Raw genomic sequence first — 56,891 nt, 5'->3', positions numbered from 1 at the left:
GCACCTCGCGCGTCCGATCACCGTGGTGATCCTCATCGAGACCATCTTCATTCTCAACGTCTTCGCCGAGATCAAGGTCACCTCCGTCGGCGGCTTTGCCGGCAACCTCACCTATCTCGTCTTCTCCCAGCTCAACGACGCCAACGATGTCGGCATGGCAGCCGCGGGCGGCCTCGTCGCCGTGGTCCTTGCAAACTTCGTGTCCGCCTTCCTCGTCCGCCTCGTCGGGCGGAATCTGGAGAACTGAAATGGCACGCCGGCAATCCACACGACGCACCATCGCCCTCACCGTCCTCGGCTGGGCGCTCGGGATCCTGCTGTTCTTCCCGATCTTCTGGACTGTCGTCGCCTCGCTCAAGACCGAGTCCGACGCCTACACGCTCCCCCAGAACTTCCTCACCACCCCGTGGACACTCGAAAACTTCGGCATCGTGCAGGAGCGCTCCGACTATGTGCGCTATGTCGTCAACACCGGGCTGATCGTCATCTTCTCGACCGCCCTCGCCCTGGCGCTCGCCGTCCCCGCCGCCTGGTCGCTGGCCTTCGCCCCCATCGACAAGCCAACAAGCCGCCTCAACGGCTGGACCTGGCTCGCCATCATGCTCGGCGCCGCCGCAGTCTGCTTCGTCGTCCTCTATGTGAACGACTGGAAGGTCAGCAATTTCTTCGTCGGCCTCGCGCTGCTTCTGCTGCTGGTCGTCCCCGCCACCATCTGGGTCTGGACCCGCAACACCCCCGGCACGCTCCTCTGGATGCTCTCCACCAAGATGATGCCGCCCGCCGGCGCGCTGATCCCGATCTACCTGATCTTCAACCGCAACGGCCTCGTCTTCCGCGACTGGGGCGTGGTGGACCTGCGTGAATTCAACCTGATGGATAGCCTCTGGGGCATGGTCCCACTGATGACTATGCTGAACCTCCCCATCTTTATCTGGATGCTGTTCACCTACTTCAAGGAAATCCCGATGGCGATCCTTGAGGCCGCCCGCATGGATGGCGCCCATATCTGGAACGAGCTGACCCGCGTCCTCATGCCAATGGCGCTTCCCGGCATCGCCTCGACGTGCCTCCTCAACCTCATCCTCACCTGGAACGAGGCCTTCTGGTCGCTCAACCTCACCAACAAATACGCCGCGCCGCTGAGCTTTTTCATCTCCGAATACTCCAGCCCCGAAGGTCAGTTCTGGGCCAAGCTCAGCGCCGCCTCGGTCATGGCCATCGCACCCATCCTGATCATCGGCTGGTTCAGCCAGAAACAACTCGTCCGCGGTCTCACCTTCGGCGCCGTCAAATAAGAGAGAGGCTCACATGGGCTCGATCACGCTCGAACACGTCAACAAGTCCTTCGGCGGCCACCAGGTGATCCCCGATGCCAGCCTCGAAATCGCCGATGGCGAGTTCGTGGTCTTCGTCGGCCCCTCCGGCTGCGGCAAGTCCACCCTGCTCCGGCTCATCGCCGGGCTCGAGGACGTCACCTCCGGCGCCATCCGCCTCGATGGCGCGGACGTCACCGAAAAGGGCCCCGCCCATCGCGGCCTCGCCATGGTGTTTCAGTCCTACGCGCTCTACCCGCATATGAGTGTGCGCGACAACATCGCCTTCCCCCTCAGGATGGCCAAGATGGACAAGGCCGCCATCGCCGGCAAAGTCGCCGATGCCGCCCGCATCCTCAACCTCAACGATTATCTTGATCGGAAGCCCCGCGCCCTCTCCGGCGGCCAACGCCAGCGCGTCGCCATCGGCCGCGCCATCGTGCGCGAACCCAAGGCGTTCCTCTTTGACGAGCCGCTCTCCAACCTCGACGCGGCGCTCCGCGTCAACATGCGGCTCGAAATCAGCGAACTGCACCAACAGCTCAAGACTACCATGGTCTACGTCACCCACGACCAGGTCGAAGCCATGACCATGGCCGACAAGATCGTGGTCTTGAACGCCGGCCGCATCGAGCAGTATGGCTCGCCGATGGATCTCTACAAGCGCCCCGCCAACCGCTTCGTCGCCGGCTTCATCGGCTCGCCCCGGATGAACTTCTTCGAAGGTCAGATCGCCTCGCGCTACAACGCAGCCGCCATCGGCGTCCGCCCCGAGCACGTCTCGGTGTCCAAGGACGGTGGCGACTGGAGGGGCCAGGTCGGCGTCGCCGAACACCTCGGCTCCGACACCTTCCTTCACATCCATCTCGAGGACGGGAGCCTCCAGACAGTGCGCACGGGTGGTGACATCGCCCTCAGCCACGGCGATGATGTCTGGCTCACCCCCGATCCCTCCCGCATCTATCGGTTCGACAGCGCCGGGATCGCCATCAGCTAAGCGCGGCTTGAGCCGCCACTACGACGACGAGGTCAAGATGCCCATCGAACTCTCCGCTGCCTCCCTCCCGGAGATTTCCGAGCGCGCCGCAGTTCCGCACTACACCCAGGCGGCGCTCAGCGCAGGCATCGTGCATTTCGGCGTCGGCAATTTCCACCGCGCCCACCAGGCGGTCTATCTCGATGACCTCTTCAACCTCGGCCTCGATCACGACTGGGCGCTGATCGGCGCCGGCGTCCGTCCCGCCGACGCCGATATGCGCAACAAGCTCCACTCGCAGGACTGGCTGACCACCGTAGTCGAGCAGGAAGCCGCCGCCACCTCCGCCCGCGTCACCGCCTCGATGGTCGATTTCCTCCCCATCGGCGATGTTGCCAGAACCCTCGCCACCCTCAGCGATCCCGCCATCCGCATCGTCTCGCTCACCGTCACCGAAGGCGGCTACTACATCGATCCCGCCACCCAGCGCTTCGATCCCACCCACCCGGATATCGCTGCCGACGCCGCCAATTTCGCCGCCCCCAAAACCGCCTTCGGCCTCATCCTCGCCGGCCTCGCTGCCCGCCGTGCCGCGGGCATCGTCCCCTTCACCGTGATGAGCTGCGACAACATCCCCGGCAACGGCCACGTCACCCAGAACGCTGTCACCGGCCTCGCCGAACTCATCGATCCCGCCCTCGCCGCCTGGGTCCGTACCAATGTCGCATTCCCCAACGGCATGGTCGATCGCATCACCCCCGCCACCACCCAGCGCGAACGCGACGCCCTTTCCCGCGATTTCCGGATCGTCGACCAGTGGCCGGTGTTCTGCGAACAGTTCAAGCAATGGGTGCTGGAAGATCACTTCCCCGCCGGCCGCCCCGCCCTCGAAAAAGTCGGCGTGCAGTTCGTCCCTGACGTTGCTCCGTTCGAGCTGATGAAGATCCGCATCCTCAACGGCGGCCACGCCACCATCGCCTATCCGGGTGGCCTCATGGATATCCACTTCGTCCATGAAGCCATGGAAGAGCCGCTGATCCGCGATTTCCTCCGCAAGGTCGAAAACGACGAGATCATCCCCGTCGTCCCGCCCGTCCCCGACACAAACCTCGATGACTACTACGCCCTGATCGAGCGCCGTTTTTCCAACCCCAAGATCGGCGACACCATCACCCGGCTCTGCCTCGATGGCTCAAACCGGCAGCCCAAATTCATCCTCCCCTCGGCGGCCGATCGCCTCAAGGCCGGCAAGTCCGTCACTGGCCTCGCCCTCGTCTCCGCCCTCTGGGCCCGCTACTGCTATGGCCAAAGCGACAGCGGCAAACCAATCCCCCCCAACGACCCCAACTGGGACCGCCTGACGGCGCTGGCAAAGCGCGCCAAAACCGATCCCGCCGCCTGGCTATCGATGACCGACATCTTCGGCCCCCTCGCCACCAACCCCACCTACGCCGCCGCCTTCACCCACGCCCTCACGACCCTCTGGTCCCTCGGTACCCGCGAAACCCTGAAACGCTACCTCGCCAACCGCTTGTAACCCCTTCCTCCCTCCCCCTTCTTCAGGAGGAGGGTCGGGGTGGGGATCAACTCGCACCAGCCCTGCCCGTATCCGCCCCAGCCCTTGCAGAGACAGCGCCACAACCACGTTGCGGCACCTCCCGGAGGATGGGTGGGGGTGTGCGGAGCCAGTGGCCCCACTTTTTTAAGTCGAGAAGGCCACGGCAGTCGCTATCAAGGGTGAGGGGACACAAGCCCTCACTCTCGATACGCCCCCACCATCTCCCCCAACCCCGCATCCACCCCAAACCTCGGCGCCCATTCCAACTCCCGCCGGATCAGCCCACTCTCCACCCGCAAATCCCCCAGCACCCGCGTCGCCAGATCGCCCCGTCCCAGCATCCGCAGCGCGCCCTCCATCACCCCCTGCGGTACCGGCAGCAGCCGCGACGGCTTCCCCATCAGCAGCGCCAACCGCCGCAATAGCTCGCTTGTCGACAGGTCCTCCCCATCCGACACCATAAACGTCCGGTTCGCCGCCGCCGGATGATCGATCGCCGCAATGATCGCATCAGAGAGATTGCCCAGCCCCACCATCGAGCGCCGGTTATGCACCGCCCCCAGCGGCAACGGCACGCCCTGCTCCACCCAGCGCATCAGCGTCCTGAGATTGCCTTTTGCCCCCGCCCCATAGACCAGCGGCGGCCGGATGATCGTCACCTCGAGCCCCGTCTCCGCACTGAGCTGGCGCAGCCCCGCCTCCGCTTCGGCCTTACTCACCCCATAAGGGTCCGCCGGCGCCGGCACATCTGTCTCACTGAATGCCTGCCCCGGCGCCGTGCTCTCGCCATTGACCTTCACCGTCGACAGAAACACCAGCCGCCGCACCCCAAACTCAGCCGCCTGCCGCGCCAGCCGCAGCGTCACCTCCACATTGTCGCGTCGATACAACTGCAGCGCCGTCGCCGGATCGTCCCCTGCCCGGTGCACCCGCGCCATCAGGTGCACCACCGCATCGCACCCCGAAAGCGCCGACCGCCAGTCGGTCTCCCCGGTAAGATCACCGAGCCCGAGGAATCCATCCCGCGCAGTCCGGCTCACCCGCACCACATCCCGCCCCCGCGAGACGAGATCCTCGCCAAGCCGCGTGCCAACGAAGCCCGACGCGCCCGTGATCAATATCCGCTGCGTCAAGTCATCCCCCAGGTTCGAGAGCGTGGCTATTCCTTGGTAAGAGGAAGGCCCCCTCACCCGGCCCTTCGGGTCAACCTCTCCCCCGAAGGGAGAGGTAAGCTGAGGCGCGATGGTGCCACCTCGACACCTCTCCCTGGGGGGAGAGGTCGGCGCGCAGCGCCGGGTGAGGGGGCCTTGCCTTCAAGCGTCCACGCGATAGTCGACAGTCTTAGGTTCAAAAAGGAGTTCAGGAGCCCCAAATCACGGGTGCGTGCGGTGCCGTGCGGCGCGCATCTGCTCGATGATATGCTGGCCCGAACCCCGCACATGCGACGTGATCACCGCCGCCGCCAGTTCCTCGTCATGCTGGCTCAGCGCCGCGATCAACTCGCGATGCTCCTTCAGCACGGCCTTGCGACGGCTCAACGACGTCTGGAAGCCGCGGCTCAGCGCCCCCAGGATCTCGCGGTGCCGCCACCACATCTCGAAGGCATGGCGATTATAGTGTCGATCGTAAAGCGTACGATGAAACGCGGTATCGAGCGTATCGTGCCGCTTCTGGTCGGCAAAGTTCACGGTCTCGATCTCGAGCTGGATCGCTTCCAGCCGTTCGAGGTCGGCATCCGTTACCAGCCCCACGAACGAGCGGGTCAGGTAGGGCTCGATCAGCACTTCCATTTCATAGATGTCGCGCACGAACTCTTCGTCGATCGGCCGCACCCGCGCCCCGCGATTATGCGAAAAGACAACAAAGCCTTCGCCACGCAGTTGCTGCAGCGCCTCGCGCACCGGGTTGGTACTGGTGCCATACCTGCCCGCCAGCATCGAAACCACCAGCCGCTCATTGGCCGCGAGATGACCCGAAAGGATATCTTCGCGGATCGACTCGTAGACCGAGCCGTGCTCGTACGGGGGTGGCGCAATACTGCCGATATCGCTGTCGATGATCTCTTCCATCCCCCACTTCTACGCAACCGCAATGGTTCGGGCAATTGCCCGCTTCAAGCGCAATTATTGACACATAGTGTACGATCTGAAACGGTCCCCCCGCGCCAGACCGGATGCAACCGGGCGGCTGCAAGAGGGAGAGGCCGCCCGCGCGGCCGGAGCAGCATGAAGATCACCGCCATCAAGCCGTTCGCCGTCTGGGTCGGCATTCGCAATCAGCTCCTCCTCAAGATCGAAACCGACGAGGGCATCTACGGCTGGGGCGAAAGCGGCCTCTCGGGTCGTGAAAAGGCGGTGGTCGGCGCTATCGAGCACTTTGCCGAAATCCTCATCGGCATGGACCCCTTCAAGATCAATCACATCTGGCAGTTGCTCTATCGCAGCCAGTATTTCGAGGGCGGCCGCGTCCTCGCTGCGGCGCAGTCGGCCATCGACATCGCTCTCTATGACATCAAGGGCAAGGCCCTCGGCGTACCGGTCCACCAGCTGCTCGGCGGCAAGGTGCGCGATACCATCCCCACCTTCGCCACCACCAGCGGCGAGCCTGGGCCCGAAATGATCGAGCAGGCGAAAATGCTGATGGCCCATGGCTGGAACGCCATGCGCCTTTCCCCCGCCCATCACGGCCAGCCCGAAATCTTCGAGCCACGTGAGTCGATCGGGGTCACTGCCAAGTGGATGGTCAAGGCCCGCGAAGAACTGGGCGACGATGTGGTGCTGGGGATCGACTATCACCACCGCCTGTCGATCGCCGAAGCCGCCAGCTTCTGCCAGAAGATGCCGTCCGGCACCCTCGATTTTCTCGAAGAGCCGATCCGGGACGAAACGCCAGAGGCATACGAATCACTACGAAACCTTACCGACGTGCCATTTGCCATCGGCGAGGAGTTTGCCTCCAAGTGGCAGTTCCTCCCCTACATCGAACGCGGCATTCACCAGTTCAACCGCATTGATGTCTGCAATGTCGGCGGCCTGACGGAATCGATGAAAATCGCCGGCTGGAGCGAGGCGCACTATGTCGACCTCATGCCCCACAATCCGCTGGGCCCGATCTGCACAGCTGCGACGGTGCACTTCTCCGCCGCCGTCCCCAATTTCTCGTGGCTCGAAACACGGTCGAGCCCGGCGGAAACACATCTGGGTTTCGACAATTCCGACTTTTTCCCGGTGCAGCCACGGCTTGTCGGGGCGTCGTACCCGGTGAGCGACGCCCCGGGTCTTGGCGTCGAAGTGAATGAGGAACTCATCGCCGCGCAAAGCTTTAAGTTCTGGCAGGCACCTTTATTGCGCCGCCGCGATGGCTCCGTGACCAATTGGTAGCAATCTGAACGGGTTGACGGGTGTGACACTAGCTGGGCTTACTGCGGCCCGGATGCAGAATCGAGCTCTTGATCGATCATAGTCTGCCTACCATCTCTTAGTTTGTGCAGGGGTCTGCGAAGTGACCGATTTTTTCGCGCCGGCTGGCCGCGGCGTTCAACATTCAAATTTGCGCGCCGCCAATCGCCGCGCTGTATTGACCACGATTGCTCTTACGAGTTCGGGCATCTCCAATGCCGACGTTTCCCGCCGCACCGGCCTTGCACCGCAAACCGCCTCGGCCATCGTCAGCGAACTTGAAGCCGAGGGCCTCATCCATCGCGGCAACGTGCTGCGCGGCCGCCGCGGCCAGCCCGCCACGCCACTCTTTCTCAACCCGCAGGCCGGTTACGCTATCGGCTGTGAAATCTCGTGGCGGCACATGGCCATCACCCTGCTCGATCTGGTCAGCAACCAGATCGACCACGTCATCACGCACTATAACGCCCCCGATCCCGCGACTGTCATCGACGACGCGGCGGCCGTCATCGCCAAAATGCTGGAAAAGCTCGATCCATCGCAGCGCAGCCGCGTCCAGGGGATCGGGCTGACCATCCCGGGCCGCATCGGCCGCTTCGGTGGCGAGACAATTTCACCGGCCGCCCACCGCCGGGGCTGGGCCGAACTCAACGCCGCCCACGCCCTCGAAACCGCCACCGGACTTCCCACCATGCAGTTCGTGGCCGGCCATGCCGGCAGCTGGGCCGAACTGCTCAACCACCCAAATCCGCGGCCATCCGACTTCGTCTACCTGTTCATCAATACCGACATCGAAATCGGCTTCATCGCCCGTCCCTCTCAGTTTGATGGTCCGGCCCTGCAATCGGCCAACATGAGCGCCATCTTGACCGCTGGCCTCACCGACCGGCGCTACAGCGCCGAACTCGCCTCGCTCGCCGCCCTCCAGCGCCGCCTGGCGCGCGTCGGCATCACCCCGCCGGACGGCTGCACGAGGAACTGGCACTGGGACGACTGGGAGGAGCATGTCGCCCCCTGGATCGAAGAGGCTGGCCTCGCCATGGCGGAAATCGTCGTCAACACTGCCGTCGCCGTCGAAACGCAGCAGGTGATCATCGATGGCCCCCTGCCCCGCCCCATTCTCGACCGCCTGGTCGCCGCAACCGCAAATGGCATCGACACCCTTTCCGGCCCGGCAACGACCCGCCCGCGCGTCACCGCCGGCACGCGGGGTGCCGACGGCATGGCGCTGGGCGCGGGCCAGCTGGCGTTGATCCGCCGGATGTTTGCCCGCCAGCCCAGCGACATTGTGGGGTAAACCCACGGCACCACCCTCGCTTGTGACGCCGCTTGCCCCTACGCTCAGCGTCATGAGCACCCTTTCCATCCGCCCCATGAGCGCCGAAAATCTCGACCTGGCCCTCTCCTGGGCCCGCGATGAGGGCTGGAACCCCGGCCTCGACGATGCCGCCTGCTTTCGCGCCGCCGACCCCTCCGGCTTTCTCATGGGCTGGCTCGGCACCCTCCCCATCGGCTGCATCTCGGTGGTGAAATACGGCGAAAGCTTCGCCTTCCTCGGCCTTTACATCGTCCGCCCTGCCTTTCGCGGCAAAGGCTACGGCAAGGCCATCTGGGACGCTGGCATCGCCAGCGCCCCCAACCGCACCATCGGCCTCGCTGGCGTCGTGGCCCAGCAGGCCAATTACCTCAAATCCGGCTTCACCCTCGCCCACAAGAGCGCCCGCTGGGGCGGGCGCCTGCGTGGCCTCGTCGCCACCCGCTCCTTCGTCCGCCCCCTCAACCCCGACGATCTCGCCACTGTCGCCAGCTACGACCGAGACCACTTCCCCGCCGATCGCCGCGCCTTCCTCAGAGCCTGGCTCGCCGCGTCCCCCTCCCGCCAGACCGAGGGCTATTTCGAAGAAGGGATCCTGCGCGGCTACGGCACCATCCGCCGCTCCGCCGATGGCTGGAAGATCGGCCCGCTCTTTGCCGATAGCGCCGCCATCGCCGAAGCCCTGATCGCCACACTCGTCGCCCCCGCCGCCACCGACCCCATCTTCATCGATATCCCCGAGCCCAACACCGCCGCCACCGCCATGGCCCAGCGCCTCGGCTTCACCCCCGCCTTCGAAACCGCCCGCATGTACCGCGGCCCCACCTCCACCCTCCCCCTCCCCCAGATCTACGGCATCACCACCCTCGAGTTGGGCTAGCCAGCGGCCTTTCAGTCCCCTCGCCCCTCCGGGGAGAGGGTGGCGAGCGAAGCGAGCCGGGTGAGGGGCCGGACGCCCACACATCCATCGACCAACAGAGCCACCCCAAGACCATGACAACGACCATCGCCATCGTCTCCGGCACCGGCTTCCTCGGCCCCGCCATCGCCCGCCGCCTCCTCGCCCGCGGCGTGACCCCGCTCGTCATCGCCCGCGGCAAGCACCCCGTCAGCCTTCCCGATGGCGCCATCTTCGCCCCCACCGACCGCATGGATAGCGCCGCGCTCACCGCGCTGTTCACCACCCACCGCGTCACCACCGTCATCGACATCTTCACGCTCAGCCTGCGCAATACCCAGCCCGTGCTCGATGCCACCGCCGCCGCCGGCGCCCGCTACCTCCTCATCAGTTCCACCGACGTTTACCTCAACTACGAGGGCCTCCTCAAAAAAGGCACGCCGCCGGTCCGACCCGAACCCGCCACCGAGGACTCCCCCCTCCGCACCATCCGCTACCCCTATCGCGCCAACACCCGCCGCCCGCAGGGCGTCGAGGACGACCTGTTCGAGGACTACGACAAGCTCCCCCTCGAAGAAGCCGCCCGCGCCGATCCGCGCCTGTCCGCCACCATCATCCGCGCCCCGATGATCTTCGGCCCCGGCGACAAGCAACACCGTTTCAAATGGGCCATCGATGCCGCCCGCGCCGGTGGCGTTGCCAAGCTCGACGAACGCGCCGCCCGCTGGCCCAATTCCTACGGCTATATCGACGACGTCGCCGACGCCATCGCGCTCGCCGCCACTGACCCTCGCGCCGCAAACCGCACCTACAATGTCGGCCAGCCGTTCGTTCGCACCCCCATAGAGTGGCTGCTGACTTTCGCAGTCGTCCTCAACCGCTCCCTCGAAGTCGAAACCGTCCCCGCCACGACGAAAGGCCTGCAGATCGACCGCGCCGAAGCCTCCGACCTCCGCTACCCCCTCACCCTCGACACCACCCGCATCCGGTCCGAGCTCGGCTTTGCCGAGATCACCCCCGAACGCGAAGCCCTCCTCAAAACCATCGCCTGGGAACGATCGTCCGACTAGGCTCCGTTCCCCTCTCCCCTTCACGGGGAGAGGGCAGCACAGCTAGGAGCGAAGCGACGTAGCGGCGCTAGGGTGAGGGGTGAGGTCTCTCAAAAATGCGCGACGCCTTTCCAGCAGGCGCTCCCTCCCCCTTGCGGGGAGGGCCGGGGTGGGGGTCCACAGCCGCGATGCCAGCGCCTGTCCCCGCCTGCACCAAAACACCCCCAAAACCCGCCTTGACTCTCCCTCGCGACACTTTAGTGTCACTAAAATTCATACCCAGACTAAAATTGTGCTGGGTCGCGCGCTGGGGCACGAGTGACCGTTCTGCAATTCGAAAAGCGTCATGATCGGGCTGACGAAGTCCAGCCGATCGACCCCACCCTTGGCCAGCGCCTGCGCGATCGCCGCAAGGCGCTCGGCAAGACCCAGCAGCAGGTGGCGGACGAGGCCAGCCTCACCGTCGGCTTCATCTCACAGATCGAGCGCAGCATCTCCACGCCCTCGCTCGCCTCGCTCTACAACCTCGCCAAGGCGCTCGACACCACTGTAGACCAGTTCGTGTCCACCGCGCCCGCCCACAAGCACAGCGTCGTCACCCATTCCGGTCAGCGCCAGACCTACAATGTCGGCGGCACCTCGCGCTTCTACGAGTTCTTGGAGCGCGGCTTCCCCGAGGCCAAGCTCAATGCCTGCCTCTCCCACGTCCCGCCCGGCCATGCGTCCGAAATGATGAGCCACGAAGGCGAGGACTTCGTCTACCTGGTGCGCGGCACCATGCTCTACGAGGTCGACGGCACCACCTACACCCTCGGCGCCGGCGATACCCTCCACTTCAACAGCCGCCTGCCCCATCGCGGCACCAATATCGGCGCCGACACCGCGGTCGAACTCTGGGTCGGCACCATGCAGTTGTTCGCCGAATGAACCCGCTCGATCCAAAAACCGCGACCGAACTTATCGCCGCGCTCGCTGCCGGTCCAACGGCGCTGTTCGCCATACTCTCGGCACTGTTCACCGCCATTCCCGGCGTCCGCACCGCCACCTTCATCGCCACCGCGCCCGACTACACAGTCACCCACCGCATCGGCACCTCCAATCCAGAGCATTTCCCCGTCGGCAACGTCGATCCCATCGACGACAGCCCGTGGAACCGCCGCATCCTCATCGAAAAGCGCCCGGTCGTCGGCAATGACGTGCCCGGCATGGCGGCGTTCATCCCCGAAACCGACGGCCTCGTCGCCATGGGCTACGGCGCCACCGCCTGCTTTCCCATCGTCATTGCCGGTGAGACGCGCGGCGTCGTCGCGCTCCTCGGCGATGCCGGCATCTTCACCCCCACCGCCCTCGCCGCGGTCGATACCCTTCTGCCCATTGCCGCCCTGATCTTCACCTTTGAGGGGATCAGCGCGCGATGATGTTTCTGCCCACAACCGGCGGCGTTCGCCGGAACATCAAGAACCTCTTAACCAGGGAGACTGCCATGCGCCTGTTCAGGACGCTTCTGGCATTTGCCGTCGGCGCGATGATGACCGCGTCCGGGGCAATAGCCGAAACGCCAAAGAATACCCTCGTCATTGCCGACGTCATCGACGACGTCATCACGCTCGATCCGGCTGAAGTCAGCGAAGTCGGCGGCGTGCTGACCAGCCAGCAGATCTATCAGCCGCTGGTGAGCTTTGATCCGGCCGATCCCTCCAAGATCTATGGCGTTCTCGCCAAGAGCTGGGAAACCTCGCCCGACGGCACCACCTTCACCTTCAAGATGAACCGTGACGCCAAGTTCGCCTCCGGCAACCCGGTCACCGCCTTCGACGCCGAGTATTCGCTGCAGCGCGTCGTGCTGCTCAACTCGCGCATCGCCTTCATCCTGACCCAGTTCGGCCTCACCCCCGAAAACGTCAAGGACAACATCAAGGCCACCGACGACGACACGCTCGTCATCAAGGTCGACCAGACCTATGCACCGAGCTTCGTGCTCTACGTGCTCTCGTCCTTCACCGGCGGCATCGTCGATAGCAAGCTCGTCAAGGAGCATGAGGGCAAGACTGCCGAAGGCAATAACGACTACGGCAATGCCTGGCTGAAGTCCGAAAACTCGGCCGGCTCGGGCCCGTTCACGCTCGGCAAGTGGGATCCGAAGGTCTCGATCCTGCTCAACCGCAACGAGAACTACTGGAGCACCGCTCCGGGCGTCGACAAGATCTTCATCCAGCAGATGCCGGAATCGGCCACCCAGCGCCTCGCGCTCGAAAAGGGTGACATCGATATCGCAAACAAGCTTGGTCCCGACGATATCGGCGCCGTCGCCAGCAACCCGAACATCGCGATCGCCGAGGGCAATTCCTCGACCATCTATTATTTCGGCCTGAACCTGCGCAACCCGGCCCTCTCCAACCCCAAGGTTGTCGAGGCCATGAAGTACCTCGTCGACTACCAGGGCATTGCCGACACCATCGGCCGTGGCACCATCAAGGTGCACCAGACCATGATCCCCGATGGGTTCCTGGGCGGTGGCATCAACTACAACCCCTACAAGTTCGACCTCGAAAAGGCCAAGGCGCTGCTCGCTGAATCCGGCGTGACGCTTCCCATCAAGCTCGAAACCGTCGTCTGGAACGCCCCTCCCTACACCGACTACGCCCAGGCCGTGCAGGCCACCATGGCGCAGGCCGGCATCAACCTCGATCTCCAGGTCGTCGACGGCGGCCAGTGGCTCGATCGCTATCGTTCGCACCAGCTCGACATCTGGGTTGGCCTCTGGGGTCCGGATTATCCCGATCCGAATTCGAACGTGAAGGCCTTCACCGTCCATGACGCCAGCGATCCGGACGGCACGCACGGCAACCTCGCCGATCGCTTCGGCTGGAACTCGGGCGCCCTCTCCGACCAGGCGATCGCCGCGGTCAAGGAGCAGGACACCGAAAAGCGCAAGGCGATGTATGACTCGCTGCAGCGCGCCCACACCGACTCCTCGCCCTTCATCTACATGTTCCAGGACAGCCGTAAGGTTGCCATGAGCAACAAGGTCAAGGGCCTCGTCCTCGGCATCACCTTCTCCGACGACCGTTACGCCGGCGTGAGCAAGGAATAGCGAACTGGGCCGGCCGGAGCACCCTCCGGCCGGTTCTTTAATCCTCACCAGGCTTTCCGACGGTCGCCTTCTCCCCCTGTGGGACTTCGAGGGATCAGAAATCGGTCCAGTGGACCGATTTCCCCGAGAAGGCCAAGAGAGCTATGCTCGAATGGCTTAGGTGCCCGAAGGGCGGATGAGGGGTCCGCGACACCCCGTGGCGCGAGCTCGGAGCAACGCGACGAGCTCCACTCCAACCACACCCCTTCTCCCAAACGGCAAGAAGGCGCAAACTCCAACCTCCTGTTTCAAGGCCCCCGCGCGTGCCAGCCTCCCCGACCTCACAGCCAGCACGACCTGCCTCACGCCGCAAGCCGACTGCTATCGGTGCGCTAGAGCCAGGCACCCCTTGCCTTCTCCCCTTGTGGGAGAAGGTGCCCGAAGGGCGGATGAGGGGTTCTCTCCACACGCTCCCATCGCTCCTCACTTCGCTCGGATCGCGCATCGCGAATGCGATGCGAACCCCTCATCCGGCGCTTCGCGCCACCTTCTCCCACAAGGGGAGAAGGCAGGTCGGTGTCCTCCGATGACCCGCCCCCTCCGCCTCCTCACCGGCATCGCCGCCTGGCTGCTTACCGTCGGCGTCACCCTGCTCGGCCTTGCCGCGCTCACCTTCTTCATCGGCCGCGTCATCCCGATCGATCCGGTGCTGAAAATCGTCGGCGAGAAGGCCACGCCCGATGTCTACCATCGCGTCTTCCTCGAACTCGGCCTCGATCGCCCCATCTACGAGCAGTTCTGGGGCTATCTCACCAAGATCCTCCGTGGCGATTTCGGCACCTCGTTTGCCACCAATCGCCCGGTATTGACCGATCTTCTCAATTTCTTTCCCGCCACCCTCGAACTCTCGACCATCGGCCTCCTCATCGGCGTGGCCCTCGGCGTTCCCATGGGCGTCGCGTCAGCCTATTGGCACGAGAAATGGCCCGATCACGTCATCCGCGTCGTCGGCCTCATCGGCTATTCGGTGCCAGTGTTCTGGCTCGGCCTCGTCGGGCTTTTCGTTTTCTACTATCTCCTCGAATGGGTCTCTGGCCCCGGCCAGCTCGACGTCTTCTTCGTCGGCACCGTTGATCGCATCACCGGCTCCATCCTCATCGACAGCGCGCTCGCCGGTGAGTGGGAGATCTTCTTTAACGCCATCAGCCACATGACCCTGCCGGCCCTGCTGCTCGGCTATTACAGCCTCGCCTACATCTCGCGCATGACCCGCTCGGTGATGCTCGATCAGCTCAGCCGCGAATACGTGCTGACCGCGCGCTTGAAGGGCGCCAGCGAGTTCCGCGCCGTCGTCGGCCACGCGCTGCGCAACGCCGCCATCCCGCTCGTCACGGTGATTGCCCTGAGCTATGGCGGCCTGCTCGAAGGCTCGGTGCTGATCGAAACCATCTTTTCTTGGCCCGGCATCGGCAACTACATCTACTCCTCGCTCTTTGCCGCCGACATGAACGCCGTCCTCGGCGGCACGCTGCTGGTGGGCGTGGTCTTTGTCTTTCTCAACATGCTGTCCGACGTGCTCTACCGCACGCTCGACCCCCGGGCACGGCGGGTAGGATGATGGCAAAACGCAAAATGCTGCAGTCGTCTCCCTCCCCCTTGCGGGGCTGCAAGGCCCCCACCTTTGCAGGTGGAGTGACCGCAGTTGAAGCAGAAGGCCCCCTCACCCGGCCTTCGGCCGACCTCTCCCCCAAAGGGAGAGGTGCGCTAGGGCACGATCGCGCCGCCTCGTCACCTCTCCCTGGGGGGAGAGGTCGGCCCGAAGGGCCGGGTGAGGGGGCCTTACCTTCATACATCCCGATCACGCCCGATTTCCTTGTTGCCAACGGGACGATGCCGACTGCCTCGGCACCAGAAAGACTGATGCCATGACCCTCGCCGATCCAGTCACCGATCCCCGCCACGCCATCCGCGCCGCCCGCCTTGCCGAGTTCAAACGCTTCGCCCGCCGCTTCCTCCGCAACCCGCTGGGCGTCGTCGGGCTGGTGATCGTCATCGCCCTGCTGCTCTGCGCCGCCTTCGCGCCGTGGCTCGCGACGCACGATCCATACCTCCCCACCCTCACCGATCGCCTCGCCGCGCCCAACGCCACCTACTGGTTCGGTGCCGATGAACTCGGCCGCGACATCTACTCGCGCGTCATCTACGGCTCCCGCCTCACGCTCCTCATCGTCGCCCTCGTCATCGTCACCTCCGCCCCCATCGGGCTGGTGATCGGCGCCGTCTCGGGCACGCTCGGTGGCTGGGTCGATGTGGTGTTCATGCGCATCACCGATATCTTCCTCGCCATCCCCAAGCTGCTCCTCGCCCTCGCCTTCGTTGCCGCACTCGGGCCCGGTATCGTCAACGCCGCCATCGCCATCACGCTCACCGCCTGGCCGCCCTACGCCCGCCTCGCCCGCGCCGAGGCGCTGGTGGTGCGCAATTCCGATTACGTCAACGCCGCCCGCCTCGCCGGCGCCAGCGAGTTCCGCATTATCGTCTTCCACGTCATGCCGATGTGCCTCAGCTCGGTCATCGTCCGCATGACATTCGACATGGCCGGCATCATCCTCACCGCCGCCGGGCTCGGCTTCATCGGCCTCGGCGCCCAGCCGCCACTCCCCGAGTGGGGCGCCATGATTTCCACCGGCCGCAAGTTCATCTTCGATCAGTGGTGGGTGGCGACTGTCCCCGGCATCGCCATCTTCACCGTCAGCCTCGGCTTCAACCTCCTGGGTGACGCGTTGCGCGACCTGCTCGATCCGCACCTGAGGCAGCGCCAATGAGCGACAATCTCGTCGATATCGAAAACCTGCGCATCGCCTTCCGCACCGACGAAGGCACCTATGCCGAAGCCGTGCGTGGCGTCAGCTTCTCGCTCGGCCGCGAAAAGCTCGGCATCGTCGGGGAATCGGGTTCGGGCAAATCGCTCTCCGGCCGCGCCCTCCTCGGCGTCCTGCCGCCCTATGCGAAGATGAGCGTCGACCGCATGCAGTTTGACGGCATTGATCTCAGGACCGCCTCGCCAAAACTGCGCCGTTCGCTCCGCGGCGGCCGCATGGGCATGATCCTGCAGGATCCAAAGTTCTCGCTGAACCCGGTCATGACCGTCGGCAGCCAGATCGTCGAAGCCATCCGCATCGGCAACCACCATATCTCCGGCACCGATGCCAAAAAGCAGGCCCTCGGCACCCTCGAGGCCGTCCACATCCGCGAGCCCGAACGCGTCTTCGCGCTCTATCCGCATGAGCTCTCGGGCGGCATGGGCCAGCGTGTCATGATCGCCATGATGGTGGTGCGCGAACCCGATCTGCTCATCGCCGACGAGCCGACCTCCGCCCTAGACGTCACCGTCCGCACCCAGGTGCTCTCCATCCTCGATGAGCTGGTCACCCGCCGCGGCATGGGCCTGATCTTCATCAGCCACGACCTGCGGCTGGTCTCCAAGTTCTGCGACCGCGTTATCGTTATGTATGCCGGCAGGATCGTCGAAACCCTCTGGGCCGATCGCCTCGAGCAGGCGACCCACCCCTATACCCGTGGTCTCCTCTCCTGCCTCCCCTCGATCGACGGCGCCCTCGATCCTCTCCCCACCCTCCAGCGCGAAGACAGCTGGCGAGGAGCAGACCTGTGATAGAAATTCGCGACTTAACCGTCACTTTTGGCCCGTCTACCGCCGTCAAGGACGTGTCGTTCACCGTCGCCGAAGGCGAGAGCTTCGGCCTCGTCGGTGAAAGCGGCTCGGGTAAGTCCACCATCCTCCGCACCATCATGGGCCTCAACAAGACCTGGACCGGCTCCATCACCGTCGATGGCCGCGACACCGGCAAGCTGCCGCGCAAGCAACTCGCCCGCCTCGCCCAGATGGTCTTCCAGGACCCCTACGCCTCGCTCCACCCGCGCTACGTCATCGGCCAGCAGATCGCCGAGCCGATGAAAATCAACGGCCTCCCCAACCCCGAGCGCCGCACCGCCGAGCTGCTCGATCTCATCGGGCTCGGAGCAAAATTCCAGTTCCGCTTCCCGCACGAACTCTCCGGCGGCCAGCGCCAGCGCGTCGCCATCGCCCGCGCACTCGCCCTCAGCCCCAAGATCCTGCTGCTCGACGAGCCCACCTCCGCCCTCGACGTCTCGATCCAGGCCGAAATCCTCAATCTCCTGAACCGCCTCCGCCGCGAACTGAACCTCACTTTCGTCATCGTCAGCCACGACCTCGCGGTCATTTCCTACATGTGCGAACGCCTCATGGTGATGCGCAATGCCGAAATGGTCGAGACGCTCACCCGCGAGCAACTTCGCGCCCGCGCCTTCAGCGCCAGCTACACGAGCGAACTGGTCGCCGCGAGCTGAGCAGCCCACCGCCAACCCCTTCAGAAGCTGTTCATCCGCTTGGTTGAAATGCGGCGGAGCGAGATCAGGAAAAGTTGCAGACTTTTCCGGTTCGATCTCGTGACAAGAAAAACATTTGGAGCGGGAGTGCGTTTCAACCAAACGCAATCCTGCCCTAGAAGCCCTCGACCGTCAGTTCGCTCGCCATCACGCCATTGCCGGCCATCAGCCCGCAATCGACCGGCAGCGCCACTCCGGTCACCGCACTGGCAGCATCCGAGGCGAGGAACGCGATCACCTTCGCCACTTCCAGCGGCTCGACAATCCGCCCCAGCGGGTACCAACGTGCCAATGTTTCCAGTACCTTAGGGTTTTTCTTCGACCGCTCGTCCCAGATCGGCGACCGCACCGTACCCGGCAGCACGGTGTTGGCGCGGATACCCACCGGCCCATACTCGACCGCCACCGCCTTGGTCAGCGCCACCATCCCCGCCTTCGCCGCGCTATAGGCCGGGTCACCCAGCGCCGTCAGTCCGTTGACCGATGACACATTGATAATACTACCAGATTTCCGCTCAACCATCCCCGGCAGCACCGCATGGATGCAGTTATAGGCCCCGTTCAAATTGCTCGCGACATCCGATTCCCACTGCTCCGGGCTGGTCAGCGCGATCTTGGGATGGTTCGAAATCCCTGCATTATTGACCAGCACATCGATCGGCCCAAGCGCCGCCCGCAGCTCCGCAAACGCGGTAGAAATCCCTTTGGAATCAACAATATCGACAACCACGCCGGCCGCCTTCGCACCGCCCGCCCGGAGCTCCTCGACAAAGTCCATTACCTTGTCACTGCGGTCCAGCGCGGCAATGCTCGCCCCCTCCGAAGCCAGCAACCGGCACAACGCCCGTCCAATCCCCCCCGCCGCGCCCGTGACCGCAACGACCTTCCCCGCAAACTGGCCACTCATTCCGATCGTCCTCTCATGCGCGCTGGGCATTGTACCCACCAAATCTGCCCCGAACTCGCGCCCGCCGCAATGCCCAAGGCTCCCACAACTCCGTTTATTCAGAATGACTTGCCGAGGAACTCGTTCGCCTTGCGCTCTTCTTTCAGCAGTTTATATAACGCGTTATGTATTTTGTCATAACACGTTATAAGGAGATGGTTTGCCCAACTGAAAGCACAAACCGGGCGATCAAATCACCTTCCCACCACATGGGAAAGTTCGTCCCCCACTTGTTGTTGTGAATGTTGAACCTCAGTCCACCAGAAAGATCAGGCGGCTCACGGTTGAACGGCATGAACGGGCTCCTGGCAGGCCCCACCAACGGCGTATCCAGCGGATGCAACTGGATCGCCCCCGAGCGCACCGCCGTCACCGCCTGCAACTGCCCGCCACCCGCAGATGCAACCCGGTCCCCCGGCTGCCACACCCCCATCTTGCAATACTCCCAGACCTCGTAACCCGCTGGTGTAAATGTAAAAAAGCTCGCTTCCGGCATCCTGTTGGCGGGTTTGCCCCGCATGCAAACCGAAATCTCCAGGCGCTCATCGTCCAGCGCACGATAAATATAACGAACGCTGTCCGGCCCACCAAGCCGCTCATGCGCCTCGCGATCGAGCCGCAATTCGCCGCCTGCCGCTTTGGGCACAAAGACAGCCGATCGCGCCGTAGCAGCCCTCTCCAGACCCGGCTTTGCATGGTCCAACAACGCCCATTCCGGCCGCTGCGTCAGATAGGTGTCGAGATGGGAGGTGACATCGACGGCGTCGTACGTCTCGTAGCGATACCCCATCAGACTGCCTCCAGCCCCTTGTAGTACAACGCCTTTCGGGCTTCGAACGCTTGCAACGTCGCCCGTCTCAGGGTCGGTGACCACTGCCCACCCGCCAAGCTCCGTCTCGGGCTCACCCTCAAGGTCCGCGAGCGCAGTATCCGCCAACGCGCGATCATCGCTCTCCAGTTCGGCTACGGCTCTTTCCAGATACTCCCGCTGCTCCGCCCAACTCGCTTCGGTGTAGGCGAAACGGTGATCCTCCCGCCGCAACCTCTCGAACACCGCACGGTCCCACCCGGTCTCGTCCCTTAGGTACGACTTGATATCGACCCCGCACGTATGCTCGGCCACCATCGTCAGCCCGCGGCCAAACGCCAGCCGCTGCGGCGTCAACTCGCTCGCCCATCCGTCGAAAACCCGCTGCAACGCCAGGAACTTCGCCGTCTTGGTCGGGTCCGATGCGCTGCCATGAATCCAGCTGTCGCCCAATTCGATATCGACCACCGGGAACTCATCCCGCCGCGCCCACAGCAGTTCCCCATAGGCGTCAAGCGTCGATGCCATCAGCCGCGCCTCAGGCCGCTGATGCGCAATCTCGCGATACGCCTCCGCCGTCTGCGGCACGCTCTGCGGTCCCATATTGTCGTTGGTATGCGCAAAGCTCAGCCCCTCGCTGAACCCATCCGGAAAGTGCGTCGCCCCATAGGACTTCTGGTACATCACCACCACTTCGGACCCATCCGGTGCGCGCCAGACAAACACATCCGGCACATCGGGCACCGGCGAGGCTGAATTCACCCCGAGGTGCAAAAATCTCACCCCCGCCTCGGCGAGCAGGGGCACGATTCCTATCGTGTGCCCCGGCACGTCTGTCATCTTTGCCGCTGTCGTTTGCACCCCAAATCGCGCATCGAGCTCCTGAGAAAAGGATAGCCCAGCGCGAAATAAAGCGGGCGACATCAGCTCCGAGTGCGTGGTGAACGGTAGCGCGTGCCAACGGATCAGTCCCCGGGAAATCGCCTGTTCCAGACGCTTCACCTTATCTGGCGGTTGCGTCGTCAGATGATCCCAGATCAGCCACGCCCCCGTCGTCCAGATGAACTTCGGCGCCGCACTATCCTCGCGATAAAAGTGTGCCCCCGTTTCAATCGCCTGTGGAATGAACCGCTCGTGATACTGCGACCGCACCTTGGCAGCGTGATCGGTAAAGCCAATGTCCAGGTGCGTCTTGAACACAACGTGGATGATCTCTTCGCTCACGACGGCGCCCCCCTCGGCAATACTCAAACCCGCGGCCCAGCGCGGAACTCGGCGCCTCCTACCTACCAGATTCAGTCGGCTGCGATAGCGGTCCCACCACCCAGGCCGGGTTCATGAGCGTGTCATCGAACTGGGGTTTATGCCGGACAAATCTTCCGTGGAACGAGTTCTGCGGAAGATCGTCGGATGGAATGTCCGTTCTGTTTTTGCCGGCCTGCGGACTGACGCTCAGCGATCTGTACCCCGGAGGCGGGCATCGATTTTTCAGCGCCGCGGGATGGTCCGTGGCAATCACGGAGAAAAACGATGAAGCGTCGCGCATTCATGATCTCGGCTGGTGGCGTTGCCGCCGGCATGGTCCTTCTGCCCCGCATGGCCATGGCCGAAGCCGGCAAGATCGACTGGTACACCAACTCCGACACCAACATCCTCGACTTCTGGACCAACACCGTTGCGCCCAAGTTCCAGGCCGCCAATCCCGGCATCACGCTGAACCTGGTTGACGCCGGCGACGGCATGGACGCCATTGCCCAGCGCGCCCTCGCGGCGCTGCAGACCAAGACCGACCCCCAGGCCGATTTCATCGAGCAGGGCGATCCGCTCTCGCCCAAGGGCGCCATGGAAGCTGGCCTCTACGCCAACCTCAAGGACTCACTGACCAACTGGTCCAAGGTCAACCCGCTCGCCATCGAGACCGATTTCGCCGTTCCCTATCGCGGCAGCCAGGTGCTCCTTGCTCACGACACCACCAAGCTCGCGGCCGCCGATGCGCCCAAGACCTTTGCTGACCTCATCACATGGATCAAGGCGAACCCTGGCCAGTTTATCTACAACCGTCCCGACAAGGGCGGTTCGGGCGGCAACTTCGTCCGCCGCGCCATCCACGAAGTGAACGGCCGCGACCCCAAGGTCTTCACCATGGACAACTTCTCGGCCGAGAACGCCGAAAAGCTCCTGACTCCGGCCTGGGAACTGCTCAAGGATCTAGCGCCGTCACTGTTCGAAGGCGGCGCCTACACTGCCGGCAACACCCCGTCGCTCCAGCTGCTCGGCCAGGGCGCTGTTGCCATGATCCCGGCCTGGTCCGACATGGCCCTACAGGGCATCTCGACCGGCGTGCTGGCTGAGACCACTGCGCTCTTCCAACTCACCGATCTGGCCTTCTGCGGCGGTTTCGCCCGCAGCATCGTGTTCGCCAATGGCGCCAACAAGGACGCAGCCCTGAAACTGGCCGATTTCGTCCTGACCGAAGAAATCCAGTCCGCCATTATCACCGAACTCGGCGGCTTCCCCGGCGTTGGCTGGGACTATGTCTCGGCTGATCTGCGCGCGAAGTATCAGGCGGTTGTCCCATCCTCGATCCCGACCTTCCCCGGCGGCGATTGGGACTCGGCGATCAACGACGGCTGGTATCGCAACGTGGCCCCCAATGTGGATCGCAACGCGTAAGCCATGACGTCCCGCCCCCAAAAAGGGGTCTCGACGAGCAGGGGGCTGATCGGCCTCCTGCTCGTTGCTGTGCCCGCGCTGCTGCTTGCCTGGATGACGATTTGGCCGATCATCTCAGGCGTCGCCTCAACTCTATTTCCGCGCGCGGCCGATGGCACGCAGCGCCTGTCCTTTGACAATTTCACCACCTTCTTTTCCGATCCCTACAGCGTCGCCAACCTCGAGGTCACCATCTGGACCTGCGTGGTGACCACAGCGATCCTCATCGCCATCTGCATTCCGCTGGCGCTCTACCTGCGCTTTGCCAAGGGCACTCTGGCTACCTACGTGCAGACCATGGCGATGTTTCCCATGTTCGTGCCCTCGATCATTCTCGCCTTCGCCTTCATCCGCGTCCTTGGCCCCAACGGCAGTGTGGACATGGTGCTCAACGCGCTGGCCTTGCCCAAGTTCAAGTCGCCCTACCTGACGGTCTGGGGCCCGGTGATCGGCCTCGTCTGGGACAATATCCCGCTCACTGTGCTGATCCTCGTGTCGGGCCTCGGCAGCGTCACCGATCAAGCGGTGGAGGCGGCACGCGATGTCGGCGCGCGACCGCTGGCCCTGTTCTGGTACATCATCCTGCCCAGGCTCTGGACCTCGATCGCTGTGGTGATCTCGCTCACCATGCTCGGGCTGTTCTCAGCCTTCACCCTGCCCTACGTGCTCGGCCCCGCTTCACCCGAAATGATGGGCCCCTTCATGCAGCGCACCTTCTCGGCCCTGCGCAATCCCGACATGGCCATCACCCAGGCCACCATCGTCATGGGCTTCTGCCTCTTCTTCGGGTTGTTCTATGTCTACTCCATCGCCAAGAACCGGGGGAAGTAGCATGGCCAATCCCTCCCGCGCCGCCCGCAAGACTGACTGGATCGGGCTCTCACTCGGGGTGGTCCTCACCCTCGTGATCCTCGTGCCCATGCTGATCGTGGTCACCTGGTCCTTCTCCAATGTCTGGCGCTATCCATCGCTATGGCCCCAGCAGGTTGGCCTCAAATTCTGGGAACTGACGCTCGCCCGCGCCGACGTGTGGAATGCGCTCCTGACCTCGATCGAACTGGCGACCGTCGTCACCGCGCTGTCAGCCCTCATCTGCCTTCCGGCAGCCTATGCCTTTGCGCGTCTCGATTTTCCGGGCCGCAACATCCTGTTCTTCTCGTTTCTCGCCGGCCAGGCCTTCCCCAAGTTCGGCCTCCTCGTGACCATCGCCGCGATTTTCCTCCAGCTCAATCTCATCGCCACCTTCTGGGGCGTGGTGCTGATCCAGTTGGTCGGGACGCTCCTGTTCATGATCTGGATTCCGGTCTCGGCGTTTCAGTCCGTTGATCGCCGCATGGAAGAGGCCGCCCGTGACGCCGGCGCCGGGCCCCTGAGGGTGTTCTGGTCGATCACCCTGCCGCAGGCCGCCCCCACCATCTTTGCGGCCTTGCTTCTGAGCTTTGTCGGCACCTTCTACGAAACCGAGGGCGCCTGGCTGATCGGTGCGCCGCAGATTCGCACCATGCCGGTGCTGATGATCACTTTCATCAACAACCAGCCCGTCATCCAGTATGGCGCCGTGCTCTCGGTGCTGCTTTGGATCCCCTCACTGATCGCACTCGTTTTCACCCGGCGCGTCGTCAATTCCGGCAGCTTTGCCCGCGGCTTCGGGGGCTGAAAGAACCATGTCCAAACTCTCCATTTCCAACGTCTCGAAGCTCTTTTCCACCACCCGCGCCGTGGACAGTTTCACCCTCGAAGTCGCCGACGGCGAACTCGTCTGCCTGCTTGGTCCGTCCGGCTCAGGCAAGTCGACACTTCTGCGCATGGTTGGCGGTTTTGAGACCCCGACCTCGGGCTCGATCCTCATTGACGGCGAAGAGGTCATCCACCTTCCTCCCGAAAAGCGTCCCACCGGCATGGTGTTTCAGAGCCATGCGCTTTGGACCCACATGAACGTCTTCAACAACCTCGCCTTCGGGCTGAAACTGCGGCGCCTCCCCGCCCGCGACATTCGCGACAAGGTCGAAGCCGTGCTCGAACTGGTGGGCCTCGGCGGCTATGGCAAGCGGCTCACCACCCAGCTTTCGGGTGGCCAGCAGCAGCGCGTCGCCCTCGCCCGCTCGCTGGTGCTCGAGCCCAAGATCCTGCTCCTCGACGAGCCCTTCGCCAGCCTCGACCAGCACCTGCGCGAACGGCTGCGTGAGGAGGTCCGCGATATCCAGCAGCGGTTGAGGATCACCACGCTGTTCGTCACTCACGGACAGGACGAAGCCTTGGCGCTCGCCGACCGCATTGTGGTGATGCGCGATGGCAAGACCGAGCAGGCAGCGCGCCCGGATTTGCTCTACCGCGAACCCGCTACGCCCTTCGTTGCCGGCTTTATCGGCTCGATGAACCTGGTTGATGGCAAGATCAGCAGCAGTGTCTTCGCGCACAACGGCTTCACTGTGCCGGTTCCCGTCGCTGATGGGGTGGCAATTCTTGCGGTTCGTCCCGAGGCACTGGGGATTGTTCCTGCCGACGGCGAAAGCGCCGCCCGCATCCATCGCGTCACCGATTTCGGCACCCACGCCATCATCGATATCGATCTGCCAGACGCCGTGCGGCTGAAGTCCATGGTCACCGACGCTAGGCAATGGCAGGCCGGGCAGCGCATCGCCTTGCAGCCCAGGGCCTTCGCCGTATATCGCGACGACGCAGCAATCTACCGGAGTGCCTGATCCCATGAGCAACGCCATCGAGATCACCCGAAACGGGCACCGCACTTTCTTCAAATGGCATCGGGGTCGTCGCTTCTTCGCTGACCCCGTGTTCACCGGCCGCCGGATCCTCGAGGGCATGGCACTGGGTGCCAGCGTTGAAGTAGATCTGGTGATCCATGCCGATCATGGCCTCGCGGTGCTCCACGACCTGATACTCGATGACGACACCACTGGCACCGGCAAGGTGCGCGAAACCAGCGCCGCCGTGCTGCGCACCCTGAACCTGCGCGACAATGCCGGGCAGCCGATCGCCGACAAGGTTATGTTGCTGGAGGATCTCGCAGCATTCCTCGTCGAAACGCCGCCGCACCCCGATGCCTTGCTGCAACTCGACTTCAAGGAGAACGCAGCAGCCCTCGACGCGGCGACCGTTGCGAACTTCGTTGCCGCAGTCGGTCCCGTTGCCCGCAACATGATCCTCAGCGCCGGCGATGCCGCAGCCGTCAAGCACCTGACTGACGCGACGCCGGGGCTCAAGGTCGGCTACGATCCCTGCCACGACGGAGCGCTTGAAGAGCTGGCCCGTACCCGCGATTTCACCGGCTTCGTTGCTGACGCCCTGCAGGCCTCGCCCCGTGCGGAAATGATCTATCTCGCCTACGAACTGGTGCTTGGCGCCGCGGACGCGGGCTTCGACATCGTCGCCGCCTTCCACGCTACCGGCAAACGCATCGATGCCTACACCATCAACCGCAGCAACGACGCTGGCGTGGCGATCGCCAACCGGCTGCTCGCACTTGCCGTCGATCAGATCACCACAGACGATCCTGAGGGGCTGTCTGCGGCGCTGGGCTGAGGCCAGAGTCCCGGCTCGCTGCTGCCGGACGAACATCTGTCAGATCAGCGACTTGGTACCACTTATCCCCGCCGCATCAGGCAATGCTATTGTGCTGTTGTTCTCCGCACGAGCGGCGGTCGCGACGAACGAACGGCGGGGAATATCGGGGGTCATGGGAGTCGTCCCATGGCGGGTCCCTGGCATGAGCAACCGACCGACTGGTCAGGTACCGTCCTGGTAACAGGTCGTGTAGAGCGCCAGCCAGTACGCTCCCTTTTGTCAGCGGGTCTCACAAAGACCTCGATCGGACCGGCGCGGCGACGGCCGTTCATATTGCGGACTACCCGCGTTGGCCCCAGCCGCGCCGGTCCCCGCTCGACCTGCCAAGTGGCAGGGCTCTTTGAAAACTCCGAAGCGTCATCGCTGTCGGACGCATCAGCACGCGCCGCGATCGGCAGATGGCGCACAATCTAGAGGTCCCCGGGTTAGCTCGCAGCATCAGGCTCCTTCATCGGCACGTCTTTGAGGTGCTCGATCAGGAAAGCGTGGGTCGCCCTGTTGGCAACAATCAGCGCGCCGGTCTGCTCATAAAACTCCGGTCCCCGGCCCCACCAGTCGGTGACGATGCCGCCCGCTTCCTCGACAAACAGGATACCCGCAGCCGTATCGACAAAGCCGGTTTCCTCGTAATAGCCGGTCAACCGCCCCATCGCCACGTAGGCGCAGGAATTGGCGGCGCTCCCTACAATGCGTACCGCACCAATCGGCGCCCGGATCGCGTCGAGACGCTGGTATGAGCCTGGATAGAGCGACAGCCCGGGCGTCGGCAGCCCGGTCCCCACGGTCATCAGCCCGATATCGACCTGCTGGCTCACCTGGAGCCGCTCGCCATTCATGAAGCTCCCCTGCCCTTTGATGGCGGTGAACATCTCATCGGCAGGCGGGTTGTAGAGCACGCCAGCAACCGTCGCGTTGCCGCGACGCAGCGCGATCGAGATCGTGTAGTGCATTCCGTTGATGAAGTTGGTCGTACCGTCGATCGGATCGACCAGCCAGCGATACTCCTGGTCGTCCTTGTCCACCGGGGGAAATTCCTCGCCGGTAAAACTCCAGTGGGGATAGCGCTCGAACAGGAACTTCCGGATCAGCAGTTCGGATTCCTTGTCCGCCTCCGACACGAAATCCGCCGGCCCCTTGATCCCGATCTCAAGCTCGCGAAATCGCTTGAAATAGCCAAGGGTCAGAGCCCCTGCCTCGCGGGCAATTGTCACCATATCGGCAAGGATAGTCTCGGTATCATACGGCATGAATCGGTCTCGTTTTAGTGCAACGAACTTACAGCACACCCCTGTGACGGCCTGAGGACGTCCGGACATTTTTGTGACGAAACATTGCTATCACGGCCACCGCAACATTGGGCAACCGCACACTACTAGCGAGGCAGGCGCGTTAAGAGCCGATTAACCAAACTGGCCACCCTCGTTAACAGGCCGATCCTCGGCTGACAGGAGGTCATTGATGTCTATCAGTGGCGTAGGTAGCGGCGCACAGTTCATGCGCAGCTTCCAGCCGCCCAGTTTCAGTTCCATCGATAGTGACTCGAGCGGGGCCATCTCGCTCGAAGAGTTGAAGTCGGGTGCGCCCGGCGGGGCCACGGACAGCAAGAGCGCAGAACGCGCAGAGCAGCTGTTCAAGGCCATGGATACCGACTCGAACGGTTCGGTTTCCAGCGACGAGAAGGACGCGTTTGACACCAAGCTCGAAGAGCAGCGTCAATCCATGCAGTTCATGACCCAGCTCATGGCTGGTGGCATGCAACCACCAAGCAACGACGACATCTTTGCGGCCACTGATACCGACGGTTCCGGATCAGTCAGCCTCGACGAATTCTCGTCCAGCGCTTCTGCATCTGACATGTCCACCGACGACATCAGTTCGCTGTTTTCGGCCATCGACAGCAATAGCGATGGCTCGATCACCTCTACCGAGTCTTCGGACTTTCTCGATACGCTCAAGAGCGCCATGGCCGACGGTCCGATGGGTGGCCCACCGCCCGGCGGTGGTCCGGGCGGTCCCGGTGGTCCGCCTCCGGGCGGCCCACCTCCGGACAAGAGTTCCGAGGACGAAGAGACCGACTCCAACTCGCTGGCGCTCGACCTGCTTACTGCGGCAAAATCCGCTTACAGCACCAAGACCCAGACCAGCGACGACCTGCTCACGACGCTTTCAAAGCTGTTCGATCAGGCCGCATGATCCTCGGTGGGGCGGTTCAGGCCGCCCCACCCGCCTGCTTGACTGGCGCGACCCTGAGCGTCACCAGTTGCACCAGCCCGCCTTCGGGGCGGTTGCGGATCTCGATCGTCCCGCCGAAGCGCTCGATGATCTCCCGGGCTATGGCCAAACCCAGCCCTGCGCCCTTGATGGTCTGCGTACGCGCCGGGCTGGCCCGGAAAAATGGTTCAAACACCTGCGGAATCAGCGCCTCGGGAATTCCTGGCCCGTCATCCTCAATGGTGATCCTCGCCTCTTCGGCCTCGGTCGCAAGGCCGACGCGGGCGCCGCCTCCATGCGTTGCAGCATTGGTGACAAGGTTGCGCAACGCCCGCCTCAGTGCCAACGGACCTGCGATCACCGTCGCCGGCACAACATGCTGCAGCACCACCGGCAGCTTGGCACCCGCAAGTTCTGCGGCGGTTTCCCGCACCAGCACATCCAGCTCAACCGGACCACGGTCCTCACCAGCACCCTCCTCCTTGACGAGGTGAATAGCGCTATCGGCGATCGCATCCAGCTCATCGAGATCCGTCAGCCAGCTGGCACGCTCCTCATCTGACAAGAACTCTGCCCTGAGCCGCATCCGCGTCATCGGCGTCCTTAGATCGTGCCCAGCCGCCGCCACCAGCCGCATCCGGCTCTCCATCGCCGCCTTGAGACGATCGGACAGGGCATTGAGAGCCGCCGCAGTCTGGCGCGCCTCGCCGGAGCCCACCTCGGGGGTATGCGGCAGGATACCGTCAGAACCCACCGATGCGATCGCATTTTCAAGGATCACAAAGGGGCGGGTTACCCGATGCGCCATGATCAGCGCCACCGCCACGACCCCGATCACCATCAGCACCAGCCAAGCCCCAAGGCCCCACCACAATTGCGGCGGCAGCGGCATGGGCTTCGGGAACGGATACAGGATCCAGCGCCCATCATCGAGCTTCAGTGCAGCGACCGGGTCACCCCCTTCGCCCAGATCAAGCACCTTGACCTCGTTGTCCTCGCCCTCACGGCTGAGGGCCTTCTGGAGCGCAACGGACAAGTCCGGTTTGACAGTAGCGGCCGGCAGGTCCTTGACGATCTCTTCGCGCGGTTTGCCTGGGAAGTCCCACGGCCGCTTTTCGCCCAGTGGGCTAGATCCCGGGCCATCGCCAATACTCGGCGGGGTCCGCCGCGCGTCTGGAGTCGAAGACTGCAGCAGGATGTCGGTGGTCATCACGATGTGGCGCGCCATCGGCGACATCAGCCTGTCGAACTCGCCAGTGTTGAGCACAAGGGCCGTCGCCAGCGTCGCCACGAGAACGACAGCAACGATCGAGGCAATCAGGATCAAGGCAATCTTTGCGCTGAGGCCGCGCATCAGTTGACCGGCTCGCTGTCGACCCGCACTGCCAGCTGATAGCCGCCATTGCGCACGGTCTTGAACAGCACGTCCTGCGTCGCCGCGCCGAGCTTGCGGCGTATGCGGCTCATCAGGACGTCGATGGAGCGGTCAAACGGCCCCGCCTCCCTGCCTTGGGTATGGTCGAGAAGCTGTTCCCGCGACAGCACCCGCCCCGGCCGGTCGAGAAACACCCGCAGCAACTCAAACTCGGCACCGGTGAGGTCCACGGCATCGCCGTTTTCCGCCGTCACCGAGCGTGACATCACGTCTGCAACAAGCCCCCCAAACCGATAGACGACCCCGGTCTGGACCGGCGCAGAAGACGTCCCTGCGGTGCGCCTGAGCACGGCGCGCATACGCGCCAGCAACTCGCGAGGACTAAACGGCTTGCCGATGTAGTCGTCGGCGCCGATTTCGAGACCAATGATCCGGTCGACCTCTTCCTTCAGCGCCGTCACCAGGATGATCGGCATTTGTGGGGCGCGCTGGCGCAGAAAGCGGCAGAGTTCGAGCCCGGACGCATCTGGCAAAAGCACATCGAGAACGACGATATCGAATTTCTCAGTGGCGATGCGCGCGTGAAATTCCCGGCCATCACCGGCCAGCGACACACGGAACCCCTGCTCTGTCAGATACCGGCCAAGCAGCTTCCGGATTTCCTGGTCATCATCCACCACAAGGGCATGCGGCAACGATGCCATGGCGCTGTCTTTCCTTCACGTCGCTGGGTCTTTGTGAACTCAAGGTGAGCACTAGGACAAATAATTGCCAGCCAGCAAAGAATTTTGTGACCCAGTATTGCCCCAGCGCCCGTGGCAACATTGAGCAACAGATCGCCGCACCCCTTGGTGCAGCGAGAGAGTCGAGCCCGACGCTAATAGGTGGCGCGGCCGCCCGACAGATCGAACACGGCGCCAGTGGTGAAGGAATTTTCCTCGGTAGCCAAAAACGCGATCATCGACGCCGCTTCGCTGAGCTCAAGCATGCGCCCACGGGGAATTTTGGCGAGGATCATCTTGAGGAAGTCCGGCGCCTGGCTCATCGCCATGGTCGTCTTGGCAACCGCAGGAGTCACCGCGTTCGCGGCAATATTGTAGGTCGCCAGTTCCTTGCCGAGCGACTTGGTCAGTGCCAGCACTCCGGCCTTGGTCGAGGAATACGCCGGAGCATTGGGGTTACCCTCCTTGCCGGCCACCGAACTCAGGTTGACGATGCGGCCATAGTTGGCAGCAATCATATGCGGCACGACCGAGCGGCAAACGAGGAACGTGCCCACGAGTCCGATATGGACCACATCCATGAACGCCTGGATCGGATATTCCCAGGTCGGGGCGTTGGGGCCGACAATGGCGGCGTTGTTGATCAGCACATCGATCCGCCCAAAGCGCTTCATCACTTCCGCTGTCGCGTGTTCCACCGAGCCGTTGTCGCCGATGTCGACATTGAGCGTCTGCACCTTGCTGGTCTTGCCGTGCTTGGCATCGAGCGCATCAAGTAATTTCTGGTCACGATCCCAGATCGACACTGACCCGCCATTGGCGAGCATGAGGTCAGCCACGGTAAGGCCGATGCCCTGGCCACCGCCTGTGATGATGGCGAGACGATTGGCAAAGTCATAGGTGTTCATCTGAAATGTCCGTGAATAAATGCAGGACAGGCGCCGGCCGGAGCCGGCGCCTGAGATCGGTTTAGAACGTGAAGTCGTCGATGTTCTTGGCGTCGAACGTCGTCAGGCCAGCCTGGGTATTGATCGAGTTGTTCGGATCAATGGTCTTGGTCCCGAGGTTCGGCACGTCAAAGGTGGCGCCAACTTCGTTCTTGATGGTGCCGCCAAGGACGCCAACGGCGAAGTGAGCCGCCAGCCAGCCTTCATTGTACGGCGACCAGAGCTGGAACGCCGTCACGGTGCCGTCCTTGACGAAATCGCGCATTTCGCTCGGCAGGCCGAGGCCCGTGACATGCACGGTCGAAGCGATACCACGCGACTGCACGACCTGAGCGGCAGCAGCGATACCAACGGTGGTCGGCGCGATCACGCCCTTGAGGTTCGGGAAGTTGGAGAGCAGCGCTTCCATTTCCGTGGTCGACTTCTCAGGCTGGTCGTCGCCATAGACGGTGGCAACCAGCTTCATCTTTGCGTACTTCGGATCGTTCTTGAGCGTGTCGTTCATGCCCACGATCCACTTGTTCTGGTCGGGGGCTTCAGTGGTAGCCGACAGAATGGCGATTTCGCCTTCATAGCCGATGAGCGAGCCAACCATTTCGACCTGGTCCGCTCCGACCTTGGTGAAGTCGGTAGGCAGGATCGTTGCGTCGCGATGGCTTTCATTGCCGGTGAGATCGCCGTTCACGGTCAGGACGAGAATGCCCTTGGCCTTGGCGGAATCGAGCACCTGGTTCAGCGCATCAGGGCTGTTCGGGGCAATGGCAATCACATTCACGCCACGCTGGATCTGCGCTTCGATGAACGGGATCTGCGAGGTCGCTTCAGCAGTAGCCGGAGCAACGAACTCGAACTCGCAGCCGAGCGACTTGCACGCATCCTGGAAACCGCCCGTGATGCTGTCGAAATACGGGTTGCCGGTGTTCTTGCCGATATAGACGATCTTGACCGGATCGGCTGCATAAGCGCCGGTAACAAGGGTCAAGCCGAAGGCGAGACCAGCTAGAAAAGTCCTCTTGAGCATTCATTCCTCCTGGTGGAGCCGGTTCTATCCGGCGGAATAGCCCGCTACCTCTGGGTGCGGGAATAGATGAGATTGGTGGCGATGATCGCAACGATGAGCAGTACGCCCAGAACGACCAGTTGAACTGCGGGTAGGACGTTGGCGACTGTCATGCCGGTCGAGACGATGACCAGCAGCCACGCCGCAAGGAACGTGCCGAGAATGCTGCCACGGCCCCCGAAGATGTAGGTGCCGCCCAGCATGGCCATCAGCACCATCTGCAGCTCGCCGCCGAGCCCCAGATCATAGCGCACCGATCCCAAACGCGACGCGGTCATCAGGCCCGCGACGGAGCTGAACAGCCCCATCAGCAGGAACAGCACAAACTTGATGCGCTTGGTGCGGATGCCGGCATAACGGGCTGCAACCTCGTTGGTGCCGATCTGGTAGAGCTGCCGCCCGTAGATGGTCGTGCCGAGCACCAGTCCTAAAAGAACAGACAGCACGATGAAGACAATCACCGGCACCGGCACGCCAAGCACCAGCACGTTGTTGATTCCGATGAACCAGTCCGGCACACGGATGGATTTGTCGCCGGCAAGCACCTGCGCGATGCCACGATAGAGCGTCAGCGTGCCGATCGTGACGATGATCGATGGGATCTCGAGGCGGATGACCATGAAGCCGTTGATGGCGCCCATCACCAAGCCAGAAACCAGCCCCACACCAATGGCGAGCGGCATGGGCAGGCCCTGCTGCTGTGCAAACGCAAACAGACACGCGGAAAGCGCCATATTGGCGGCCGGCGAGAGGTCGATCTCGCCCGAGATGATCACCATGGTGAGCACCAACGCCACGATGGCGAACTCGGCCGAGAGCGTGAAGCTCTTGAGGATGTAGGTGACATCGAGGAAATACGGCGAGAGGAGGCTGGCCGCAAACAGCGCCACGACCAGTAGCAGCAGCGTCATCGTTTCCGGACGGATAACGATCACCTGCCACATTGGCCTCGGCGGTGCGGCCTCGCGCGGCGAGACGGTCGCCGATGTTTCGGTCGCGCTCATGACCCAGCCCTCATGGTGAGACTGGCAATGCCCTGCCGCCGGACGGTCCGGTCGATCAGCAGCGCAATGAGGATCACCGCGCCATAGATAGCGTTCTGCGTGGTGCCGGGGATCCCAAGCAATGGCAGCGCCGCCGCCACACACCCGAGCAGCAGCACCCCGAGCACCGTGCCGAGCACCGTGCCGACGCCGCCATTGATCGACACCCCGCCTATCACCACCGCCGCAATGACCTGGAACTCGAAGCCTGAGCCGGTGTTGGACGGATTCACAAAGCCCCAGCGGCTGGCGTAGAGGATGCCAGCTAGCCCGGAAAGCGCGCCGGACAGAGTGAACACCAGCAATGTTACGCGATTGACTGCGATCCCGCGCAGCGGCGCCGCGACAGGGTTGGAGCCGAGAGCGAAGATCTGACGGCCCAGCCTCGTATGCATGACGAAAACATAGGTCAGTATGGCAATCCCAAAACTGATGAAGATGATCCACGGGATGCCAAGGATCGGCGAGGTCTGTGACATCGACTTGAGCGCCGAGGGCACGAACTGCCGGTCGATCTGCTTGGCATTGGAAATGATGTAGGTGAGGCCACGATAGAGGTTGAGCGTCCCCAGCGTCACGATGATCGCCGGCAGCCGGAACGCCGTGATCAGCGCACCATTGACCAGCCCGAGCAGCGCCCCAGTACCAATTGAAAGCACAAAGCCCAGCGGCCACCAGATGTCCGGGTAGAACTTGAACATCATGCCGGTGACCATGGCGGAGAACCCAAGGATCGATCCGATCGAGAGGTCGACGTGACGGGCAACGATCACCAGCATCTGACCCATCGCACCGATCAGGATCAGCGGCACGAGCAGCAGGATGATCCGCAGGCTGTCGAGCGTCAGGAACTGCGGCTTCTGCGAACCGACAGCGAGGCAAAACAGCACGATCATCACCGCAATGCCGGCTTCGCGACGCAGCAAAAGGAAGCGCAAGGCCTTCATGCCGCTACTCCCTGGCGCGGAACCGCGGCCTGCATGATCAACTCCTGTGTCGCTTCCGTACGGCTGAGGTCGGCGGTAAGCCGCCCCTCGGACATCACCAAAACACGGTCACAAAGCGCCAGCAGTTCCGGCAACTCAGACGAGATCAAGAGGATCGCCCGACCATCGGCTGCAAGTTGACCAATCATTTCGTAGAACTCGGCCTTCACCCCGATATCCACTCCGCGCGTGGGCTCGTCGAGAATGAGAATCTTGGGATCAGTCAGCAGCCAGCGGGCAAGGATCGCCTTCTGTTGGTTGCCGCCCGAAAGCTCCCCGATCGGCTGGCGCGCCGAAGCAAGGCGAATACGCAGTTTCTTGATCGAGTCTGCACCCAGTGCCTTTTCGACCGACCGGCGGATGACGCCACGCGGCGCAATCTTGCCGGGGATGGCAGCCGTGATGTTTTGCTCGACCGAGAGAGTGCGGAAAATGCCCGAGGCGGCCCGGTCTTCCGATACGAAGGCGAGGCCAAGCGCGATGGCATCGTCAGGGTCACGAATTTCGACCGACTTGCCCTCGACTTTGATTGTCCCACTCGCTGCAGGCACCACGCCAAACAGCGCCTGCGCCACATTGGTGCGCCCAGCGCCAACAAGGCCGCCAAGCCCGACAATTTCGCCCTTGCGAACTTCAAAACTGATGTCCTGGAACGTGCCGGGCAGCGACAGGCCATCAACCGACAAGGCAACCTCGCCCAGCGTCGCACCTTGCTTGTGCATGTACTCTTTCAACGGCCGCCCGATCATGCGGCGAATGATCTCCGCATCCGACAGGTCAGTGATCGCCGCCGTCTCGATCTTGTTGCCATCGCGAAAGATGGTGACCCTGTCACAAAGCGCGCGGACTTCCTCGAGGCGATGGCTGATGAAGACGATGGTCCGGCCCTCGTCGCGCAACCGCCGCGCGATGGTGAACAGCGTCGCAACCTCCTTGGGTGTCAGCGGCGCGGTGGGCTCATCCATGATGATCAACTGGCTATCGCTGTCGATGGCGCGCGCAATCTCGACCATCTGCTGGTCTGCAATCGAGAGTCCGCGCATCGGGCGCGTGACATTGATGCTGACCCCGAGTAGGTCCATCAGCCGGTTGGCGTTACGCGTCATGTCCGCCCATGGCACCCGCCCGAGCAGCGACCCGCCGGTGCGTCCGAGCACCAGATTCTCGGCTACCGAGAGATCGGGAAACGAAATCGGCTCCTGGTGGATCAATGAAATCCCGAGCTTCTGCGCCGCGATCGGGCTCGGAATCTGCACCTCTACGCCATTGAGGGTCAGCGTGCCGCGCGAAGGACGATGCACGCCGGCGAGGATCTTGGCGAAGGTCGACTTGCCCGCTCCGTTCTCCCCCAAAAGCGCATGGATCTCGCCCTTCCTGAGGTCCAGATCAACATCTCGCAGCACTTCGATCGAAGCGAACTGCTTGGAAATGCCGCGCGCTGAAATCAGCGGCGCCTGTGCATCGATGCCGGAGTTCGCAGCCATCGGGCTCAGTTCCCCGCGCCGGGAACAGGCGCCTGGCTGTCGATCAGCCCCTGTGCCTTGAGGTCGGACCAGAAGGCGGCCGGAATTGCTGCCTGGAGTGACGCGATGTTCTGTACCACCTCTTCCGGCCGGGCCGCGCCGGGAATGACCGAAGCAACTATCGGGTGCGCCAGCACGAACTGCAGCGCCGCTGCCGGCAGAGCGACCTTGTGCGCCGCGCACACCGCTTCAATGCCGCGGACCTTCGCCTGGATTTCCGGCGAAGCCGTACCGTAGGCGTAGTGCGCTGGGCCCGAAGAGCCCGTAACCAGAATGCCCGAGGCAAACGGAGCGCCGATGATCACAGAAATGCCGCGCTTCTGGCACGTCGCCATTCCGGCATGAAGGCTCGCCTGATCGAGCAAAGTGTAGGGCATGGCCACAAGGCAGAAGTCGAGGTCGACCAGCGTCGCGGTGTTTTCCAGCGCCGCGTTGTTGTTGATGCCCATGCCATAGGCCTGGATGTCGCCGGATTTCTTCAGCTCCTCGAGCGCCTTGATCCCGCCGCCGACCAGCTGCTTTTCGTATCCGGCCTGCTTGTCGAGGTGAAAGCCCGCATCAAGGTCGTGGATCACCAGCGCGTCCACAGTGTCGAGCGCCAGCCGCTGCAGCGCCTGCTCGTACGATCGCATGATGCCGTCATAGGAATAGTCGAAATTGACCTCGAAATTCAGCCCACCCACCCACGGTGAGCGATCAAAATTCGACGGGTCCTTCGGCCGATGCAGCGTGCGGCCAACCTTGGTGGTAATCTGGAAACTGCCGCGGTCCATGGTACGCAGGAATCCGCCGAGCCGGTGCTCAGAGAGACCGCGGCCATACCAGGGCGCGGTGTCGTAGTAGCGCACACCAGCATCCCACGCCGCGTCCAGAGTGGCGCGCGAGTGCGCCTCGTCGACCTTACCGTAAAGTTCGCCGAGATGCGCACTGCCAAAGCCGAAAACCGGCAGTTCCAGCGCAGTCGACGCAATCCGGCGGCGTGTCGCAAGAGTGATAGTCACCTTCAGAGCCTCTCCCAAAGTCCCTTGGCGGATTGATCCGCTCTCAGCCTTGGTCGCAACTTGTCAGACAAAAATTAGTTTGACAAGTTTTTCTCTTCTGGCCAAACCTGCCACTCGTGCGGAACCGTCAGAGCACATGACGGACTGCGTGGGAGACAGCGCCATGCCCGATTTTCCGATCATCGACACGCACCTGCACATCTTCGAGCACGGCCGGCTAAAATACACTGGCTTTGAGGGCAACCCGCTGTTCGCACGGGATTATCACGTCGAAGATTACGCCCGCGATCTGGGCGGTCTGGACGTCGAAGCCATGGTGTTTCTGGAGTGTTACGCCGACTTCACCCCGACGGGTGGCCAGTACATCGAAGAGATCAAATTCGTTGAGGATGAGGCCAAGCGCGATCCGCGCATCAAGGCCATCGTACCCATGGCACCCCTCGAATGGGGCCATCGCGTGGAGCCCTTGCTGGCGCAGATGGCTGAGCAGCACCCCACCGTGCGCGGCATCCGCCGTATCGTGGAATTCGATGCCGATCCCCGCGCCCTCACCCTCAGCCCGGCATTCATAGACGGCGTGAACCTCCTCGAAAAATTCGGCTACCACTTCGAGATCAACGTCAACTACACGCAGATGGACATCGTCCGCGAGTTCGTCCGACACATCCCCAACGTGCCATTGATCCTCGATCATTGCGGCAAGCCCGGCATCAAGGCGGGCGCCATCGCGCAGTACCGCGACGACATCCACGAACTGGCCCAGCACCCCAATTTCTGGATCAAGCTCTCCGATCTCCCGGTCGAGGCCGACAAACAGCGCTGGACCGAGGCTGACCTCCGCCCGTTCATTGCGTCAACGATCGAGACGTTCGGCCCAGACCGCATCATCTTCGCCGGCGACTACCCCGTATGCCTCCAGGCCACGACCATGCCGCGCTGGGTCGAAGTGCTCGACAACGCCTTTGCCGATCTGGGTCTTAGCGAGACCGACACGCGCAAGATCTACCGCGACAACGCCAACGCCTTCTACCGCCTCAGTCTTTAGGGCACCGCACCATGAGCAAGACGGCCAGTGACATGAAAGGCGACGCTGCCCTCGCAGCAGGCAATACCATCGCTGAACTCATGGCCGAGGGCCGGGAGACACCCGCCAAGGACTTTGGCGGCGGCACTCTGGAGCGGCGCTCAATCGCTGAACAGGTCGCCAACCGCATCTTGTCGATGATCAAGTCAGGTAACCTCAAGACTGGTGACCGCCTGCCGACCGAACAGCAGATGGGCATCGCATTCGGTATCTCCCGCCCACCGCTCCGTGAGGCCTTGAAGGCGCTGACCCTTATGGGGGTGCTGGCGAGCCGGCAGGGCGGCCGCTACACGGTGACAGACCTCTCCCCCAGCCGCCTCGTCGCCCCGTTCAACACCATGCTCGCGGTGGCTGACTATGACGTTCACCAGCAGTTTGAAGCTCGAACTGTAGTCGATCTCGAACTGGTTCGGCTTTGCGCGGAACGGGCCTCCCCAGAGCAGCGCCAGCGTATCCTCAAGCTCGCCGTCGATGGCCACGCCTTCGAGGGTGACCCGGTCGCCTTTCGCCTTCTCGATATCGAATTTCACCAGGCGATCAACACTGGTGCGGGCAACGCGCTATTGGCTGCGCTGGCCCAGGGACTCTACGACCTCGGCCTCGACGTCAGGCGCCTCGCCAGCGAGATGCCTGGCGTCATCGTCAAGAGCGTCGGCCAGCACGTGGCGGTTGCTCAGGCGATCAAGACAGGTGACGCAGCGGCCGCAGTGGCTGCCTATCGCAGCCATCTCGAGCACGTGCGCGACACCACTATTCAATCCAAGTCCATGGCCAGCCGGCCGCAGTGAGGGGACCCATGTCCGAACGCATCGCTTTTCGCATGAACCTCAATCCAGGCCAGGCGGCCGAGTACGAGAAGCGCCACGACGAGATTTTCCCCGAACTCGCCAATGCCCTCAAGGATGCTGGCGTGTCCGACTACACCATCTGGCATGATCCAGAGAGCAACCACCTGTTCGGCATCCTGACCCGCACCGACAACCACACTATGGCCAAGCTCCCCGATACCGAGATCATGAAACGCTGGTGGAAACACATGGCGGATGTGATGGAGACAGACGCCAACAATGTCCCCACCCAGGTGCCGCTGAAGCGCGTGTTCTTTCTGCCATGAGCACAGCGTTCCGCATCAAGGACGTCCGCGTCTTCACCCTTGCGCCCAGTTCCAAAGCTGGGACCTATTTCGACCAAGGCACATCAAGCCACTGGCTGGTGGATTCCCTGATCTCCAATCCAATGTCGGGCTATCCGAAATATCGCGATAAGCGCTCCAGCTGGGGCATCGGTGTGCTCGGCGCTCTTGTGGTCGAAATCGAAACCGAAGACGGCACAGTCGGTGTCGCCACAGGCTCCGGCGGGGCGCCCGCAGCCTGGATGGTGAAGCACCACTTCGCCCGCTTCCTCATTGGGGAGGATGCCCGCAACGTCAACATGATCTGGGATCAGCTGTATCGTTCGTCGCTGCCCTACGGCCGCAAGGGCCTGCCCATCATGGCGATCAGCGCGGTCGACCTGGCGCTGTGGGACCTGATCGGCAAGGTGCGCAAGGAGCCCGTCTATAACCTGATTGGCGGCCTCAGCCGAGACGAGATCACCTTCTATTGCACCGGCCCCGAGCCCACCGCCATCAAGGCACTCGGCTTCTGGGGCGCCAAGGTCCCCCTGCCCCATTCCCATTTCGAGGGCGAAGAGGGTCTCGTCAAGAACGTCGAATTTCTTGCTCGGCACCGGCAGGCCGTCGGCCCCGATTTCCCTCTGATGGTCGACTGCTATATGTCGCTCACGGCCAACTACGCCATCCGGCTCGCCGAAGCTGCAAAGCACCTCAATATCCACTGGTGGGAAGAGGTCCTGTCCCCCGAAGACGTCGAGGGCTTCCGCGAAATCAAGCGCGCCCACCCCTACGTCAAGTGGACCACCGGTGAGCACGAATATACCCGCTATGGCTTCCGCCGACTAATCGAGGAGCGCACGCTTGATATCGTGCAGCCAGACGTGATGTGGGTCGGTGGCATGACCGAACTGCTCAAGATCGCGGCCCACGCCTCGGCTTACGACATCCCGGTCGTGCCACATGGCAGCGGACCCTATTCCTACCAGTTCATCGCCAGCCAGACCGGCCCTGCCTTCTGCGAATATGTGGCAGCAAGCGCCGACGGTAAAACTATCCAGCCGGTATTCGGCAGCCTGTTTGAAGGCGAGCAGATGCCGAAAGACGGCAAGCTAAAACTCTCAAATGCACCAGGTTTTGGCATGGAACTGGCTGACCGGAGCATGCTGGCCCCGGTCGCCTGACAGTAATGAGCTAGCCCTTTACGGCGCCGCCCGTCAGCCCCGAGATGATGAAGCGCTGTGCCAGGAGAAAGAACGCGATCGCTGGTAGGATCGACAGCGTCAGGAACGCTAGAATGCGCGGCCAGTCAGAGCCGTACTGCCCCTGGAACTGCATGATACCCAAGGGCCACGTATACTTGTCGTCCGAGTTGAGCGCGATCAGCGGCAGAAGGAAATTGTTCCAGCTGCCGACGAAGTTGAACACGCCAACCGTCGCGATTATCGGCAGGCAGAGCGGCAGCGTCACGTACCAGTAGATGCGGACATAACCGCAATTGTCGAGCCGCGCCGCATCGATCAGTTCCTTGGGCAACTCCTTGAAAAAGTTATGGAACAGCAGCACCGAGAACGAGATCGAGAACGCCACCTGCACGATGATGATGCCAAGATGGCTGTCGAGCAGGCCCAGATCGCGCATCTTGATGAAGAGCGGCAGGATCGCTGTGGCAGATGGGAACAACAGTCCAAGCATCAAATAGCTCATCAAAAACTTCGAGCCGAAGAACTTGATATGCGCGAAGGCAAACGCGGTCATCGACGCGAGGAGGGTGGAGAGCACTACCGAGCCGACCGCAATCAGCAGCGAATTTCCCAGTGAGCGGAAATAGCTCGGACCACCGAGGATTTCGGCAAATCGCACCGGATCCCAGCTCGCGGGCAGCCCGAAGGCGTTCACCCGCAACTCGCCAATCTCTTTAAAGCCGCCCAGAGCCGTTGTGTAGAACGGCACGATCACGAAAGCCGCAATGATCAGCAGTGTCGCCCACTGAAACGTCGAGATGGCGGGCTTGCGCTTGCGACGAACGGTGCTGGCCATCAGTTCTGCTCCACGCGGAAGAGGATGCGGCGGTAAGCAAGCGCCACCAGCACGCAGGCGAAAAACAGGATCACGCTGACCGCGCCACCAAAGCCCAGTTTCATGCGCAGGATGCCGAACTGGTAGAGGAAGGTAACAATGGTGTGGCTGGTGTGCGACGGCCCGCCATTGGTGAGCGGGATGATGATGTCGAACAGTTGCAACGCGCCGGTGATGGCAAAAAACACCGAAATGACGATGGCCGACCGCACCATTGGCAGCTTGATATGGCGGACGATCTGCCACTTCTTGACGCCGTCGAGCCGCGCCGCCTCAATCACCTCAGCAGGAATGGACTGCAGGCCGGCGATGTAGATCATCATGTGAAAGCCGAAATACTTCCAGGTGATGACCAGCATGATGGCCGGGATCACCCAGAATTTGTCGGCGAGAACGAACGGCATCTGCACGCCCAGCGCGTCGCCCACAATCGGCAGCAGGCCGTAATTTCCGTCATAGACGAATTTCCAGATCAGGCCAGCCGCGACCTCTGCCAGCATGAACGGCACAAAAAAGATGGTTCGCAGCACATTGATACTGACGCCGCGCTCCGAAAGCGCGAGCGCCGCCCACATAGCGAGCGGCAATTGGACCAGGAGCGAAACCGCCACGACAATTAGGCTGTTGCGCACGGCAGTGCCAAAGTTCCGGTGCGTCAGCACATCCGCATAATTGTCGAGCCCGACGAAGTTGGCGATCGGGCCGTACCCATTCCAGTTGAAGAAGGAAAAGGTCGCCGCATCCACCATCGGCAACACGACAAAGACCGTGAATAGGATCAGGGACGGCGGCAGAAAGATCAGCAGCGGCACAAGGCTCCTGCGCTCCATGTATCGGCGCCGGCGCATCGGTTTTGCCAATGGGACCACGGTGCTGCTTGCGGCTGCGCTGGTCATCACGATTCCTGCCTTGTGGAAGCGGTGGGCAGCAGATGTGCGGCCCACCGCGACTAACGGGATTTCCGTCCGGGATAGCGCCCGAACCGGTCCTTACTTGCTGTCGACAGCGTCCTTGACCTGCTGGGCAGCATCGGCAGCACTGATCGAATTGGAAGCGAGTTCTGCCGACACGTCGTTCACGACACCGCCCACCGCAGGCCCGAGAGCCTGGTCGAAGAAGAGTGCGTGCCAGTGAGCCTTGTTGATGTCTTGGGCCACCTGCACCTTGAACGGGTTGGTCATTCCATCAGCTGCCCCGGCCACGATCGGGATATAGAAGTTGGCGTTGGCGAACCTCTCCTGAACGGGCTTGGCATTGTACCACTCGATGAACTTGACCGCGTCATCGGAGGCATTCTTGCTGAAAAGGTAACCCGAAAGGCCACCCAGCGTATCGGTCGGATCGCCCTTGCCACCTTCGATGGTGGGGAACGGAAGAATGCCGAGCTGATCGTCCGGAATGCCTTTCTTGGTGGCCGAGTTGTCCTTCATGGCGCCGTAGTCCCAGTCGCCCATCAGGTGCATCGCGGCCTTGCCGTCGCCGAAGTAGCCCGAGGCATCGCCATAAGTTGCCGCTTCAAAACCCTGCTGCCAGGGATCGAGAGCCGCCAACTGCAGGAACAGTTCGCCAGCCTTGACGAAGTCCGGGCCAGCAAAGCCATCGCCTTCACCCTTGGCTGCAGCGTTGAAGCCATCCTGGCCGGCCAGCCGAACGACCAGCTTGCTCCACCAGAAGTGCGCCGGCCACCGGTCCTTTGCTCCAAGGGCAAGCGGGGTGATCCCGGCATCCTTGAACTTTTTGACCGCAGCTAGGAAACCGTCCCAGGTCTGGAGGCTCGCCGGGTCAACGCCAGCCTGTGTGAACAACGCCTTGTTGTACCAGAGGATGACTTCTGAGACGTCGCGAGCGATGCCGTAGATATGGCCATCGGGCGCGGTGAAGGCGGAAACGCCCGCCGTACCCTGCGCGTCCTTGGCTTCCTGGCTGAGGACGCCTTCGATCGGACGCAGCACACCTGCCGCGGCCTGTTCGTAGAACACGCCGCCGCCCCACGAATGGAACACATCAGGCGCGTCGGATGACTGTAGCAGGGTGGTGAGCTTGGCCTTGAATGCCTCGTTCTCGAGGAAGGGCAGCTCGATTTTCACACCCGGATTGGCGGCTTCATATTCCTTCACCGCCGCGTTCATCAGCGCCACTTCCTCTGGGATGGACGCGATGTTGAGATATTTGACCACAGTCTGGGCCTGCACCGGCGCGAGCGCCATCAGACCGAGCATTGCGGCAAGCGCAATTCGCTTCATGGTTTCCTCCTGATCCTCATGCGGCCACCTGAAACCGGTGTGGAATCCTCCCTGGCCGCTACGGCAAAATCCGGACCCCTCCGTATTCGCCGCTTGCTACTTTTTACGCATCCCTTATTTAAGGCGCAAGAGGCACGCACCTCAGGCTGTCGATTTTCTTGGAGGCGAAGAAAGTTTTCGGCATAAGTATCTGTGATTTCAGTATTTTTACTGAACTCGCTGTGAAAATCACGCAGCCCGTGATTGCCTTTCGTGCCGAACCCAAACTAAATTGTCGCCATGCCGTTCGACTGGAGCCTGACTTGGTCGTCAAAATCGCGGACCCGCTACTGATGCGGGAAATCAACAAATACCACGTGCTGGAGACCATTCGGTGCCACGGTGAGATTTCGCGCGTCGAGATCTCTGAGCGGACCGAGTTGAGCGGCACCACGGTCTCCGCGATCACCGGCGCGCTGATTGAAGAAGGCCTGATCGAAGCGCGGCACACCGAGCCCACCGCCGAGGCGCAGCGCGGCCGGCCTCGGGTGCTGCTGGGGCTGGTCCGCACGGCAGCCTATGTGCTCGGGATCAAGATCTCCGAGGCGATGACCACGGTCACAATTGTCGATTTCCGCGGTGACGTGATCGCTGCGGTGCAACTGCCAATTCGCCTCGCCCGCCAGCCCATCGAAGTCATTGTCGACCTCATCGAGGACGGTATCGACGATTGTATTCGCAAGGCCGGCGTCGATCGCAGCAAGATCAGGGGCATCGGCATTGGCGTTCCGGGAATTGTCGACCCACGCTCGGGCCGCAGCTACGCCAGTTCCGTTTTCGGGGAGCGCGAAGTCCCCATCGGCGCGCTCCTGCAGGAACGAACCGGGCTGCCAGTCAAACTCGAAAAGCCCGCAAACCTCCTCGCCCTGGCGGAAAGCTGGTTCGGCTACGCGCAGCGAGACGCCACCTTCGGGGTCGTGCTGCTGGACCAGACGGCAAGCCTTGGCCTCTGGATCGAAGACGACATCCATCGCGGCTCCAGCACGCTGGGACCGGCATTGGGGCATATCAAGGTCGGCAGCGAGGGGATCGCCTGCGAGTGCGGCCAGACTGATTGCCTAAACGCCCATGTCGGACAGGCCGCCATCCGCCGCCAAATGCAACAGACCCTGGGCGGGGACATCATCGCCTCCCCTGCCGGTCAGGCTGACCTTCTTGGCCTATTGGCCGATATCGCGGCGACCGGAGATGCTCGAGCTCAGAACTTGATTGACGGTCACGCCAACAAACTCGGCCTCGCCGTTTCGCACATCATCAATCTGATCAACCCAGGCAAGATCATCATTGCCGTGGAGTCGCCGCGCTACGCTGAGGCCATCGCCGCCCCGCTTCGGGCCGTCGCAGAAGTCAACAGCTTTCGGCCACACTTTGCGGCAACCGAACTGATCTTCCATAGCCTCGACGACCAACTTTGGGCCCGTGGCGCCGCCGCTTTGATGCTGCGCGACGTCTATAGCGCGCCCTGGACCACAACATATTAGGAGGACTGTAATGACGAAAAAGGCTCTCATCGTTTGGGGTGGCTGGGATGGACACACACCCGAGCAAAGCGCGCGATTTGTCGGCAACCTGCTGGAAGGGCACGGCTTCGAAGTCAATATCGAGCCGACCACTGAGGCTTTTGCGGACAGCGGTCTGGATGCTTACAGCCTGATCGTCCCGGTCATCACTATGTCCAGGATCGAAAAAGAGGAACTGGTGAACCTTCTGGCAGCAGTGCGGAGCGGCACCGGCATTGCGGGCTTTCATGGCCTGATGTGCGACAGCTTCCGCAACGAGCCAGACTACCAGTTCATGACCGGCGGCCAGTGGGTGGCACATCCCGGGAACATCATCGACTACACGGTCAATGTTACCAATCCGGACGATCCCATCATGGCCGGCATCTCCGACTTTTCGTATCGGTCGGAGCAGTACTACATGCATTTCGACCCCAGCAATGAAGTACTGGCGACCACCACCTTCGACGGCAATTTATTCGAGGAAATCCAGGGAGTTGTGATGCCCGTGGCCTGGAAGCGCCGCTACGGCAAGGGGCGCGTTTTCTACAGCGCGCTCGGTCACACGGTCGATGAGTTCGCCGTGCCGCAGATGCGTACCATTTTCGAGCGCGGCGCCCTCTGGGCAGCGCGCTGACGAGCCAGAGGGGGAAACAAAATGGCCGAACTGCAGTTGCGCGGCATCAGCAAGAGCTTTGGGGTGGTGCCGGTCATCCATAACGTCGACCTCGATATCGCCGACGGCGAGTTCGTGGTCTTCGTGGGACCGTCCGGATGTGGCAAGTCCACCCTTCTGCGCACGATTTCTGGACTTGAAGAGCCCAGCTCCGGCCAGGTGCTGATCGGTGGTGAAGACGTTACCGACTTCGATCCCTCCGAACGTGGCGTGGCCATGGTTTTCCAGAGCTACGCGCTCTATCCGCACATGACGGTTGAGGAAAACCTGGGCTTCGGCCTCAGGATGGGCGGTATGCCGAAAAATGATGTGGCAGTGCGGGTTGCCGACGCCGCTAAGGTGCTTGAACTTGAGGCACTCCTGGACCGCAAACCCCGCCAGCTGTCAGGCGGCCAGCGCCAACGCGTCGCCATCGGGCGAGCCATCGTGCGCCAGCCCAAGGCATTCCTGTTTGACGAGCCGCTTTCCAACCTCGATGCCGAACTGCGCGTGCAGATGCGGATCGAAATTGCCAAGCTCCACCAGGAGCTTGGAGCGACGATGGTGTATGTGACACACGACCAGGTGGAGGCCATGACGCTGGCCGACAAGATCGTCGTCCTGCGAGACGGCCGGATCGAACAGCAGGGCACCCCGATCGCTCTCTATGATGACCCCGACAACGTGTTCGTCGCCGGGTTCATCGGCTCACCGCGCATGAATCTCATGCGCGCAACTGTCGTGTCGTCGTCAGGGCAGCACGCCGTTGTCCGGCCTGACGCCTTCCCCGATACGACCGTCGAGGTGCGCCTGCGCGGAGCGGCGGTCGCCGCCGGCACCGCAGTAACTTTGGGCATCAGGCCCGAGCACTTCATCGATGCGGCAGATGGGGTGCCAAGCCTCAACGCCACCGCCCAAGTGGTCGAGCAACTCGGTGGCGTGTCCTACGTATACGCCAGTGGAACCGACGGCGCGCAGATCACTGTGCAGGAAAAGGGGCACTCCCGCGTTCCAGCGGGTGCCACCATCAGGATCGGGCTTGATGCTCAGCTCTGCTTGCTGTTTGGGGCTGACGGCAAGCGGCTCTGAGCCACAAAAACAAAAACCCGCCAACCGGTTGGTTAGGCGGGTATTTTTCTTGGTTGCGGGGACAGGATTTGAACCTGTGACCTTCAGGTTATGAGCCTGACGAGCTACCGGGCTGCTCCACCCCGCGCCAAGAATATCAAAGCCTTTGGCTTTTTTTGCGTCTTCATTTGCGGCCATCGCCGCGACGCAAGGGGTATATAGGGGGTGCGCCTCTGCACCTCAAGGTAAAAAGCGCCTCGGGTGACAGTTTTTTGAAACTAGCCTGTATCACTGCTCCGTGGGTGCAGGCGCCGCGGGGGTTTCCGCCGGTGCCGGCTTGCCGCAAGACTGGCCAAATGTCGCATCCAGCTGGTTTGCAGCGTTGATCAGCCTGACCCGAGACTGGTTGAGTGCGGCCCTGCTGGCGCGCGGGCCGAGGGCTTCTGGGCGCTGGGACACGTCCCTGGACAGCTTTTCAAGATAGGGAACGATCAGCTGGATAGCCTGGATAATTGTGCCGACAGGCCCGCATTTCTTGGACTTTGCTGCCTCGGACGCCCCCAGGTAGATCACCTCAGCCGCCTCGCGTGCTTCGATAACGGCTCCAGTGAAATCCTCGAGCGCGATCTTTTGCGGCACGGCGAAGTACGAATCTCCGGCCTTGTCCGCAGGGATCGTAAACGCGCTGCAGGTCTGGCCAATGAACTCTTCGGCTCTTACCCGCGCGGCAAACACCACTACGCGCGACTGGACAACGCGTGTCCGGAGCGAAAGGCCCTTCGCGTCTCGCTTGTCCGCGATCAACTCGTTGACCTTGGCAAGGTAGCGGTATCCCAGGTCAAAGGCATTACCGGCCCGGTAGAGCTCCAGGCAATCGCCCCGGTCAGCGGCACCGCGAAGTTTCAACGTGTCCTGACCGACGCTGGCTGTCACGGCGCCAACGAACTTTTCCAGCCCGTCCATGTCCATGGCGGCGATCTTGGCGAACTGGTCGTCCTCAGCGCGTGAGGGGAGTGACAGGGCGCAAAAGCCGAGGAGCGCGAGGAGGAGGAAGAGTATCTTTGGATGTCTGGACACGGCAGTAACCTCATTGCGGCGGCAATCTCTACGATATGGCGGTGACGCGCAACCTCGGGGATTGTCTCAACTCTGCCCGGCTCTTAGGGTGCCGGCAAAATCGTGAGGATGCACTGCAATGAAGATGAAAAAGCTTGGCCGGACTGACGTCATGGTGTCGGAAATCTGCCTCGGAACCATGACCTGGGGCAAGCAGAACACCGAGTCCCAGGGCCATGAGCAGATGGACTATGCCCTGACCCATGGCATCAACTTCTTTGACACCGCCGAGATGTATGCGGTGCCGCCAGACGCCTCAACCTACGGAAAAACCGAAGAAATTATCGGTACGTGGTTCAAGAAGACCGGCAAGCGGGATGAGATCGTGCTGGCCTCCAAGGTTGCTGGCGGCGGCCGTCCGTGGGTGCGCGGCGGGCGCGGCATTGACGGGCCGAGCGTACGCGAGGCAGTCGAGGGCAGCCTGCGGCGGTTGCAGACCGACCGGATCGACCTCTACCAGATCCACTGGCCGCGCCGGGGGCACTACCACTTCGAGGGGTCGTGGACCTACAACCCCTACCAGCAGAAGCGCGACGAGGTGCTGCCCAATATTCGCGAGGTTCTCGATACCATGGGCGAGTTGGTGAAAGAGGGAAAGATCCTCCATTTCGGGCTCTCCAACGAGAGCGCCTGGGGCACCATGCAGTATCTGCGGCTCTCCGAGGAACTGGGACTGCCTCGGGTGCAAACCATTCAAAATGAATACAATTTTCTGCGTCGATACTACGATATGGACCTCGCAGAGCTGGCTTTCCACGAGGACGTCGGGCTGCTCGCCTATTCCCCGCTGGCCTCGGGTGCACTGTCCGGGAAATACCTCGGTGGCGTGCTGCCGCCGGGAACGCGCGGCGCGGTGGCGGGGTCGGCATATCGCAACAATGAACTGACCGAGCCGGCGATCAGGGCCTATATCGCGCTAGCCGAAAAGCATGGGCTCGATGTGTGCCAGATGGCGATCGCCTTCTGTTTGACCAAGCCGTTTATGACGTCGGTGATCATCGGCGCGACGACGATGGATCAGCTCAAGGTCAACATTTCGGCGGCGGATTGCCATCTCGATGAACAGGTTTTGAACGACATCCAGCAGATCTTCATGAAGTACCCGCGGACCCTCTAGTCCGTCCACAAATGCGAGGGAATGCGCAAAGCGCTTTCCCTCCAGATGGGTCGATTGGCACATCAATTCTCGACTAATCCGATAGTCTTTTGCATACTCCTCAAACGCGCCGGGGTTTCGTCCTCCCTTTGTCCCGGCCGCCAATCGGCTCCGTCGCCCTTTCCCTGTGGGGCGACGGAGCTGAAACAAAGGAGATGGTCATGATGCATTTTTTCGGGATCCTCACGCCGCCGTCCAAACGCGATGGCGACCAACGCCGGTTCTTTTCCGACGAACCCCGCCTGAGCCGCGTCGAGCGCGACGTGGCCGTCCTCCACACAGGTCTGCAGGTTGAGCGCGATGAGCGCGAAGACGGCAATCCGATGAGTCTGCGGTTCGTCAGCCTTCTCGCCCCGCCCTTCCTCTAGCGACGGCTTCACCGGGCAACGCTATAACTGGGGCTCCGAATCGGAGCCCCCGCGCCCATGACACTTTTCGCGACGCTGTTTCCTCTGATCTGCTGGTTCGTCTACAACTACGGCATCCCCCTGCTCGAGCGGAAACGGCCGTCGCTTTCAACCATCATGTCGATGCAGCGCCGGCGCTGGGTCGCCAATGCCGTGGGCCGCGAGAGCCCGCTGGACGCGATCCTTTCGGGTAACATCATGGGGTCGGTGAGCTTTCTGGCCTCGACCACCGCGCTGCTGGTGCTGGCGATCTTCACCGCCTTCGGCAACCTCAACTCGCTGATGGATACGCTGAAGACGGTCGGCTTCCGAGTCAGCTTCACCAACTCCGATATCGAGATCCATCTCTTCGTCGTCCTGACGATCTTCGTGCTGAGTTTCTTCTCGTTCACCCTGGCGCTGCGCCAGTTCAACCACTTCTGCATCCTGCTTGGTGCGATCGATCATTCCGGCCGGACGAGGCCTGAAGAGATCGACGCCATCGCTCAGCTCAACACGCTGGCCGCCAAGAACTTCAACAACGGCATCCGCGCCTACTACTTTGCAGTGCCCATGGTGTTCTGGTTCGCAAATGAGTGGATGTCGCTGATTGTCAGCGTGTTTACCGTGGGCTTCATCATTCACCGCGAGTTCTTTTCCAGCGCCCATCGGGTCGCGGCGTCTGTTGCCGTGCACGCCAGCCGGCGTGAGCAATCGGACATGAACGCCGCGGACTAGTTCAGCGTTTTGGCAAGGAACCCTGCAACATCCCGCAACAGGCTGGATCGGCCGCCCAGCAAGGAGCCGAGTTCCAGCAAGGGCTGCGGATGCCCGAAGCGCGGGTAGTGCCGCTCTTCGACCGCTACGCCCGCGCCACGCAGCTTGCCGGCGAGCGCGATGGTGTTGCGCGGATAAACGAGCTTGTCGCTGTCGCCGGTCCCCAGGAACATCGGTGGCGCAGACGGCGTAACCAGGTTGACCGGCTGAGTGGCCAGCGGATCGGCAGCAGTGCCAAATGTCCGGATCGTGATTGCCACATCGTAAGGGTAGAAGTCATAGGGACCGGAGAGCCCCACAACGGAACTGAGGAGCGACTGTACTCCGTAGCCGGCGTCCAGGCTGACCATCACCGCATTGTAGGCGCCCGCCGAGTGCCCCATCAGGGCAAGCCGCTGCTGATCGCCGCCAAAGGAATGGGCATTTGCAGCTGCCCATTGGACGGCGGCGGCGGTGTCATCGAGAAAGTCGGGGTATTTTGCCTCGGGGAGGATGCGGTAGTCAGGCACCACCACCACGTAGCCGAGCGCTGCGAGGCAGCGCCCTGCGAATTCGTAGTCACGGCGATCGCCTTCGCTCCATGATCCACCATAGACGAACACAATCATGGGCACTGGCGCCGAAGCCCCTATCGGACCGTAGACATCCAGCCTTTGGCGCAGTTCGGAACCATAAGGAAGATCCCGCGCCAACCGCTGCGAGCGCCTGGACTTGGGGCTTAGAGTATTGATCAAACCGAGAAGCGAAAACGACATATAAACAACCGACTACACACACCTTAGAGATACGGCGTGGCCGTTAATATGGTTTCACGCGCCAGCGCTGAAATGGCCGTTCACTGCAACTTAATAAGGTGCAGTGAGGCTGGGGGTCGGAGAGATAAGTGATCACAACCGCACCCAAAGAGCCGCACACTCAACCCGACACCCCAGCGGCGGCGCGTGACTTGGTGCCATCGACTGACCCGCTACCTTTTGCGGCGTTGACCTTGAGCTGTATCAGTTGCCTTAGTGCCGCTCTCGCCAACTCCGCGGCGTCTGAGCCATGCTGATCTGCCAATGCAACGCCATCACTGACCGGGAGATCACACGCGTGGTGCGCACCATGCTGCGCGAAGATCCATGGAAGATCATCGTCCCCGCAATGGTCTACAAGGCGCTGGGGCAGCGATACAAATGCTCGGGGTGCGTCCCCAATGTCGTTGATATTGTCATCAAGGTGACGCAGGAGTACCACCTAGAAATGGTGTCAGATCCGGCTCAGGTGCCACCGGTGCCACAGCGGCTTTCAGCCATGCGTCGCAAAGCTTCAGGAGGTCGCATTGAAAGGCGAACCACAGGTCATCGAACGGCTAAATGAGGCTTTGTTCCTCGAACTTGGCGCGGTCAACCAGTACTGGGTGCATTTCCGGATCCTGTCGGACTGGGGCTACACCAAGCTCGCCGCCAAGGAACGCGCCGAATCGATCGAAGAGATGCACCACGCCGACAAGCTGATCGAGCGCATCATTTTCCTCGAGGGGCATCCCAACCTGCAGCGCGTTGCCCCACTCCGCATCGGCCAGACCATCAAGGAAGTGCTCGAGTGCGATCTCGCCGGCGAGTACGACGCGCGCAAGGCATACAAGGCGTCGCGCGAACTTTGTGAATCGCTGGGCGACTATGTCAGCAAGAACCTGTTCGAGGCCCTGCTGGCAGACGAAGAAGGCCACATCGATTTTCTCGAGAGCCAGTTGCAGCTTCTCAATGCCATCGGCATCGAAAAGTACGGCCAGTTGAACTCGGAATCGGCTGACAAAGCCGAATAGGCCCAATTTGCTCAAGACAGTTTAAGGCCAGTCGCAACCTGCGGCTGGCCTTTTCGTTTAGGGGGGAATGAACCAGTCGTTCCATTGGTTGGCCCGGAGGAAAAGAATGCAGTTTCATGCTGGCCGCTTGATCGACCACGTGCACATCAATGTCGCCGATCTCGATCGGTCGGCCAAATTTTACGCCGCTGTGCTGGAGGCGCTGGAAATGCCCCCCGGCAATCGCACGGCACATGCCTTCCAGGCGGATGAACTCTACATCAGCGAGCCCGGGTTGGGTCAGGCGATCTCGCGGATTCATCTGGCCTTCCAGGGGCGCGACGAGGCCATGGTAAAGCGGTTCCACGCGGCAGCGATCGAGGCCGGCGGTTGCGACAATGGCGAGCCGGACGAGCGCAGCTACCATCCGGGCTACTACGCTGCCTTTGTCTTCGACCCCGATGGCAACAACATCGAGGTCGTCACACACGGCAAGGAAAAGCGCTCCTCCCCATCGGTTATTCGTGAGCCGGCTTGAGCGGCGGCGACGGGATCAGCTGAACCCGGCGACACCAGTCGGCTCGTAGGGAGCTTCAAGCTTGGCAATTTCCTCGGACGTTAGTTTGAGCTCGAGCGCCCCTAGAGCATCGGTCAGCTGCGGCAGCTTGGTGACCCCGACAATCGGGGCACTGACCGGTTGCTTCTGAAGCACCCAGGCGAGCGCGACTTCCGCCATCTTCACCCCGCGCGCCGCAGCGATCTCGCCAACAGTGGCAACAATGGCGCGGTTGGCGGCGTCGGTGCGCGTATAGAGCGTCTTGCCGAAAACGTCGGTGCCGACCCGCTCGGTCACCTCGCCCCACGGACGTGCGAGGCGCCCGCGTGCCATCGGCGACCAGGGAATGACCCCTATACCTTCGTCGGCGCAGAGCGGCAGCATTTCGCGTTCTTCCTCGCGAAACAGCAAGTTGAGGTGGTTCTGCATGGTGACGAACCGCGCCCAGCCATGGGCATCGGAGGTCGCCAGCATCTTCATGAACTGCCAGGCGTACATCGATGAGGCGCCGATATAGCGCGCCTTGCCCGCGCGCACGACATCGTTGAGCGCCTCCAGCGTTTCCTCGATCGGGGTTTCGCGGTCGAAGCGGTGGATCTGGTAGAGATCGACATAGTCGGTGCCCAGCCGCTTCAGCGAGGCATCGATCTCGTTGAGAATGGCCTTGCGAGAGAGGCCATGGCCATTGGGCCCCTTCCGCATTTCGCCATGCACCTTGGTGGCAATGACCAGCTGATCGCGCGGCGCGAGGTCCTTCAATACCCTGCCAACGATCTCCTCGCTGGTGCCGGCGGAATAGACATTGGCGGTGTCAAAGAAATTGATCCCCGCCTCCCAGGCCGCCGTGAGAATTGGCCGGCTCGCCGCCTCATCGAGTGTCCACTCATGGTTGCCGGCCTTGGGATCGCCGAATGACATGCAGCCGAGGCAAAGGCGGCTGACTTCGAGGCCGGTTTGGCCCAGACGGGTGTAGTTCATGATGGCAACTCCTTGTTGGGGCGAGGCTAGCAGTTGACGCCCCCATTTGTGAACCAGCGTCGGGCAATTGGTGCAGTGTTGGGGTTTGCGCGCACAGCGGCTTCAGAAAAGCTGGCAACGCTTTTGGTGACGTGATTTAGGTTTGGGCGGGGAGTGAGGCGCCTATGGTTAGAGTTCTGGTTGCGTTTGCGTTCATGCTGCTGGCGGCGCTGCCCGCCCCTGTGGCCGAGACCATTTCAATCTCCGAGGTGATGCGGGCAACAGCTCTCGACACCATCTTCGACCAGTTCGGGCCAACAATTTCTGCGGCAGCTGGCGACCAGCAGATTTCCCAGAACCGGGTGTTTCTGGAGCATTGGAAGGACACGGCGCAACGTGCTTATGATGGCCCGGCGATGCGTGACGAGCTTGTGGCGGCCCTCGAGGCAGTATTGACCGCTAATGATCGCGAGGAGCTCGGCGGCTTCTTCCGGTCCGAGTTGGGCCAAAGGATCTCCGCCGCCGAGCGGGAAGTGGCGCTACTCAGCTCTGATGCGCAGCTCGCGGTGGCAAATGAGGGCCGCACACTTATGAGCTCCGCAGCTAAGGGGCGTCTGGCTCAGCTTGACCGCATCAACACCCCGGAAATGGCGCGGGCCTTTGTAAGGCAGGGGATGCGAGCGATGCTGGTGGGGCTGTCCGTTGCCGGGCAGCGCGGCACTATTGTGCTGCCGTGGCCGGCCATCGACGCCCAGGTCGAAGCCATGATGCCTGAACTCACCAAGACCGCGCTCGACAACCAGAAGGCGATGATGGCCTACGCCTACCGCGACCTGTCGGACGCCGAGCTCGACACCTACATCGCTTTTCTCACCGGCCCCGCCGCCAGTAAATTGACGCAACGCGCCAGCGAGGCGGCGGACGTGATCGTGACCGAGGCGACGCACAGCTTCGGGCAGGCGCTGGCTGCGAAAATGTCCGGCGTTGGAGTTTAGCTACTCGCTGCGCCGCCCATCGGCGATAGGCTCAAGGATTGAGTCCATTTCCTTGATCACCGCAGTCAGCTGATCCTGCGGCGGCTCTGGCGTAAAGATCGGGCGCGGCGCACCGCTGGGGAATGCGCCAAAGGTCTGGAAGAATTCCAGCATGTCCTTGAGCACCGGCATGCGGAACCGCATCATCGCGCCCATGGCGATAACCGGCTCAAGGTGCCCGAACCCCTCATAGTACTTTTCGGTGACCCAATCGCCCTTCTCGCGCAGCTTGTCGGCGAGAGCCTTGGAGTTCTGCATCCGCACGATGGGATCGGTCGTGCCGCTCGCGAGAAAAATCGGAGGATCATCTGCCGACACCAGGTTGATCGGCTGCGTACCTTCGGGATTAGGCGCGGACCCGAAGGTCTCTTTCACCTGATCGTATTCGAACGGGTAGAAATTGTAGGGCCCGGAAATGCCCGCGATGGCCTTGATCGGCATGCTGACGCCATGCTCATGCAGAAACGATCCATCGAGCCCGATCATGATGGCGTTGTAGGCACCTGCCGAGTGGCCGGCGAGGAAGAACCGCTTGGTGTCGCCGCCATAACTCGCGATGTTGTCTTCGATCCACTTGATGGCCGCGGCGTTATCCTCGAGAAAGTCGGGATACTTGGCGTCGGGGAACACTCGATAGTCGGCGATAACCGCGACATAGCCCGCTGCAGCCAGGGCCCTGCCGACAAACTCGTATTCGAACTTGTCACCTGCATGCCAGCCTCCGCCATAGATGAACATCACCACCGGGGAGAGGCCGGTCACCTTTTCGGGCTGGTAGACATCGAGCTTGCCGCGCTTGCCTTCAGCATAAACGATATCGGCGGTCTTCTTCACCCCCGGATCCATCGCCTCGGCGATGTTGAATGGGGAGAAGATTGTCACCTGCGCTTGCGCCGGGAAGGCCGCGAAAACGAGCAGGAAAAGCGCGAAGAGGGGCCCAAGCGGGGCCAACACAAACTTGAAATGCATCAATGGGAGCCGAGTAAGGGATTCGGAAGCAGCTTGTTGCCCCAAGAACCCGAACATTTTGTGGCCGCAGCGCTATTTCGCACCCTGTTCGGCACACCACTTCTGCCACATGCCCCGGAATGCATCCTCGAGATCACGCGCAAAGTCCTTGGAATTGAACAGCCGTGAAGCGAGGACGCGGGGCCGAAGGCCCTGACGTATTGCGTCGAGCGCGGTGAGGTCACTGGCAAACGCCTTCGCCTTGGCGACGAACTCGTCATCGCCATAAGCCACCCACTCTGGCATGCCCGCAGACTGGATGTTGGTCTCGCCCAGATGTGCCACAAACCGGTCGCCATGCCGCGTCAGTACCGGCACACCCATATAGAGCGCCTCGGTGGTAGTGGTGCCGCCGTTGTAGGGGAACGGATCGAGCGCAATGTCGAGCAACCCGTAGCTCGCCAGGTGCTCTTCGTAATTCTTGGTGACTCGTTCCACGACAAGTTGCTCGTCGGTGAGCCCCTGCTTTTTGAACCCTTCCATCATACGGTCGGCTACGGCAGAATTTCCGATCGAAGAGCGCAACAGCAGCCGGCTGCCGGGCACCTCCTTGATCACACGGGACCACAAGGCAATCGTTGGCTCGTTGATCTTGTCGAAATTGTTGTAGCTGCCGAAGGTGAACGGCCCGCCAGCGAGCGCCGGTGTCGGGACTACCGGCACTTCAACCGAGGGCACGGTATAGGACCAATGCGTGTCTGGAAGCCGCCACGGCTTTTCGACCCACTGATCTTCCTCGTTCTCAGGCAGGAGCCACTGGTTGCACAGCACATAGTCAATCGTATCGAAGCCGGTGGTCGCAAAGTACCCGAGCCAGGTTACCGCCACCGGCGCCGGCCTATAGGCAAACATGCCAAGCCGGTTGCCAGCGGTATGGCCGGAAAGATCCACCAAAATGTCGATGCGATCGCGCCGGATCCGGTGCGCGAGCTCTTCATCGGTCATGGCATCAATGGGGCACCAGTTGGCAATAGCCGAGCGGATTCGCTGGTAGACCGCGTCGTTGGTGATCTCTTTTTGCGAGTAGGCGTACATTTCCAGCTTGGCGGAATCGAGTTGCCCCATCAATGCCGCAAGAAAGCGGCCGACCGGATGATTGTTGAAGTCCGCTGAAACCCATCCCAGCCGGATCGGCCGGTTCGGGTCGGGGTCATTGCGATGGTTTTCAAAAGGGACCACGCCTCTGGTCCGGCGCTCGGCGTACAGCCTTGCATCAACGACCGACTGCCGCGGATCGTTAGCAAGCACGTGATTTTGGAAGAACATCAACGCCAATTCGAACTTTGTGCTGCCCGCGCCCCCGTCGCGCGCCTCCCGGTAGTGCTCAATCGCCTCATCGAAACGACCAGACAGGTTCAGCGTGCGTCCGAGGCCGAGATGGTACTCGCCGCCCTTGGGATCGAGGGTAACCGC

Annotated in this window: 55 protein-coding genes, 1 tRNA gene and 1 pseudogene (2 of these 57 running past the window's edge); 35 read left to right on the top strand and 22 right to left on the bottom strand. The window is 62.3% G+C overall.

All coding sequences use genetic code 11. The annotated features are described in order from the left end of the window. The 4 genes and pseudogenes from ACO06J_RS00330 to ACO06J_RS00315 all read left to right on the top strand — a co-directional run. On the top strand, positions 1-247 hold the end of the coding sequence (locus ACO06J_RS00330) for a carbohydrate ABC transporter permease (protein ID WP_421758710.1). Its footprint begins 617 nt before the window's first position; 247 of the gene's 864 nt are visible here — the last part of the coding sequence; its start codon lies beyond the left edge, outside the window; it ends in the stop codon at positions 245-247. 475 nt (positions 248-722) lie between these two features. Beyond that, positions 723-1,295, top strand: a pseudogene (locus ACO06J_RS00325) (carbohydrate ABC transporter permease); the annotation flags it as partial. Between the two features lie 13 nt (positions 1,296-1,308). Further along, entirely contained in the window at positions 1,309-2,310 is a 1,002-nt protein-coding gene (locus tag ACO06J_RS00320) for an ABC transporter ATP-binding protein (protein ID WP_421758709.1), read from the top strand. A gap of 37 nt (positions 2,311-2,347) precedes the next feature. Continuing rightward, the gene (locus ACO06J_RS00315; RefSeq protein ID WP_421758708.1) at positions 2,348-3,826 is read left to right on the top strand and encodes a mannitol dehydrogenase family protein; all 1,479 of its coding nucleotides are present in this window, start codon (positions 2,348-2,350) and stop codon (positions 3,824-3,826) included. A gap of 218 nt (positions 3,827-4,044) precedes the next feature. Here the strand turns inward: ACO06J_RS00315 and ACO06J_RS00310 are convergent, their stop codons facing one another. Then, positions 4,045-4,980 (bottom strand): NAD-dependent epimerase/dehydratase family protein, encoded by a 936-nt coding sequence (locus ACO06J_RS00310; protein ID WP_421758707.1) that lies wholly within the window; start codon positions 4,978-4,980, stop codon positions 4,045-4,047. Between the two features lie 240 nt (positions 4,981-5,220). Continuing rightward, the gene (locus ACO06J_RS00305) at positions 5,221-5,916 is read right to left on the bottom strand and encodes a GntR family transcriptional regulator (RefSeq protein ID WP_421758706.1); all 696 of its coding nucleotides are present in this window, start codon (positions 5,914-5,916) and stop codon (positions 5,221-5,223) included. A gap of 156 nt (positions 5,917-6,072) precedes the next feature. Here ACO06J_RS00305 and ACO06J_RS00300 point away from each other — a divergent pair, with 156 nt between their 5' ends. The 11 genes from ACO06J_RS00300 to ACO06J_RS00250 all read left to right on the top strand — a co-directional run bounded on the left by ACO06J_RS00300 (position 6,073) and on the right by ACO06J_RS00250 (position 17,969). Next, on the top strand, positions 6,073-7,227 hold the full coding sequence (locus tag ACO06J_RS00300) for a mandelate racemase/muconate lactonizing enzyme family protein (protein WP_421758705.1): 1,155 nt from the start codon (positions 6,073-6,075) through the stop codon (positions 7,225-7,227). Between the two features lie 121 nt (positions 7,228-7,348). Next, positions 7,349-8,542 (top strand): ROK family transcriptional regulator, encoded by a 1,194-nt coding sequence (locus tag ACO06J_RS00295; protein WP_421758704.1) that lies wholly within the window; start codon positions 7,349-7,351, stop codon positions 8,540-8,542. Between the two features lie 52 nt (positions 8,543-8,594). After that, positions 8,595-9,440, top strand: coding sequence for a GNAT family N-acetyltransferase (locus ACO06J_RS00290; protein WP_421758703.1), 846 nt, complete (start codon positions 8,595-8,597; stop codon positions 9,438-9,440). 113 nt (positions 9,441-9,553) lie between these two features. Further along, positions 9,554-10,528 carry an NAD-dependent epimerase/dehydratase family protein gene (locus ACO06J_RS00285; RefSeq protein ID WP_421758702.1) on the top strand — a complete coding sequence of 325 codons (975 nt, stop codon included), beginning with the start codon at positions 9,554-9,556 and terminating at the stop codon, positions 10,526-10,528. 297 nt (positions 10,529-10,825) lie between these two features. Further along, positions 10,826-11,434, top strand: a complete 609-nt coding sequence (locus ACO06J_RS00280) for a helix-turn-helix domain-containing protein (protein ID WP_421758701.1) — start codon at positions 10,826-10,828, stop codon at positions 11,432-11,434. Next, on the top strand, positions 11,431-11,925 hold the full coding sequence (locus tag ACO06J_RS00275) for a GAF domain-containing protein (protein WP_421758700.1): 495 nt from the start codon (positions 11,431-11,433) through the stop codon (positions 11,923-11,925). The genes ACO06J_RS00280 and ACO06J_RS00275 overlap by 4 nt, the downstream gene beginning before the upstream one ends. Positions 11,926-11,990: 65 nt before the next feature. Next, complete coding sequence (locus ACO06J_RS00270) at positions 11,991-13,601, top strand: ABC transporter substrate-binding protein (protein WP_421758699.1); 1,611 nt, start codon at positions 11,991-11,993, stop codon at positions 13,599-13,601. A 565-nt stretch (positions 13,602-14,166) separates the two neighbouring features. Beyond that, the gene (locus ACO06J_RS00265; RefSeq protein ID WP_421758698.1) at positions 14,167-15,198 is read left to right on the top strand and encodes an ABC transporter permease; all 1,032 of its coding nucleotides are present in this window, start codon (positions 14,167-14,169) and stop codon (positions 15,196-15,198) included. 307 nt (positions 15,199-15,505) lie between these two features. Further along, positions 15,506-16,405, top strand: a complete 900-nt coding sequence (gene nikC, locus ACO06J_RS00260) for a nickel transporter permease (protein ID WP_421758697.1) — start codon at positions 15,506-15,508, stop codon at positions 16,403-16,405. Further along, a complete protein-coding gene (locus ACO06J_RS00255) occupies positions 16,402-17,253 on the top strand; it encodes an ABC transporter ATP-binding protein (protein WP_421758696.1) in 852 nt (283 codons plus the stop codon). The genes nikC and ACO06J_RS00255 overlap by 4 nt, the downstream gene beginning before the upstream one ends. Then, a complete protein-coding gene (locus ACO06J_RS00250; protein WP_421758695.1) occupies positions 17,250-17,969 on the top strand; it encodes an ABC transporter ATP-binding protein in 720 nt (239 codons plus the stop codon). Before ACO06J_RS00255 ends, ACO06J_RS00250 begins: the two co-directional genes overlap by 4 nt. A gap of 154 nt (positions 17,970-18,123) precedes the next feature. Here the strand turns inward: ACO06J_RS00250 and ACO06J_RS00245 are convergent, their stop codons facing one another. Together ACO06J_RS00245 and ACO06J_RS00240 are read right to left on the bottom strand one after the other, a co-directional pair. Beyond that, positions 18,124-18,915 (bottom strand): SDR family oxidoreductase, encoded by a 792-nt coding sequence (locus ACO06J_RS00245; RefSeq protein WP_421758694.1) that lies wholly within the window; start codon positions 18,913-18,915, stop codon positions 18,124-18,126. Between the two features lie 184 nt (positions 18,916-19,099). Then, positions 19,100-20,986, bottom strand: coding sequence for a DUF5054 domain-containing protein (locus ACO06J_RS00240; protein ID WP_421758693.1), 1,887 nt, complete (start codon positions 20,984-20,986; stop codon positions 19,100-19,102). A gap of 306 nt (positions 20,987-21,292) precedes the next feature. Between ACO06J_RS00240 and ACO06J_RS00235 the strand changes: the two genes are divergently transcribed. Genes ACO06J_RS00235 through ACO06J_RS00215 form a run of 5 tightly spaced genes read left to right on the top strand, consistent with a single transcriptional unit; the run spans position 21,293 to position 26,014 of the window. Next, on the top strand, positions 21,293-22,435 hold the full coding sequence (locus ACO06J_RS00235; protein WP_421758692.1) for an extracellular solute-binding protein: 1,143 nt from the start codon (positions 21,293-21,295) through the stop codon (positions 22,433-22,435). Positions 22,436-22,438: 3 nt separating this feature from the next. Continuing rightward, complete coding sequence (locus ACO06J_RS00230; protein ID WP_421758691.1) at positions 22,439-23,305, top strand: ABC transporter permease; 867 nt, start codon at positions 22,439-22,441, stop codon at positions 23,303-23,305. A gap of 1 nt (position 23,306) precedes the next feature. After that, complete coding sequence (locus ACO06J_RS00225) at positions 23,307-24,131, top strand: ABC transporter permease (protein WP_421758690.1); 825 nt, start codon at positions 23,307-23,309, stop codon at positions 24,129-24,131. Positions 24,132-24,138: 7 nt separating this feature from the next. Continuing rightward, positions 24,139-25,176, top strand: a complete 1,038-nt coding sequence (locus tag ACO06J_RS00220) for an ABC transporter ATP-binding protein (protein WP_421758689.1) — start codon at positions 24,139-24,141, stop codon at positions 25,174-25,176. Between the two features lie 4 nt (positions 25,177-25,180). Then, positions 25,181-26,014, top strand: coding sequence for a glycerophosphodiester phosphodiesterase (locus tag ACO06J_RS00215; protein WP_421758688.1), 834 nt, complete (start codon positions 25,181-25,183; stop codon positions 26,012-26,014). 467 nt (positions 26,015-26,481) lie between these two features. Here the strand turns inward: ACO06J_RS00215 and ACO06J_RS00210 are convergent, their stop codons facing one another. Further along, a complete protein-coding gene (locus ACO06J_RS00210) occupies positions 26,482-27,303 on the bottom strand; it encodes an inositol monophosphatase family protein (protein WP_421758687.1) in 822 nt (273 codons plus the stop codon). Positions 27,304-27,514: 211 nt separating this feature from the next. On the opposite strand from ACO06J_RS00210, the gene ACO06J_RS00205 reads away from it, so the two are divergent. After that, positions 27,515-28,249 carry an EF-hand domain-containing protein gene (locus ACO06J_RS00205; protein WP_421758686.1) on the top strand — a complete coding sequence of 245 codons (735 nt, stop codon included), beginning with the start codon at positions 27,515-27,517 and terminating at the stop codon, positions 28,247-28,249. Between the two features lie 16 nt (positions 28,250-28,265). Here ACO06J_RS00205 and ACO06J_RS00200 read toward each other — a convergent pair whose 3' ends face one another. From ACO06J_RS00200 to ACO06J_RS00165, 8 genes are all read right to left on the bottom strand, one after another. Then, complete coding sequence (locus ACO06J_RS00200; RefSeq protein WP_421758685.1) at positions 28,266-29,621, bottom strand: ATP-binding protein; 1,356 nt, start codon at positions 29,619-29,621, stop codon at positions 28,266-28,268. Then, on the bottom strand, positions 29,621-30,346 hold the full coding sequence (locus ACO06J_RS00195; protein WP_421758684.1) for a response regulator transcription factor: 726 nt from the start codon (positions 30,344-30,346) through the stop codon (positions 29,621-29,623). The genes ACO06J_RS00200 and ACO06J_RS00195 overlap by 1 nt, the downstream gene beginning before the upstream one ends. Positions 30,347-30,519: 173 nt before the next feature. Continuing rightward, entirely contained in the window at positions 30,520-31,272 is a 753-nt protein-coding gene (locus ACO06J_RS00190) for an SDR family NAD(P)-dependent oxidoreductase (RefSeq protein ID WP_421758683.1), read from the bottom strand. Positions 31,273-31,333: 61 nt separating this feature from the next. Then, positions 31,334-32,332: a substrate-binding domain-containing protein gene (locus ACO06J_RS00185; protein WP_421758682.1), complete on the bottom strand. Its 999-nt coding sequence runs from the start codon at positions 32,330-32,332 to the stop codon at positions 31,334-31,336. Between the two features lie 44 nt (positions 32,333-32,376). Continuing rightward, the gene (locus tag ACO06J_RS00180) at positions 32,377-33,375 is read right to left on the bottom strand and encodes an ABC transporter permease (RefSeq protein WP_421758681.1); all 999 of its coding nucleotides are present in this window, start codon (positions 33,373-33,375) and stop codon (positions 32,377-32,379) included. Continuing rightward, complete coding sequence (locus ACO06J_RS00175; RefSeq protein ID WP_421758680.1) at positions 33,372-34,361, bottom strand: ABC transporter permease; 990 nt, start codon at positions 34,359-34,361, stop codon at positions 33,372-33,374. Before ACO06J_RS00175 ends, ACO06J_RS00180 begins: the two co-directional genes overlap by 4 nt. After that, positions 34,358-35,884 (bottom strand): sugar ABC transporter ATP-binding protein, encoded by a 1,527-nt coding sequence (locus ACO06J_RS00170; RefSeq protein WP_421758679.1) that lies wholly within the window; start codon positions 35,882-35,884, stop codon positions 34,358-34,360. Before ACO06J_RS00170 ends, ACO06J_RS00175 begins: the two co-directional genes overlap by 4 nt. Before the next feature lie 5 nt (positions 35,885-35,889). Beyond that, a complete protein-coding gene (locus ACO06J_RS00165) occupies positions 35,890-36,924 on the bottom strand; it encodes an aldo/keto reductase (RefSeq protein WP_421758678.1) in 1,035 nt (344 codons plus the stop codon). 163 nt (positions 36,925-37,087) lie between these two features. Here ACO06J_RS00165 and ACO06J_RS00160 point away from each other — a divergent pair, with 163 nt between their 5' ends. The 4 genes from ACO06J_RS00160 to rhmD are packed head-to-tail and all read left to right on the top strand — an operon-like array spanning position 37,088 to position 40,303. Continuing rightward, the gene (locus ACO06J_RS00160) at positions 37,088-37,969 is read left to right on the top strand and encodes an amidohydrolase family protein (protein WP_421758677.1); all 882 of its coding nucleotides are present in this window, start codon (positions 37,088-37,090) and stop codon (positions 37,967-37,969) included. Positions 37,970-37,980: 11 nt separating this feature from the next. After that, complete coding sequence (locus tag ACO06J_RS00155) at positions 37,981-38,796, top strand: FadR/GntR family transcriptional regulator (protein ID WP_421758676.1); 816 nt, start codon at positions 37,981-37,983, stop codon at positions 38,794-38,796. A gap of 8 nt (positions 38,797-38,804) precedes the next feature. Further along, positions 38,805-39,122: an L-rhamnose mutarotase gene (rhaM, locus tag ACO06J_RS00150; RefSeq protein WP_421758675.1), complete on the top strand. Its 318-nt coding sequence runs from the start codon at positions 38,805-38,807 to the stop codon at positions 39,120-39,122. Next, a complete protein-coding gene (rhmD, locus tag ACO06J_RS00145; protein ID WP_421758674.1) occupies positions 39,119-40,303 on the top strand; it encodes an L-rhamnonate dehydratase in 1,185 nt (394 codons plus the stop codon). The genes rhaM and rhmD overlap by 4 nt, the downstream gene beginning before the upstream one ends. Positions 40,304-40,313: 10 nt before the next feature. Here the strand turns inward: rhmD and ACO06J_RS00140 are convergent, their stop codons facing one another. The 3 genes from ACO06J_RS00140 to ACO06J_RS00130 form a co-directional block, all read right to left on the bottom strand. Further along, positions 40,314-41,159: a carbohydrate ABC transporter permease gene (locus tag ACO06J_RS00140; protein ID WP_421758673.1), complete on the bottom strand. Its 846-nt coding sequence runs from the start codon at positions 41,157-41,159 to the stop codon at positions 40,314-40,316. Further along, the gene (locus ACO06J_RS00135; RefSeq protein WP_421758672.1) at positions 41,159-42,094 is read right to left on the bottom strand and encodes a carbohydrate ABC transporter permease; all 936 of its coding nucleotides are present in this window, start codon (positions 42,092-42,094) and stop codon (positions 41,159-41,161) included. Before ACO06J_RS00135 ends, ACO06J_RS00140 begins: the two co-directional genes overlap by 1 nt. A gap of 93 nt (positions 42,095-42,187) precedes the next feature. Continuing rightward, the gene (locus tag ACO06J_RS00130) at positions 42,188-43,441 is read right to left on the bottom strand and encodes an extracellular solute-binding protein (RefSeq protein ID WP_421758671.1); all 1,254 of its coding nucleotides are present in this window, start codon (positions 43,439-43,441) and stop codon (positions 42,188-42,190) included. Between the two features lie 302 nt (positions 43,442-43,743). Here ACO06J_RS00130 and ACO06J_RS00125 point away from each other — a divergent pair, with 302 nt between their 5' ends. From ACO06J_RS00125 to ACO06J_RS00115, 3 genes are read left to right on the top strand one after another with little or no spacing between them, the layout of a single operon-like run. Further along, on the top strand, positions 43,744-44,961 hold the full coding sequence (locus tag ACO06J_RS00125; protein WP_421758670.1) for an ROK family transcriptional regulator: 1,218 nt from the start codon (positions 43,744-43,746) through the stop codon (positions 44,959-44,961). A gap of 10 nt (positions 44,962-44,971) precedes the next feature. Then, positions 44,972-45,616 (top strand): ThuA domain-containing protein, encoded by a 645-nt coding sequence (locus ACO06J_RS00120; protein ID WP_421758669.1) that lies wholly within the window; start codon positions 44,972-44,974, stop codon positions 45,614-45,616. A 21-nt stretch (positions 45,617-45,637) separates the two neighbouring features. Continuing rightward, a complete protein-coding gene (locus tag ACO06J_RS00115) occupies positions 45,638-46,723 on the top strand; it encodes an ABC transporter ATP-binding protein (RefSeq protein WP_421758668.1) in 1,086 nt (361 codons plus the stop codon). A gap of 50 nt (positions 46,724-46,773) precedes the next feature. On the opposite strand, the gene ACO06J_RS00110 is transcribed toward ACO06J_RS00115, so the two are convergent. Together ACO06J_RS00110 and ACO06J_RS00105 are read right to left on the bottom strand one after the other, a co-directional pair. Next, positions 46,774-46,850 (bottom strand) — tRNA-Met (locus ACO06J_RS00110). Between the two features lie 140 nt (positions 46,851-46,990). After that, entirely contained in the window at positions 46,991-47,779 is a 789-nt protein-coding gene (locus ACO06J_RS00105; protein WP_421758667.1) for a hypothetical protein, read from the bottom strand. A gap of 118 nt (positions 47,780-47,897) precedes the next feature. Here ACO06J_RS00105 and ACO06J_RS00100 point away from each other — a divergent pair, with 118 nt between their 5' ends. The 3 genes from ACO06J_RS00100 (at position 47,898) to ACO06J_RS00090 (ending at position 50,098) form a co-directional block, all read left to right on the top strand. Beyond that, positions 47,898-48,935, top strand: a complete 1,038-nt coding sequence (locus tag ACO06J_RS00100; RefSeq protein ID WP_421758666.1) for an aldo/keto reductase — start codon at positions 47,898-47,900, stop codon at positions 48,933-48,935. A gap of 200 nt (positions 48,936-49,135) precedes the next feature. After that, positions 49,136-49,342, top strand: a complete 207-nt coding sequence (locus ACO06J_RS00095; protein WP_421758665.1) for a hypothetical protein — start codon at positions 49,136-49,138, stop codon at positions 49,340-49,342. Between the two features lie 57 nt (positions 49,343-49,399). Continuing rightward, positions 49,400-50,098: a DUF599 domain-containing protein gene (locus tag ACO06J_RS00090; RefSeq protein ID WP_421758664.1), complete on the top strand. Its 699-nt coding sequence runs from the start codon at positions 49,400-49,402 to the stop codon at positions 50,096-50,098. Here the strand turns inward: ACO06J_RS00090 and ACO06J_RS00085 are convergent. After that, positions 50,095-50,892 carry an alpha/beta hydrolase gene (locus ACO06J_RS00085; protein ID WP_421758663.1) on the bottom strand — a complete coding sequence of 266 codons (798 nt, stop codon included), beginning with the start codon at positions 50,890-50,892 and terminating at the stop codon, positions 50,095-50,097. The genes ACO06J_RS00090 and ACO06J_RS00085 overlap by 4 nt on opposite strands. Before the next feature lie 289 nt (positions 50,893-51,181). Here ACO06J_RS00085 and ACO06J_RS00080 point away from each other — a divergent pair, with 289 nt between their 5' ends. From ACO06J_RS00080 to ACO06J_RS00070, 3 genes are all read left to right on the top strand, one after another. Then, positions 51,182-51,496 carry a (2Fe-2S)-binding protein gene (locus ACO06J_RS00080; RefSeq protein ID WP_421758662.1) on the top strand — a complete coding sequence of 105 codons (315 nt, stop codon included), beginning with the start codon at positions 51,182-51,184 and terminating at the stop codon, positions 51,494-51,496. Beyond that, positions 51,459-51,944 (top strand): bacterioferritin, encoded by a 486-nt coding sequence (bfr, locus tag ACO06J_RS00075; RefSeq protein WP_421758661.1) that lies wholly within the window; start codon positions 51,459-51,461, stop codon positions 51,942-51,944. Before ACO06J_RS00080 ends, bfr begins: the two co-directional genes overlap by 38 nt. A gap of 106 nt (positions 51,945-52,050) precedes the next feature. Further along, positions 52,051-52,461, top strand: a complete 411-nt coding sequence (locus ACO06J_RS00070; protein ID WP_421758660.1) for a VOC family protein — start codon at positions 52,051-52,053, stop codon at positions 52,459-52,461. A 15-nt stretch (positions 52,462-52,476) separates the two neighbouring features. On the opposite strand, the gene ACO06J_RS00065 is transcribed toward ACO06J_RS00070, so the two are convergent. After that, positions 52,477-53,457, bottom strand: coding sequence for an aldo/keto reductase (locus tag ACO06J_RS00065; protein ID WP_421758659.1), 981 nt, complete (start codon positions 53,455-53,457; stop codon positions 52,477-52,479). Between the two features lie 164 nt (positions 53,458-53,621). Between ACO06J_RS00065 and ACO06J_RS00060 the strand changes: the two genes are divergently transcribed. After that, positions 53,622-54,431, top strand: coding sequence for a DUF2059 domain-containing protein (locus ACO06J_RS00060; RefSeq protein WP_421758658.1), 810 nt, complete (start codon positions 53,622-53,624; stop codon positions 54,429-54,431). Here ACO06J_RS00060 and ACO06J_RS00055 read toward each other — a convergent pair whose 3' ends face one another. After that, positions 54,432-55,352, bottom strand: a complete 921-nt coding sequence (locus tag ACO06J_RS00055; RefSeq protein ID WP_421758657.1) for an alpha/beta hydrolase — start codon at positions 55,350-55,352, stop codon at positions 54,432-54,434. It lies immediately after the preceding gene. Positions 55,353-55,511: 159 nt separating this feature from the next. Next, positions 55,512-56,891, bottom strand: the 3' portion of a protein-coding gene (locus tag ACO06J_RS00050; RefSeq protein WP_421758655.1) for a tetratricopeptide repeat protein. 633 nt of this gene lie beyond the right edge of the window; the window shows 1,380 of its 2,013 coding nt (coding positions 634-2,013); its start codon lies off the right edge, out of view — the gene reads right to left on this strand; the stop codon is at positions 55,512-55,514.

The sequence above is a fragment of the Devosia sp. genome (genome assembly GCF_965229025.1).
GTDB lineage: Bacteria > Pseudomonadota > Alphaproteobacteria > Rhizobiales > Devosiaceae > Devosia_A.
This window is presented reverse-complemented; position numbering and strand designations above follow the sequence as displayed.

Coding starts and splice junctions, on each gene's coding strand:
- ACO06J_RS00205 (WP_421758686.1), top strand. CDS start 27,515: ATGTCTATCAGTGGCGTAGGTAGCGGCGCACAGTTCATGCGCAGCTTC.
- ACO06J_RS00185 (WP_421758682.1), bottom strand. CDS start 32,332: ATGCTCAAGAGGACTTTTCTAGCTGGTCTCGCCTTCGGCTTGACCCTT.
- ACO06J_RS00135 (WP_421758672.1), bottom strand. CDS start 42,094: ATGACCAGCGCAGCCGCAAGCAGCACCGTGGTCCCATTGGCAAAACCG.
- ACO06J_RS00060 (WP_421758658.1), top strand. CDS start 53,622: ATGGTTAGAGTTCTGGTTGCGTTTGCGTTCATGCTGCTGGCGGCGCTG.
- ACO06J_RS00130 (WP_421758671.1), bottom strand. CDS start 43,441: ATGAAGCGAATTGCGCTTGCCGCAATGCTCGGTCTGATGGCGCTCGCG.
- ACO06J_RS00315 (WP_421758708.1), top strand. CDS start 2,348: ATGCCCATCGAACTCTCCGCTGCCTCCCTCCCGGAGATTTCCGAGCGC.
- ACO06J_RS00300 (WP_421758705.1), top strand. CDS start 6,073: ATGAAGATCACCGCCATCAAGCCGTTCGCCGTCTGGGTCGGCATTCGC.
- ACO06J_RS00085 (WP_421758663.1), bottom strand. CDS start 50,892: ATGTCGTTTTCGCTTCTCGGTTTGATCAATACTCTAAGCCCCAAGTCC.
- ACO06J_RS00225 (WP_421758690.1), top strand. CDS start 23,307: ATGGCCAATCCCTCCCGCGCCGCCCGCAAGACTGACTGGATCGGGCTC.
- ACO06J_RS00210 (WP_421758687.1), bottom strand. CDS start 27,303: ATGCCGTATGATACCGAGACTATCCTTGCCGATATGGTGACAATTGCC.
- ACO06J_RS00245 (WP_421758694.1), bottom strand. CDS start 18,915: ATGAGTGGCCAGTTTGCGGGGAAGGTCGTTGCGGTCACGGGCGCGGCG.
- ACO06J_RS00175 (WP_421758680.1), bottom strand. CDS start 34,361: ATGAAGGCCTTGCGCTTCCTTTTGCTGCGTCGCGAAGCCGGCATTGCG.
- ACO06J_RS00270 (WP_421758699.1), top strand. CDS start 11,991: ATGCGCCTGTTCAGGACGCTTCTGGCATTTGCCGTCGGCGCGATGATG.
- ACO06J_RS00080 (WP_421758662.1), top strand. CDS start 51,182: ATGCTGATCTGCCAATGCAACGCCATCACTGACCGGGAGATCACACGC.
- ACO06J_RS00305 (WP_421758706.1), bottom strand. CDS start 5,916: ATGGAAGAGATCATCGACAGCGATATCGGCAGTATTGCGCCACCCCCG.
- ACO06J_RS00070 (WP_421758660.1), top strand. CDS start 52,051: ATGCAGTTTCATGCTGGCCGCTTGATCGACCACGTGCACATCAATGTC.
- ACO06J_RS00155 (WP_421758676.1), top strand. CDS start 37,981: ATGAGCAAGACGGCCAGTGACATGAAAGGCGACGCTGCCCTCGCAGCA.
- ACO06J_RS00215 (WP_421758688.1), top strand. CDS start 25,181: ATGAGCAACGCCATCGAGATCACCCGAAACGGGCACCGCACTTTCTTC.
- ACO06J_RS00090 (WP_421758664.1), top strand. CDS start 49,400: ATGACACTTTTCGCGACGCTGTTTCCTCTGATCTGCTGGTTCGTCTAC.
- nikC (WP_421758697.1), top strand. CDS start 15,506: ATGACCCTCGCCGATCCAGTCACCGATCCCCGCCACGCCATCCGCGCC.
- ACO06J_RS00200 (WP_421758685.1), bottom strand. CDS start 29,621: ATGCGCGGCCTCAGCGCAAAGATTGCCTTGATCCTGATTGCCTCGATC.
- ACO06J_RS00235 (WP_421758692.1), top strand. CDS start 21,293: ATGAAGCGTCGCGCATTCATGATCTCGGCTGGTGGCGTTGCCGCCGGC.
- ACO06J_RS00100 (WP_421758666.1), top strand. CDS start 47,898: ATGAAGATGAAAAAGCTTGGCCGGACTGACGTCATGGTGTCGGAAATC.
- ACO06J_RS00265 (WP_421758698.1), top strand. CDS start 14,167: ATGACCCGCCCCCTCCGCCTCCTCACCGGCATCGCCGCCTGGCTGCTT.
- ACO06J_RS00320 (WP_421758709.1), top strand. CDS start 1,309: ATGGGCTCGATCACGCTCGAACACGTCAACAAGTCCTTCGGCGGCCAC.
- ACO06J_RS00285 (WP_421758702.1), top strand. CDS start 9,554: ATGACAACGACCATCGCCATCGTCTCCGGCACCGGCTTCCTCGGCCCC.
- ACO06J_RS00195 (WP_421758684.1), bottom strand. CDS start 30,346: ATGGCATCGTTGCCGCATGCCCTTGTGGTGGATGATGACCAGGAAATC.
- rhaM (WP_421758675.1), top strand. CDS start 38,805: ATGTCCGAACGCATCGCTTTTCGCATGAACCTCAATCCAGGCCAGGCG.
- ACO06J_RS00220 (WP_421758689.1), top strand. CDS start 24,139: ATGTCCAAACTCTCCATTTCCAACGTCTCGAAGCTCTTTTCCACCACC.
- ACO06J_RS00115 (WP_421758668.1), top strand. CDS start 45,638: ATGGCCGAACTGCAGTTGCGCGGCATCAGCAAGAGCTTTGGGGTGGTG.
- ACO06J_RS00160 (WP_421758677.1), top strand. CDS start 37,088: ATGCCCGATTTTCCGATCATCGACACGCACCTGCACATCTTCGAGCAC.
- ACO06J_RS00065 (WP_421758659.1), bottom strand. CDS start 53,457: ATGAACTACACCCGTCTGGGCCAAACCGGCCTCGAAGTCAGCCGCCTT.
- ACO06J_RS00190 (WP_421758683.1), bottom strand. CDS start 31,272: ATGAACACCTATGACTTTGCCAATCGTCTCGCCATCATCACAGGCGGT.
- ACO06J_RS00120 (WP_421758669.1), top strand. CDS start 44,972: ATGACGAAAAAGGCTCTCATCGTTTGGGGTGGCTGGGATGGACACACA.
- rhmD (WP_421758674.1), top strand. CDS start 39,119: ATGAGCACAGCGTTCCGCATCAAGGACGTCCGCGTCTTCACCCTTGCG.
- ACO06J_RS00230 (WP_421758691.1), top strand. CDS start 22,439: ATGACGTCCCGCCCCCAAAAAGGGGTCTCGACGAGCAGGGGGCTGATC.
- ACO06J_RS00290 (WP_421758703.1), top strand. CDS start 8,595: ATGAGCACCCTTTCCATCCGCCCCATGAGCGCCGAAAATCTCGACCTG.
- ACO06J_RS00180 (WP_421758681.1), bottom strand. CDS start 33,375: ATGAGCGCGACCGAAACATCGGCGACCGTCTCGCCGCGCGAGGCCGCA.
- ACO06J_RS00275 (WP_421758700.1), top strand. CDS start 11,431: ATGAACCCGCTCGATCCAAAAACCGCGACCGAACTTATCGCCGCGCTC.
- ACO06J_RS00140 (WP_421758673.1), bottom strand. CDS start 41,159: ATGGCCAGCACCGTTCGTCGCAAGCGCAAGCCCGCCATCTCGACGTTT.
- ACO06J_RS00170 (WP_421758679.1), bottom strand. CDS start 35,884: ATGGCTGCGAACTCCGGCATCGATGCACAGGCGCCGCTGATTTCAGCG.
- ACO06J_RS00255 (WP_421758696.1), top strand. CDS start 16,402: ATGAGCGACAATCTCGTCGATATCGAAAACCTGCGCATCGCCTTCCGC.
- ACO06J_RS00095 (WP_421758665.1), top strand. CDS start 49,136: ATGATGCATTTTTTCGGGATCCTCACGCCGCCGTCCAAACGCGATGGC.